The 52,389-nt window shown below is 43.9% G+C and carries 44 protein-coding genes, 1 pseudogene and 1 riboswitch; of the genes and pseudogenes, 25 read left to right on the top strand and 20 right to left on the bottom strand.

The window, feature by feature from the left end; genetic code table 11:
• The 4 genes from AB4135_RS07380 to glp form a co-directional block, all read right to left on the bottom strand.
• The coding region (locus tag AB4135_RS07380; protein ID WP_371991643.1) for a hypothetical protein at window positions 1–210 on the bottom strand (210 nt) is incomplete at its 3' end.
• 64 nt (window positions 211–274) lie between these two features.
• Window positions 275–5,179 (bottom strand): Calx-beta domain-containing protein, encoded by a 4,905-nt coding sequence (locus tag AB4135_RS07375; RefSeq protein ID WP_371991641.1) that lies wholly within the window; start codon window positions 5,177–5,179, stop codon window positions 275–277.
• 376 nt (window positions 5,180–5,555) lie between these two features.
• A complete protein-coding gene (gene moeB, locus AB4135_RS07370) occupies window positions 5,556–6,326 on the bottom strand; it encodes a molybdopterin-synthase adenylyltransferase MoeB (RefSeq protein WP_371991639.1) in 771 nt (256 codons plus the stop codon).
• Window positions 6,327–6,340: 14 nt separating this feature from the next.
• The gene (glp, locus tag AB4135_RS07365; protein ID WP_371991637.1) at window positions 6,341–7,585 is read right to left on the bottom strand and encodes a gephyrin-like molybdotransferase Glp; all 1,245 of its coding nucleotides are present in this window, start codon (window positions 7,583–7,585) and stop codon (window positions 6,341–6,343) included.
• Window positions 7,586–7,964: 379 nt separating this feature from the next.
• On the opposite strand from glp, the gene ftnA reads away from it, so the two are divergent.
• On the top strand, window positions 7,965–8,492 hold the full coding sequence (gene ftnA / locus AB4135_RS07360) for a non-heme ferritin (RefSeq protein ID WP_371991635.1): 528 nt from the start codon (window positions 7,965–7,967) through the stop codon (window positions 8,490–8,492).
• Window positions 8,493–8,550: 58 nt separating this feature from the next.
• Here ftnA and AB4135_RS07355 read toward each other — a convergent pair whose 3' ends face one another.
• Both AB4135_RS07355 and ribB read right to left on the bottom strand, forming a co-directional pair.
• Complete coding sequence (locus AB4135_RS07355) at window positions 8,551–11,772, bottom strand: EAL domain-containing protein (protein WP_371991633.1); 3,222 nt, start codon at window positions 11,770–11,772, stop codon at window positions 8,551–8,553.
• A 389-nt stretch (window positions 11,773–12,161) separates the two neighbouring features.
• On the bottom strand, window positions 12,162–12,800 hold the full coding sequence (ribB, locus tag AB4135_RS07350; RefSeq protein WP_371991631.1) for a 3,4-dihydroxy-2-butanone-4-phosphate synthase: 639 nt from the start codon (window positions 12,798–12,800) through the stop codon (window positions 12,162–12,164).
• Window positions 12,801–12,984: 184 nt separating this feature from the next.
• Window positions 12,985–13,225, bottom strand: a riboswitch (FMN riboswitch).
• 137 nt (window positions 13,226–13,362) lie between these two features.
• Here ribB and AB4135_RS07345 point away from each other — a divergent pair.
• Together AB4135_RS07345 and AB4135_RS07340 are read left to right on the top strand one after the other, a co-directional pair.
• Complete coding sequence (locus tag AB4135_RS07345) at window positions 13,363–15,522, top strand: S9 family peptidase (protein ID WP_371991629.1); 2,160 nt, start codon at window positions 13,363–13,365, stop codon at window positions 15,520–15,522.
• A gap of 11 nt (window positions 15,523–15,533) precedes the next feature.
• Window positions 15,534–15,794: pseudogene (locus tag AB4135_RS07340) on the top strand (GIY-YIG nuclease family protein); the annotation flags it as partial.
• Window positions 15,795–15,801: 7 nt separating this feature from the next.
• Here the strand turns inward: AB4135_RS07340 and AB4135_RS07335 are convergent.
• Window positions 15,802–16,611 (bottom strand): sulfite exporter TauE/SafE family protein, encoded by an 810-nt coding sequence (locus AB4135_RS07335; RefSeq protein WP_371991627.1) that lies wholly within the window; start codon window positions 16,609–16,611, stop codon window positions 15,802–15,804.
• 344 nt (window positions 16,612–16,955) lie between these two features.
• On the opposite strand from AB4135_RS07335, the gene AB4135_RS07330 reads away from it, so the two are divergent.
• Window positions 16,956–17,930, top strand: a complete 975-nt coding sequence (locus AB4135_RS07330) for a DUF1852 domain-containing protein (RefSeq protein WP_371991625.1) — start codon at window positions 16,956–16,958, stop codon at window positions 17,928–17,930.
• Between the two features lie 31 nt (window positions 17,931–17,961).
• Window positions 17,962–18,990: a methionine synthase gene (locus AB4135_RS07325; protein ID WP_371991623.1), complete on the top strand. Its 1,029-nt coding sequence runs from the start codon at window positions 17,962–17,964 to the stop codon at window positions 18,988–18,990.
• Between the two features lie 442 nt (window positions 18,991–19,432).
• Here AB4135_RS07325 and AB4135_RS07320 read toward each other — a convergent pair whose 3' ends face one another.
• A complete protein-coding gene (locus AB4135_RS07320) occupies window positions 19,433–20,188 on the bottom strand; it encodes a hypothetical protein (RefSeq protein ID WP_371991621.1) in 756 nt (251 codons plus the stop codon).
• A gap of 251 nt (window positions 20,189–20,439) precedes the next feature.
• On the opposite strand from AB4135_RS07320, the gene AB4135_RS07315 reads away from it, so the two are divergent.
• Window positions 20,440–21,243: a class I SAM-dependent methyltransferase gene (locus AB4135_RS07315; RefSeq protein ID WP_371991619.1), complete on the top strand. Its 804-nt coding sequence runs from the start codon at window positions 20,440–20,442 to the stop codon at window positions 21,241–21,243.
• Window positions 21,244–21,326: 83 nt separating this feature from the next.
• Here AB4135_RS07315 and AB4135_RS07310 read toward each other — a convergent pair whose 3' ends face one another.
• Window positions 21,327–23,171 carry a M14 family metallopeptidase gene (locus AB4135_RS07310; RefSeq protein WP_371991617.1) on the bottom strand — a complete coding sequence of 615 codons (1,845 nt, stop codon included), beginning with the start codon at window positions 23,169–23,171 and terminating at the stop codon, window positions 21,327–21,329.
• Window positions 23,172–23,467: 296 nt separating this feature from the next.
• Between AB4135_RS07310 and AB4135_RS07305 the strand changes: the two genes are divergently transcribed.
• Window positions 23,468–23,947, top strand: coding sequence for a hypothetical protein (locus AB4135_RS07305; protein ID WP_371991615.1), 480 nt, complete (start codon window positions 23,468–23,470; stop codon window positions 23,945–23,947).
• A 58-nt stretch (window positions 23,948–24,005) separates the two neighbouring features.
• Here the strand turns inward: AB4135_RS07305 and AB4135_RS07300 are convergent, their stop codons facing one another.
• From AB4135_RS07300 to AB4135_RS07290, 3 genes are all read right to left on the bottom strand, one after another.
• Window positions 24,006–24,212, bottom strand: coding sequence for a helix-turn-helix transcriptional regulator (locus AB4135_RS07300; RefSeq protein WP_371991613.1), 207 nt, complete (start codon window positions 24,210–24,212; stop codon window positions 24,006–24,008).
• Complete coding sequence (locus AB4135_RS07295; RefSeq protein ID WP_371991611.1) at window positions 24,209–24,634, bottom strand: hypothetical protein; 426 nt, start codon at window positions 24,632–24,634, stop codon at window positions 24,209–24,211. The genes AB4135_RS07300 and AB4135_RS07295 overlap by 4 nt, the downstream gene beginning before the upstream one ends.
• A gap of 223 nt (window positions 24,635–24,857) precedes the next feature.
• The gene (locus tag AB4135_RS07290) at window positions 24,858–26,414 is read right to left on the bottom strand and encodes a phosphoenolpyruvate carboxykinase (RefSeq protein ID WP_371991609.1); all 1,557 of its coding nucleotides are present in this window, start codon (window positions 26,412–26,414) and stop codon (window positions 24,858–24,860) included.
• A gap of 371 nt (window positions 26,415–26,785) precedes the next feature.
• On the opposite strand from AB4135_RS07290, the gene AB4135_RS07285 reads away from it, so the two are divergent.
• Window positions 26,786–27,637 carry a DUF4437 domain-containing protein gene (locus tag AB4135_RS07285; RefSeq protein ID WP_371991607.1) on the top strand — a complete coding sequence of 284 codons (852 nt, stop codon included), beginning with the start codon at window positions 26,786–26,788 and terminating at the stop codon, window positions 27,635–27,637.
• A 102-nt stretch (window positions 27,638–27,739) separates the two neighbouring features.
• Here AB4135_RS07285 and hslO read toward each other — a convergent pair whose 3' ends face one another.
• Window positions 27,740–28,600 carry an Hsp33 family molecular chaperone HslO gene (gene hslO / locus AB4135_RS07280; protein ID WP_371991605.1) on the bottom strand — a complete coding sequence of 287 codons (861 nt, stop codon included), beginning with the start codon at window positions 28,598–28,600 and terminating at the stop codon, window positions 27,740–27,742.
• Between the two features lie 15 nt (window positions 28,601–28,615).
• Entirely contained in the window at window positions 28,616–29,014 is a 399-nt protein-coding gene (gene hslR, locus AB4135_RS07275) for a ribosome-associated heat shock protein Hsp15 (protein ID WP_371991603.1), read from the bottom strand.
• A gap of 270 nt (window positions 29,015–29,284) precedes the next feature.
• On the opposite strand from hslR, the gene gspC reads away from it, so the two are divergent.
• From gspC to AB4135_RS07215, 12 genes are all read left to right on the top strand, one after another.
• On the top strand, window positions 29,285–30,199 hold the full coding sequence (gene gspC, locus AB4135_RS07270) for a type II secretion system protein GspC (RefSeq protein ID WP_371991601.1): 915 nt from the start codon (window positions 29,285–29,287) through the stop codon (window positions 30,197–30,199).
• Window positions 30,200–30,283: 84 nt separating this feature from the next.
• Entirely contained in the window at window positions 30,284–32,428 is a 2,145-nt protein-coding gene (gspD, locus tag AB4135_RS07265) for a type II secretion system secretin GspD (RefSeq protein WP_371991599.1), read from the top strand.
• Entirely contained in the window at window positions 32,421–33,992 is a 1,572-nt protein-coding gene (gene gspE / locus AB4135_RS07260; RefSeq protein WP_371991597.1) for a type II secretion system ATPase GspE, read from the top strand. The genes gspD and gspE overlap by 8 nt, the downstream gene beginning before the upstream one ends.
• A 3-nt stretch (window positions 33,993–33,995) precedes the next feature.
• Window positions 33,996–35,219 (top strand): type II secretion system inner membrane protein GspF, encoded by a 1,224-nt coding sequence (gene gspF, locus AB4135_RS07255; protein WP_371991595.1) that lies wholly within the window; start codon window positions 33,996–33,998, stop codon window positions 35,217–35,219.
• 64 nt (window positions 35,220–35,283) lie between these two features.
• Complete coding sequence (gspG, locus tag AB4135_RS07250; RefSeq protein WP_220738335.1) at window positions 35,284–35,718, top strand: type II secretion system major pseudopilin GspG; 435 nt, start codon at window positions 35,284–35,286, stop codon at window positions 35,716–35,718.
• On the top strand, window positions 35,681–36,313 hold the full coding sequence (gspH, locus tag AB4135_RS07245; protein WP_371991593.1) for a type II secretion system minor pseudopilin GspH: 633 nt from the start codon (window positions 35,681–35,683) through the stop codon (window positions 36,311–36,313). The genes gspG and gspH overlap by 38 nt, the downstream gene beginning before the upstream one ends.
• A 44-nt stretch (window positions 36,314–36,357) precedes the next feature.
• The gene (gene gspI / locus AB4135_RS07240) at window positions 36,358–36,729 is read left to right on the top strand and encodes a type II secretion system minor pseudopilin GspI (protein WP_220738337.1); all 372 of its coding nucleotides are present in this window, start codon (window positions 36,358–36,360) and stop codon (window positions 36,727–36,729) included.
• The gene (gspJ, locus tag AB4135_RS07235) at window positions 36,710–37,453 is read left to right on the top strand and encodes a type II secretion system minor pseudopilin GspJ (protein ID WP_371991591.1); all 744 of its coding nucleotides are present in this window, start codon (window positions 36,710–36,712) and stop codon (window positions 37,451–37,453) included. Before gspI ends, gspJ begins: the two co-directional genes overlap by 20 nt.
• Before the next feature lie 2 nt (window positions 37,454–37,455).
• Complete coding sequence (gene gspK / locus AB4135_RS07230) at window positions 37,456–38,436, top strand: type II secretion system minor pseudopilin GspK (protein ID WP_371991589.1); 981 nt, start codon at window positions 37,456–37,458, stop codon at window positions 38,434–38,436.
• Window positions 38,437–38,481: 45 nt separating this feature from the next.
• Window positions 38,482–39,672: a type II secretion system protein GspL gene (gspL, locus tag AB4135_RS07225; RefSeq protein ID WP_371991587.1), complete on the top strand. Its 1,191-nt coding sequence runs from the start codon at window positions 38,482–38,484 to the stop codon at window positions 39,670–39,672.
• Between the two features lies 1 nt (window position 39,673).
• The gene (locus AB4135_RS07220; RefSeq protein ID WP_371991585.1) at window positions 39,674–40,150 is read left to right on the top strand and encodes a type II secretion system protein M; all 477 of its coding nucleotides are present in this window, start codon (window positions 39,674–39,676) and stop codon (window positions 40,148–40,150) included.
• A 9-nt stretch (window positions 40,151–40,159) separates the two neighbouring features.
• Window positions 40,160–40,918 carry a type II secretion system protein N gene (locus AB4135_RS07215; protein WP_371991583.1) on the top strand — a complete coding sequence of 253 codons (759 nt, stop codon included), beginning with the start codon at window positions 40,160–40,162 and terminating at the stop codon, window positions 40,916–40,918.
• 55 nt (window positions 40,919–40,973) lie between these two features.
• On the opposite strand, the gene yrfG is transcribed toward AB4135_RS07215, so the two are convergent.
• Entirely contained in the window at window positions 40,974–41,642 is a 669-nt protein-coding gene (gene yrfG, locus AB4135_RS07210; protein WP_371991581.1) for a GMP/IMP nucleotidase, read from the bottom strand.
• A gap of 108 nt (window positions 41,643–41,750) precedes the next feature.
• Here yrfG and nudE point away from each other — a divergent pair, with 108 nt between their 5' ends.
• The 3 genes from nudE (at window position 41,751) to AB4135_RS07195 (ending at window position 44,904) form a co-directional block, all read left to right on the top strand.
• The gene (nudE, locus tag AB4135_RS07205; RefSeq protein ID WP_371991579.1) at window positions 41,751–42,305 is read left to right on the top strand and encodes an ADP compounds hydrolase NudE; all 555 of its coding nucleotides are present in this window, start codon (window positions 41,751–41,753) and stop codon (window positions 42,303–42,305) included.
• A gap of 31 nt (window positions 42,306–42,336) precedes the next feature.
• Entirely contained in the window at window positions 42,337–43,152 is an 816-nt protein-coding gene (cysQ, locus tag AB4135_RS07200) for a 3'(2'),5'-bisphosphate nucleotidase CysQ (protein ID WP_371991578.1), read from the top strand.
• 96 nt (window positions 43,153–43,248) lie between these two features.
• Window positions 43,249–44,904, top strand: coding sequence for an MFS transporter (locus AB4135_RS07195; RefSeq protein WP_371991576.1), 1,656 nt, complete (start codon window positions 43,249–43,251; stop codon window positions 44,902–44,904).
• A gap of 42 nt (window positions 44,905–44,946) precedes the next feature.
• Here the strand turns inward: AB4135_RS07195 and mnmH are convergent, their stop codons facing one another.
• The 3 genes from mnmH to AB4135_RS07180 all read right to left on the bottom strand — a co-directional run bounded on the left by mnmH (window position 44,947) and on the right by AB4135_RS07180 (window position 48,383).
• Window positions 44,947–46,044: a tRNA 2-selenouridine(34) synthase MnmH gene (gene mnmH, locus AB4135_RS07190; RefSeq protein WP_371991574.1), complete on the bottom strand. Its 1,098-nt coding sequence runs from the start codon at window positions 46,042–46,044 to the stop codon at window positions 44,947–44,949.
• Window positions 46,044–47,081, bottom strand: coding sequence for a selenide, water dikinase SelD (gene selD, locus AB4135_RS07185; protein ID WP_371991573.1), 1,038 nt, complete (start codon window positions 47,079–47,081; stop codon window positions 46,044–46,046). The genes mnmH and selD overlap by 1 nt, the downstream gene beginning before the upstream one ends.
• A 195-nt stretch (window positions 47,082–47,276) precedes the next feature.
• Window positions 47,277–48,383: a fatty acid desaturase gene (locus AB4135_RS07180; RefSeq protein WP_371991571.1), complete on the bottom strand. Its 1,107-nt coding sequence runs from the start codon at window positions 48,381–48,383 to the stop codon at window positions 47,277–47,279.
• Between the two features lie 140 nt (window positions 48,384–48,523).
• On the opposite strand from AB4135_RS07180, the gene fabR reads away from it, so the two are divergent.
• Window positions 48,524–49,138 (top strand): HTH-type transcriptional repressor FabR, encoded by a 615-nt coding sequence (gene fabR, locus AB4135_RS07175; protein WP_371991569.1) that lies wholly within the window; start codon window positions 48,524–48,526, stop codon window positions 49,136–49,138.
• Between the two features lie 327 nt (window positions 49,139–49,465).
• Here the strand turns inward: fabR and trmA are convergent, their stop codons facing one another.
• A complete protein-coding gene (gene trmA, locus AB4135_RS07170; RefSeq protein WP_371991568.1) occupies window positions 49,466–50,563 on the bottom strand; it encodes a tRNA (uridine(54)-C5)-methyltransferase TrmA in 1,098 nt (365 codons plus the stop codon).
• Window positions 50,564–50,748: 185 nt separating this feature from the next.
• On the opposite strand from trmA, the gene murI reads away from it, so the two are divergent.
• The gene (murI, locus tag AB4135_RS07165) at window positions 50,749–51,555 is read left to right on the top strand and encodes a glutamate racemase (protein WP_371991567.1); all 807 of its coding nucleotides are present in this window, start codon (window positions 50,749–50,751) and stop codon (window positions 51,553–51,555) included.
• A 1-nt stretch (window position 51,556) separates the two neighbouring features.
• Here the strand turns inward: murI and AB4135_RS07160 are convergent, their stop codons facing one another.
• The gene (locus AB4135_RS07160; protein WP_020910435.1) at window positions 51,557–52,018 is read right to left on the bottom strand and encodes an RNA-binding protein; all 462 of its coding nucleotides are present in this window, start codon (window positions 52,016–52,018) and stop codon (window positions 51,557–51,559) included.
• Window positions 52,019–52,389 lie beyond the last annotated feature (371 nt).

Below are 52,389 nucleotides of genomic sequence, written 5' to 3'. Positions count from 1 at the left end.
TTTGTTTTCTTTGTTTTCTTGTTTAGGTAGAACTCCGTCTTCTAATGGGAATTGGTTCGGCACAAGATGAATATCATCACTGTCAGTTTTTTCTGCCGCCTGAGTTTCTGAGGCGGGTTTAGATACCTTTGCTTTGGATGAGTTGGAAGCTGAGTCGCAAGCCATAACACTACCTGTAGTTAACATAAATAATAAAGCGAGCTTTTTCATCAGTAGTACTCCATGAAAAACAGGAAAGGGGCTGCCTTTCCTGTTTAATTGTTTTACTAAAATCTTAGCTCATATACTTGCGTCGACCGAGGCCGATTAAACCAAGTACTGTAAGCCCTAAGAAACCGAGAGCACCACCGCTGCTCTTTTTGGCTTTGACTTCGGGCGTATCAGTATTCAACACTTGCACAGCAGTTACAGTAGCGCCAAGCTCAACGGTGCTGTCTGTTGCTGAAATGACAAGGTTAAATGCTTCGTTAGCTTCAACACTAGCATCATCGTTGATTGTAATAGAGATCGTCTTGTCTTCAGCGTCACCATCAGCCCAAGTCACAGAGCCTGTGGTATCTGCTAGGTCAGCGGCATCAGTTGAAATATGGTTGACTGTATAGTTAACCGTAATTTCACGATCTGCACCACCGGTTCTGCTAAGGGTAATTGCAGCGGAACCATCCTCTTCATTGACCGAAACACTTGTTTCTTTTACAGCAACGACACCCATGTGGTCGGCTGTAATAGTCACAACTGAATCTTTAGATGCTTCATTTAACATGGCACCAGTACTGTTCGATAGGCGCACAGTGAATGTTACATCTTGGTCAAGATCTAAGTTGGTAGTTGCTATTGAAATTACCTTATCTGCAATATCTTTATCGTCCCAAGCTAAGGTACCGTTTTCGGTGGTAAAGTGCTCACCTGAAACAGCCGAACTTGAGATCAGTTCATAATTTACTGCAGCGGCAAAGTCATCACCATTAGTACGAGCAACCATTAATTCAACCGCTTCGCCATTTTTCACTGTCGCAGAGGTTTCTTTAAAGGCCAATTCGCCTGGTGTAGCATCATTGACGGTAACTACCAGTGGCATATCGACAGCGCCGTACGGGGTATCGTTCATGACTACAAGCGTTGCATTATATTCACCGACAGCTAGCTCTGAAGCTTTCAGTGTCAATGCAATCGAGCCATTTTCACCGGCAGCAATCATGCCTGCTGACTCTCCGGTTAGTGATAGACCTGGTACTACTTTCCAGTCACATACACCACCAACTTGGGTTGCCACACCAAGTACCTTTTGCTGAGTTTGATCTACCGCCCATAGGTTGCCGTCACAATCAATTTCGAGACCTGCTTGACCTTCAAGTGTTGTGCCGTCTTGGTTATCAACGTTAAAGCCACCGACGATATCAAGGAATTCACTATGGGTATCTAATACATAGATATCGAACACGCCTTTTTCAGCGTCAGCATTGTGAGTGACATATAGTTGCCCTGTTGCTGAGTTCAACGCTAAACCTGCAATATTGATGTTTACATCAATAGAGCGGATAAGCTCGCCGTCAGTTTTAAACTGGTGAATGATTGAATCCGTCCAGCTACCTGAATAGAAAGTATCAGACTTAGGATCATAAGCCAGTCCACGTTGAGCTTGAGCAAACTCCGGGCATATCTTCTGACCAGTCACGCCTGCTTGAGCACTTATTTCATGGATACAGTTATCACCTGAAACATTTACTTGCCAGTAGGTATTAGTTCTACCGTTAAAGGCTAAATCTGCGCCCCATGCTCCACCAAAGTCAGCCGGGAATGTTCGGCCTGTTTTGGTGCCATCTATCGTGAACTCAACCAGCTCTTTGGGATCGGTATCACTTACCCATACATTACCTGAGTTTCGATCCATCACTAGACCCCAACCTAAGCCAAGGTCTAAGTCGAATTGGCCGGAGATTTCACCGCCTGGTAGTTGAGATGCTTGAATGTCGGCGAAATAGCGTGATTCAGTTGCATCCATATCATGCAAGTTTTTCGGACCGAAATGGCGTCCAGAGGCATCAAATACACCAACATGCTTTGGTTCATTGCTACCCGGGATCATCAATATTTGATAGTTAGCGCCAGCTGTTCCTGCATTTTCAAGGACTAAGGTTTTCTCTTCATCACGGCCGACAGTAATGCTCATTTCTGTCGCATTATCAGGAGCCGATTCAAGTAAACCTGCATTGAGCGCAATTGGTGAGCTTAAGCTGAAATCAGCAGAGGTGACATTTTTGCTTTCAAAGCCTGCAGCAGTTAATTGCACATCAGTAGCGTCATCGCGGATAAAGGCTGTGATGAGGCCATCGCTAAGCTGATCATCAGCTTCAGTCATTTTAGATACAGCAATAGCTTCGCCAGCGATCATAAGTTGGGCATTATTGAGCGCTGAATTTAAGTTAGCATCTTGCACATAAGCTGTAACTTTATCTCCTGCCACTAACTCACAAGAAGGCGAACCAAGAGTGATGCTATCTACTGCGGTATACCAAGCATAGTTTGCATCGTAGTATCTCCAGCGAAGTTGAAACTGAGTCGAACCACTGACAAAACTGCTCAAGTCAAAGTTATACTGCTCAGCAGGTGTTGAGCCAACTCCAGTTTTATTTAATATGCCAACATTAGTCCAGTCAGCAGCATCGACTTTGATTTCTAGCTCGACTTTATCTCTTGAAGTGCCTCTATGATAAGCAGTAAAACTAAGATCAAAATTAGCAAAGTCAGCAGTGTTAAAGCTTGGTGATACTAATGATGTATCTAACTGCACGAATCCTGCCTTATCTGAATCAGCTAAAGCAAACCCAAGAGACTCTCCTGTAATACCTGTAATGTTACGCTCACTAGTAGCACGCACCCAAGTAAACCCACTGTCAGCTTCATCTGTCATTGTCCAGTTTGCTGGGGGGAAAGCTTCAGCTTCAAAACCTTCAAAGAAACCTGGTGCGCTTAACTCGTACCCGTCAGCGCTACAGTTAGGATTGACATTGAGAGCAAAGTCCTTCGATGAGCTCGCAGCTGAACGCGTAGAGTTAGTCGGCGTGATATCTTCTGATGAGTTTAAGTAACCTTCAGTTTCACTTTGAACAGCGAACTTAACCGCAGTTCCAGCAACCAAATCTACACTGTACGTACCCGTTTCTGGGTTGGTATAAGTAGAAATTACATCACCAGGTACTTCTACATTTACCTTGGCATACAGCGGCCAGTCATGACCTGAGCCATCTTTTACTAAGCCAGTTACTGTCACCATTTCGGCTGCTGATAGAGTAATATCTAATTGCTCAGATTCATCTTCTTCGATGCTTAATTCTGCAGTCGTAAGCTCTTCCCAACCATACTTATAGACATATAATGTATAGTCGCCGATAGGAACTACCATGCTGTAATTACCATCAGCATCTGTTATTGCAGAGCGGCCTCCTGCAGAAACCTCTGCCTTAGCAACTGCACTACCTGAATCGGCATCAATGATACGACCCATAATAATACCTGTAGGTCCAGCACTACACTCTGGTAATTTAAAGCTAGAGATATTGGTAGACCAAGCCGTGGTATCGGTATCTTCGGCTTTGTAATACTCAGTGGTGAACCAGAAGGTACATTCATCTGCAGGGTCAACACTCATACTTGAGTAATCACCCCAACGGTTTCGAGTTATGTTTCCCTGTGAGCCAGAGCCAGCTTTCAGCTCTATTTCACTGGTTAGCTCGTTAAGCGGATCGTCAACACGACGAGTCGCAGCAAAGATTGATGGGTGTTTTTCAGCACTTGATACTGAGTAACCAAAGGCGATATTACCTTGAGCATCCATGGCACCACTGCCCATCCAGCGCGCTTTATCATCGGGTGCAAAAGTACCTTGTTGACGCACACTGACATCGCCAGAGGTTTCATTTAAGTCAATCTCATACCAGCGTAGGGCGGGCGTTGAATTATCAGCTGCTGCAACGTTATGAGTGAAAATAACTGAACTGCGTGTACCTAGATTACGATATGCGGCTCTGAACATTGAGCGAATTGGCATGCCGTCAAGACCGATACCGTTCGGCTGTGTTGCATTTTGTGGCGCATTCCAAGCAGCTACATCAATTGAGTCTTTAATGGAAAAGCTAGAGTTTTCAGGGGTTTCCCAGTCGACATCAAATTCACCAAAGTGTAATTTGCTTTCACCTGAGCCATCAGCCCATACAAAGGTTTGTTTAAGGTCGCTATTGGGCGCGGTAGGACCGTCAATATCTAATGGCATGGGGGTGAAGACTTCAGGGTTGTTACCTTGCATGCTAAAGATGACTTGCTTAGCTTCTGCACCGATTAGCATTTTATCTCTTTCATAAGCGACGACTCCGCCACCTGCATATGAGAAGTTATTCGTAGGGTCAAACTGGTTAACGCCCATGTAATAACCATCATGCCATACGCCGAAATGAGGGTAATCGTTCATTAACTCGCCATAAACGAAATCATACAGGTAATAAGAACCGGTAGGATCGGCGGTAGTTGAGATAGCAATACACTCGTGGTTATCGGTACCGTCGAGTGCAAACTGGCTGATTAACCAGCGGTCTGCCATGCTGTCGTAAAGAATGATGGGGTCACCATCATTATTGGTTTCACATTTGCCACCAAAGCCTTCCCAAAGCTCGTTGGTCGCAAAAGGCGCAACTAGCGTATTACCCTCTTTATCAAAGATTGCCATCGTTACATTGACGGCTTGAACATAATGATTTGGCCCTACATCACCGTTGGTGTCTGGTGGTGCAACGCCTAATACGTTTGCAATACCGTCAAATGAAACGCCCGCCGTTGGAGTTGCTAAAGAATATAAGTCGGGTTTTAAAATCGACTGAATCGAAGGGTCGACCACTTTTTCTTGGGTTCTTAATGAACTTGCAAATGGGAAGATATTTTTAACTTGCTTGTTAAAGTCTACGCCAGGAACGGCTTCTCCTGCTTGCTGTAGTTTTATTTTTCGTTGTTTAGTCACGGCTCGGATAGGTGAAGCTATATCTCGCACATTGTGAGAAACAGCAACTTTTTTGGAAGTCGTAACAGAGATTTCCGTACCTTTTTCATAAAGAGCTTGATTTACTGCCTGTGCTGTAAAACTCAAAGTCCCTAAAGATACTAACGACGAAGCGATTAGTAGTGTCTTCATACATTACATCCTATGTAGTGTTTATGCTTTTATTAGTATTGGAATATAAAATGCAAATTAGTTATTTGCGTTCGCGAGGTTAGCACGAATGTTACAGTATGTAACCGATAGGTTAATATTTTGTTTTTGTTGGTGTAATCAAAAGTTAACACTTTTAATTTGAGTTTCTGTGTTGAAATACTCTGATCTTGCTGCTGAATCCTTTGTGCTATTAGATGTAGGAGGTGTAAGAGGTCGAAAGGAAGTGAATTACAAATCATTGGATAATGCTTAAATCTAACTGTTATCGATGATTTGGTTAATTACTCAGAATCCAAAGTACTTATTTTGTCGAGATATTTAGCACGTGCTAAATATCTCTTTGTAGATTGGGGATTTAACTACAGATTTTACAATCAGCTTGCTTGGGCAGTTTCATCTCTCGAAACTCCATGGTCATGGCATCGATCATCAAAATTCTCCCAGCTAAGGTGCGGCCCATGTTAGCGATCACTTTGACAGCCTCAACAGCTTGTAAGCAACCTATCATACCGACTACAGGCGCTAGAATGCCTGACTCTACGCAGCTAAGCTGTTGTTCACCAAACAGTTGGCTAAAACAGTGGTAGCAAGGCGTTTCAGCTTGATAATCAAATACCGTGACCATACCTTCCATGCGGATGGCAGCTGCTGAAATGAGTGGTACTGTGTGCTTAAAGCAGCTTTGGTTGAGTTGCTCGCGCACCATTACGTTATCGGTGCAATCCATCACAATAGAATGCTGCTTTACTAGCGCTTCAATCTCATGGTCGTCTAACACCGCATTGATGGTATCAATCTGAATGTGTGGATTTAAGCTGGTTAGTGTCTCTTTAGCAGAGTCGACCTTGGCTTGGCCGACATTGGCATCTTGATGCAATACTTGTCGCTGCAAGTTAGACACTTCAACCGTATCAAAGTCGACTAAGGTGATTGCCCCTGCGCCTGCGACGGCTAAATATTGGCTAGCCGCACAACCTAAACCGCCGGCACCAATAATCAGTACTTTGGCTTGTTTGAGCTTCTCTTGCCCCTCAAAATCCATCGCTTTAATGGATATTTGGCGGCTATAACGCAATATTTCCGCGTCAGTTAAAATCTCATCTGTGTCAGTCAGTTCACTCGACATTGCTCTATGTTCTCTTAAGCCAGTACGCTATTAAAAGGTTCGACGCTAACTTTCTCGCCAGCACTGATGCCATCGCAATCTTGCTCTAAGATAATAAAGCAGTTAGCGAGTGTCATTGAGGTCAGCATGCCTGAACCTTGGCCACCAGTGACGGCTACTTGTGCTTCACCTTGCTCGTTATAGCTCAAAACGGCACGTTGGTATTCGACGCGCCCAGGAAACTTACGAATATCTTTAGTCAAAGTGGCTGATAGCGTTACCGGTTTTGCTTGTGGCAAGCCTTGCATCTTTTGGATTAGCGGCCAAACAAGCTTATAGAATGTTACCATTGAAGATACGGGGTTACCGGGTAAGCCACAGAATACAGCGTCACCTAAGTGACCAAAGGCAAAGGGTTTACCTGGTTTAATCGCCAACTTCCAGAAAGTGATTTCACCCTCTTCATCTAAAATTTGTTTCGTGTAATCCGCATCACCTACCGACACACCACCCGAAGTCAGCACCATATCAGCTTGAACAGCTGCAGTTTTAAAAGCTTGGCGAATGGCTTCTTTATCATCTTCAATAACGCCAAGATCAATCCACTCGACGTTAGCGCGGCTTAGTAGCCCTTGAATGCTGTAGCGGTTTGAATCGTAAATTTGTCCAGCGCCAAGCTCACTGCCAACAGGGCGCAGTTCATCACCGGTTGAGAAAAAGGCCACTTTAAGCGGGCGGTATACTCTTAACTGGCTGGCTCCTATGGTTGCAAGTACTCCCATCTCGGCGGCACCAATGAGGGTTCCAGCGGCGAGCACCTTAGTGCCGGTGGTTAGTTCTTCGGCGCGATAGCGCACATTCGCGCCTTTGGCCTTTGGTGCCTCAATAATAATGTTGTTGCCATCAGCTGTAACCTTCTCTTGCATCTGTACGGTGTCGTAACCCGCAGGCACCGGTGCGCCAGTCATGATGCGGATACAACCGTCTTTAATGCACTGTCCGTTAAAGGGGTGCCCTGCGAAAGACTCACCAATTAGAGTGAGTGGCTTGTTGTCAGCGAGATCGTCAAAGTTAAAGGCGTAACCGTCCATTGCCGAGTTGTCGAAAGGAGGCAGGTCGACATGAGAGGCAAGGTCTTCAGCTAACACGCGTCCTAGGGCTTGAGTGAGCGTAACAACTTCTGAATCAGTGATTGGCTGCACTTGTTCTAGTAATTTTACAATCGCTAGCGAGGGATGCATTAGGCTAGGTTGTTTACACGGGTCTGCTTGAGTCTGCATCTATCTATCCTTGAGGCTAAATTAGGTGACGTTAATTAAAAACGAATATAGGGCATTATGCCACGGTGATTGCAGATGACTATGATCTGCTCGGCAGTTTTTACAGCTGGTGACGCTTTATCATTATTTTTGTCGATATTGGTAATTCTATGGGCTGCCTTTAGCTGTTGTTTAAGCAATTATTTATTTTATCTAAGTGTGGCCTAAGGGCTGATTATGTTAAAGTTTTTTGAGTTCGCCACTTAATATTAGCGTTTGCTTTTTTATGTAAATGAAAACCATTATTATTTATTAAACAGTCACTTAAGTAAATTTTATTGCATTTTTAAGCTAGCTTGATAACAATAGCGACCATAAACAGATACCCAGAGGAATTAAGATGTTGGCCCAGAAGATGATTGACCAGTTAAATGACCAGATCAACATGGAGTTTTTCTCCTCTAACCTGTACCTGCAGATGAGTGCATGGTGTGAAGACAAAGGCTTTGAAGGCGCAGCTAAATTTATGCGTGCCCATGCTGATGAAGAGATGGGTCATATGCACCGTTTGTTCACTTATGTAAGTGAGACTGGTGGTATGCCGCTGCTTGGTACTATTGAAGCGCCACAAGCAGACTTCCCATCGCTGTTAGCTTTGTTCGAGTACACCTATGAGCATGAGCAGCTAATTACGAAGAAGATTAACGAACTTGCTCATGCAGCATTCACTAACCAAGATTACTCTACGTTTAACTTCTTGCAGTGGTATGTTTCTGAGCAGCACGAAGAAGAGAAGCTATTCAAATCAATCGTCGATAAGATCCGTTTGGTCGGTGAAGATGGTAAAGCGCTATTCTTCGTTGACAAAGACTTAGCGCAAATGGCGGTTGAAGAGTCAGCCAGTGTGATGACTAGCGCTGCTGAGTAAACGACAATTTAGTTTTAAAAAAAAGAGCAGCTTAGCTGCTCTTTTTTATGGGTATAAATTAATTAATTGACTGCAGTGCTTTACGGTTTACCATGCGGTTGATTGCGGTTTCATTTTCAAGAAAAGTGAGCAGATTGTCACTGGGCAGTGGTTTAGACATTAGGTAACCCTGGGCGTAATCACAGCCTAATGATTGTAAGAAGTCCCATTGCTCTTCAGTTTCAATGCCTTCGGCAACAAGCGGCATCTCTAAACTTTGTCCCATCATTACAATGGCTTTGACGAGCTTAGCATCGGACTGATTAACCGTGGCATTATCGATAAAGCTTTTATCAATCTTGATAACTGAAATTGGGAACTGATTGAGATAGCTTAATGCTGAATAGCCAGTACCGAAATCATCTAGATAGATATCAACGCCTAAGTCTCTAATAGATTGTAGGATCTCTAAGCTGTAAGGTTTATCTTCTATCAACAAGCTTTCTGTGATCTCAATATGCACATAATGTGCTGCTATGTTATGGCGCAATAATGCTTCTTCAAGGACTTGATAAAAACTTAAGCCGTTGGAGTTTATGCATTGCCGACCAGACACATTAATGGCAATTTTGAGCATATGCCCTTGGGCATGCCAGCTAGATAAGTCTGCCAGTGCTTGATTCAACACCCATTCGCCCAGCGGTTCAATAAGCCCTGTTTCTTCAGCGATGGGAATAAATAGCGCCGGAGAGATAATGCCAAACTCAGGATCACGCCAACGAATAAGCGCTTCTACACTCGATACTGTGCCGTGAGTCATATCAACCACGGGTTGATACTCTAAATAAAATTCAGACTTTTTAACCGCTTTTCTCAGCCTCTGCTCAAGCTGCATCCGTTCTAGCATTTCAACATTCATCTCAGGCGAGAAATATTGAAAGTGAGCGCGACCATCACGTTTTGCTTGATACATGGCCGTTTCTGAGTTTCGCAGTAGCATCTCAATATCTTGCCCATCTTCAGGGTAGAAAGCGATGCCGACGCTGGCGGAAATATTACTTTCAATAGCATCAAATTTTAACGGCTGCACTAATACATCTACCAGTTTGTGTGCCAGCTGTTCTGCTGTTTCAATGGCATTATGTTGCGGTGAGATAATGACAAACTCATCACCACCAAAACGAGCAATTGAATCTTCCGGCCCAAGTACGGTTTCAAGCCGTGTGGCTGACTGCTTTAAAATCTCATTGCCAGCAGCATGGCCATGTAATTCATTGATAAACTTGAATCGATCTAAATCGATAAAGAACACTGCCACCTGAGAATTTGTTTGGTTTGCATCATCAATTGTGTGCTGCAGTCTCGATGAAAACAGATGTCTATTGGGAAGCTTGGTTAGCGAGTCATAATTACTTTTGTACCAGAGATCTTGCTCATACTGTTTGTGGTTACTTACATCCAAAAATAGGCCTATGTACTGACTAATTTGGCCTTGAGCATTCTCAACCGCGGTTATTGATAGATATTCTGGGTAAACATTACCATCTTTACGTTTGTTCCAGATTTCACCTTCCCAATGGTTGGTCGTCGTTATCGAATGCCAAAGCTGGCTGTAGAACTCTGGTTGATGGTGGTTAGCGCTGAGTACGCTCGGTTTTTTTCCTTTCACCTCTTCAAGTGTATAACCGGTAATTTTGGTAAAAGCGGGGTTAACTAACTCAATACGGTTGTCGGCATTGGTGACCATAATGCCTTCGGATGAATGCTCAAATACCGCAGATGCTTGCTGTAAAGAGGTTTTAGCTAGCATGCGCTCGCTTAACATCTGGTTTAGCGCGGTAGATATCTGAGTTAATTCATCGTTTCCCTTAATCTCTATGTTCAGCTGTAGATTAGGATCTTTTGCCATCTCTTCAACATCATTAACTATGGTGGTAATGGAACTAATAAGGCTATTGGCGATGTATTTGCCTAAGATAAACACCATATAGAAAAGCAAGATACCACTAAGAATGCTTATATAAAGCGACGACACAATCAGCTGTTTTTGAACATCACTTTGACGGGCTATTTTGTGGGTCAACTGGATATTCATTTGGTGCAATAAGTTAATTCGATTGCTGGCAGTTGCCCACCATTGTTTACCGCTAATTAACGGTGTTTGGTGTTGCAGTTGCTGCAGCGCCTGGTGCATATCGGCGTATTGTATGGCTAGCGAACTCATTGAAGCTGGCTGCTGTAAATTGTTACTTGTTTGCAATAGATGCTGGTAGTAAGTATCGGTAGAGCGTTTTATTGTCGCTACCAGAGCCGATTGCTGGCTGGTTAAGTTATCTCGGCGAGCAATATTTTCGAGGGCAATATTGAGCTCATAATGATGTTGTTCGAAATTGAGCTGATATTGAGGCTTAGCTGTCATTAAATAGCGATTATAGTCATAAGTTAAGCCCTTATAACCCATTAGCTCACTGAGCCTTTGGGCTTGTTCTATGAGTTCAACCTGTTGTTTTAACTGTTGTAATAATACACTGACTTGCTGCTGTTCCTGGCTTACAGTTATTTTATTTAGTTTGCTGCGATTTTCATCTGTCATCGCTAGGCTTGCATTCTCAACCGTATTTTTCAGTCGCTGAGTAATGTTGTCGATAGCCTCGTATGAGTCTGCGTTTAAGGTGGGGGCAGACAGCAATTGATTGACCAAGCCACGCTCTTGCCCTGCAAGTTCTTGAGCTTTTAAGATATTGACTAAATCAGCCTGTATCATCACCAGATAGGAGTCGTCACTTTTAAAGCGTAGCTGGGAGATAAAGCTAATCAGCTTCTGATTTAATTGAGAATAATAGTTAAAGTACTCACTACCGTTAAGTTTGAGCACTTGCTGACGCATCTTGAGTAGTTGCTGATGTTCATCACTGGTGCGACTAAAGCGGGTTTGCAACAGGTGAAAAAGCTCACGATCGTCTTGAGTGGTGTCTGAAACCTTTTGCAAAGCTTTGTTCTGCAGTAAGTTTTTAATTGCTAACTCTGTCGTGAGCCACTGCTGTTGCAGTTCAGTGTTAAATTGCTTGCCATTACTGCTGAGATAGCCTGCCGACAGGCCACGCTCTTTTTGCAATTCAAAAAGAATGTTTTCTATATCTAGAGTTACTTGAGTGGTAAATGAATTGGCTGAAGCGTCTTGGTATCGCTGGTAGAGCGAAATGGAATGTAGCCCGGCAAACACCACCAATATAAGCATTGGTAGAGAGGCGATAAGAAATAGTTTCTGTTTTAAGCTCAAGTGGCTTAATAGACTTAACATTCGGCGACAACCTTTTCGCGTAACAGTTGATTGTTAAATTTGTTGTTTTAATCTTAAGCGTGGAGATAGGAGATTAAAAAATTGCGCCAAATAATAACCATATTCAGAATATGGAGTCTCAGTTAATTCATTAAAGTCTAATCTAGGTCACGAATTTAACTAATAGTGTCAAAATCGTGACTAATTCTCTCTTCTTGTTCGTAATTATTTTGCCACTGTCAATTACCGAAAAAGGTAATAAATGCGTATTTGCTAAATTATTTCCGCGCTAAACTAAGGCTATGGCTTTATTGATGTTTAGCTTAGTTTTACAAAAAAGGCCATGCTGTGGGCATGACCTTTTATGAGCATAACAAAGCTTTATGTTTGCTGTGACTAATCCTTTTGAATTATTGTGAGTTGCGATAAGCCACAATATCTTCAATGGTGAGTACTGGCATATTATGTTGCTGGCCAAAATCGATGATCTCTGGCAAGCGTGCCATGGTGCCGTCAGCTAGTGTGACTTCGCACAGCACGCCAAAGGGTTTAAGGCCTGCAAGTTTCATCAAGTCAACGGTGCCTTCGGTATGACCACGACGCTCTAATACTCCACCTGGGCGAGCGCGTAGTGGGTAAACATGACCTGGACGGGCTAAGTCATCAGGTTTTGCACCATCAGCGATAGCGGCTTTCACTGTGGTAACACGGTCTGCAGCAGAGACACCTGTGGTGACTCCCTCTTTGGCTTCGATGCTGACGGTAAAAGCAGTGCCATATTGGCTATTGTTATCAACAACCATTGGCGGCAGCTCAAGTTGCGCGATGCGCTCGTCGGTCAAGCATAAGCAAACAATGCCGCTGCACTCACGAATAAGTAGTGCCATCTGCTCATTGGTAAGGGTTTCGGCGCTATAGATAAGATCGCCTTCGTTTTCTCTATCTTCATCATCAACGACTAATACCCCTTTCCCTTGTCGAAGAGCGGTAAGTGCTGCGTTGACGCGTTCGATAGCGTTGCCATAAGGCGCAAGTAAAGACTGATTCATGGTAAACATCCTTAAATAAACTACATTGGGTTGCCAGAATCAGGGCGTACAGAAAATGACACCTGCATCTGTGATAGATGCTTGTGCTTAATAAGAGGTGAAGGCAATCGTTAGCGGGTAGGGTTGTATGGCTCGCATTAAGCAAAGCATAGTCACCCTGTCGCGTAAGCAACATTGTTCAATCTTATATTCTCTTTCATCCGGACTCAGTATATGCAGCACTGTGAGTGCGCTGCAGTATTCATTACCGTCGGCTCTGGAGTAGGTTCAACCTTTAGAAAGGTCTGTTTACCAGATCTGCTTGACCCTACTAGTGGACGTCTTGTCACAATCAGTAGGCGCTCGCGGGCTTTTAGGAAGCTGTATAACCACAACTTACATAACTTACCGCCGGTGGGGAGTTACACCCCGCCCTGAGAATTATGTTTATTTCTGTTTGGTAACAGATAAACGCCGCTATGTTGCGTCAAATTAATTAAAATGACAAGCTGCAGCATACAGAAATGTGGCCAAGGCAAAGAATCGCCTCGCCGCTGTACTTTGGCTCATAAGGATATGCCACATGAAACTCATTTCAGCTGTTACGCTAAGCAGTGTAATGCTACTCGGATGCACAAATATGACCTCTAATACCGAAACCATCGCCCCAGTTGCTGATAAAATTCCTCATACCATGACTTTACATGGTGAGACTCGCGTCGATGATTATTATTGGATGCGCGATGACGAGCGTAAAGATCCCAAAATCATCGCTCACCTTAATGCTGAAAATGACTACACCAAGGCGCAGTTCAAGCCTTATGACGGCCTTAAAAAGCAGTTATTTGAAGAGTTAGTGGCAAGGCTTGATAAGGATGAGTCGAGCGTGCCTTATTTTTGGCATAACCATTTGTACTACCGTTATTACAAAGAGGGTTTTGAATACCCGATAGTTGCTCGAAAAACAGCGATTGATAGTAACGATGAATTGGTTTTGCTGGATGTGAATGAACGAGCCGCTGGACATGACTTTTATGGCTTAGGCGGTGTATCTGTTAGCCCCGATGAAACTAAGTTAGTGTTTGGAGAAGACTTACTCAGTCGCCGTATTTACAGCCTTTATTTTAAAGATCTTGTCAGCGGCGAATTAATCGCAGATAAGCTTGAAGGTACTGATGGGCGAGTGGTGTGGTCCAATGACAACCAACATCTATTTTACATTGCCAAAGATCCACAAACCTTACTGGGTTATCAAGTGTTTCGCCATCAACTCGGTACTGACCAAAGCAAAGATGTACTGGTATATGAAGAGCAGGATGACACCTTTTACATTGGCTTAGGTAAGTCGCTAGATGAAACTTCAATTGCCTTATATGCTGAAAGTACCATTACCAGTGAAGTGCTAATGTTGGATGCCGATGCTGCCTTGGGTGAATTTAAAGCAGTACTGCCACGCGAAGAGGGGCATGAGTATTCAGTCTCTAAGTTGGGTGATAGCTACTACATCCTGACCAACTGGCAAGCCAGTAACTTTAGGTTGATGAAAGTCGCAGTCGATAAAGCGGCCGATAAGCAGGCTTGGCAGGATGTGATTGCTAATGACCCCGAGTCAAGAATTGAAGATGTTTTACTGCTAACGCAACACATGGTGGTACAAACTCGTGAACGCGGTATTAGTCGTATCCATGTTTACCCTTTAAAAGGCCAAGACTTTGATATGAGCAGCGGCGTTGAACTTGAGTTTAACGATCCTGCTTATGTGGTTGGTTTTGATGTTAATGCCAGCCAGCAGAGCGATAAGCTTAGGCTGTATTACTCAAGCCCAACCACGCCTGAATCGGTTTATGAGTATGACTTGGCTAAGCCCAATCAACGTCAGCTACTCAAGCAAGAAAAAGTGCTAGGAGGTTTTGATGCCACGCTTTACCAAGCAGAGCGGGTATTCATTACCGCCCGCGATGGTAAAGAAGTCCCAGTCACCTTGGTATACCGTAAAGAGATGTTTAACAAAGATGGTACTAACCCGTTATACCAATATGGTTATGGTTCCTACGGCTATACGGTTGAGCCTGATTTTAGCTCCTCTATTTTGAGTTTATTGGATCGCGGTTTTGTCTACTCGATTGCCCATGTACGCGGCTCAGAGATGCTTGGCCGTGGTTGGTATGACGATGGGCGTATGCTCAACAAGCAAAATAGCTTTAACGATTTCGTTGATGTCACCGAGGCATTAACCGCGCAAGGTTACGGTGACAAAAATAAAGTGGTTGCAGCGGGTGGCAGTGCCGGAGGCCTGCTAATGGGTGGGGTTATCAACCAAGCGCCACAAAATTACTTTGCCGTGGCGGCACACGTACCGTTTGTTGATATCGTTACCACTATGCTGGATGAATCTATTCCGCTGACCACAAACGAGTATGACGAGTGGGGTAACCCAAATGACAAGGTTTACTTTGACTATATGCTGAGTTACTCGCCATATGATCAAGCCAAAGTACAGGACTATCCACATCTGTTGGTCACCACGGGCTTACATGACTCACAAGTGCAATATTTCGAACCTGCTAAATGGGTTGCCAAGCTACGTGACATTAAAACCGACGACAACTTGCTACTGTTTGATACCGATATGGAAGCGGGTCACGGTGGCAAGAGTGGCCGCTATCGCCAATATGAAGACAAAGCACAAGAGTATGCCTTCTTCATTGGTTTGCTCGGTTTAGATAAGGCAAATGCTAACTAGTGGCAACTGAGTCCATCTGGTATCTGTATATGGTGCGCTGTGCCAACGGCCACCTATATACAGGCGTGACCACAGACGTGCAGCGTCGTTTTAGCGAGCATCAAAGTGGCAGCGCGAAGTCTGCCAAATTTTTGCGTGGCAAAGGTCCTTTAACCATAGCCTACACTGAAACCGTAGGCAGTCGCAGTGATGCGCTAAAGCGTGAGATAGCCTTGAAGAAATGGCCTAGAGCGAAGAAGCTGGCACTGATAGAAAGCTGCCAGCCAATTTAGCCTGTTATCATTTTAGAAGCATATTTGCCGCGACAGCTAACAGTAACACTGCGAATATTTTCTTTATAACTGAAACGGGCAGATGGTGGGTCGATTTGGCACCTAAAGGGGCAGTAAACCAGGAGGTGCAAACAATACCCAATAAAGCGGGTAGATAAACAAACCCAGCAAATCCATCTGTTAGAGCAAACAGGTGGCTACCCGAGCTGATGTAACCTATCGAACCAAATAATGCGATAACAATCCCGCAAGCGGATGCACAGCCGATGGCTTTTTTCATGTCGACTGAGAAAAACGTCAACAAGGGGACCAAGAGTGCACCGCCACCAATCCCGATCATAGCTGACAAGCTGCCGGTGATCGTCGTCAAAACAGTTAACAGACCTTTATTCGGCATTTCTCGCTCAGTGCTAGAGTGATTTTTATTGCTGTAAAGCATCTTGAAAGCAATCAGCATGACACTGACAGCAAACACAATACGCACAATATTTTCTGGCAATAGTGATGCCATAAAGCCACTGATAAGTGCGCCAAGAGCCACCCCGACCATGACCCAAGGTGCTAGGCTCCATGGTACATTACCGTTCTTGTGGTGGGCGATTGCCGAAGAGGTAGAGGTAAACAAAATCGACGCCAATGAGGTTGCAATTGCTGCGATCATTACCTGATCTGCGGGTAGAGTATTAAAGTGAAGTAAAATACTGCTCAACACTGGCACAATGATGAGTCCACCGCCAATGCCTAAGAGGCCAGCCAAAAAGCCCACGACACTGCCAAGTAATGCGCAGTAAACAATCAACAACAGCAACTCACTCATTAAATTTATCTCTTCATATAATTAGGAATAATGTGCTAAACAAATAAAGATTTGTTTGCACCGGGTTAATTAATATAACTGACATGCTATTGAGTTTTCAAACTTAATAGAACGTGAATGCTGCTCATGTTTAAGTTGAAATAAAAGCGCTGTTGTTATCGTGCCTGAACAAGTATAAATAGATCCTAATATTTACGTTATAGATATTGCCTTTGATCTTTGGCCAAGTCATCAGTCGCGAGTAATTAATACTGAGAAGGTGGAATCGGTAAGCTAAAGCAGAAAGACCCATCAGCGTAAAATACTTTTAATGTTAATCTCAGTAAACAGGATATCGAACCACAATGAGCAATAACTTTAACTTCACAATCAAGAGCATTAGCCTTGATGAAAATTATCATCCTTCGAACAGCACTCGCATCACAACCAATTTTGCCAACTTGGCAAGAGGTGACAGCCGCCGTGAGAACTTAAGCAATGCATTGCAAATGATAGATAATAATTTCAATGCCTTGGCTGATTGGGATAACCCTAAAGGTGATAGGTACTCTGTTGAACTTGAGATCGTCTCTGTTGATATGGATATTGAAAGAGATGGGCAGGCCTTTCCATCAATTGAAGTATTGAAAACCAATATTATTGATCATAAAAATAATCAACGTCTTGAAGGTATCGTCGGAAATAACTTTTCTTCTTATGTACGAGATTATGACTTTAGCGTTTTATTGTTGCAGCATAATAAAAATAAAGAACAGTTTACTATCCCGAGTGACTTTGGTGAATTACATGGCAATCTATTTAAATGTTTTATTAATTCTGATGTTTATAAAGATAATTTTAAAAAGTTACCGGTTATATGTCTGAGTGTTTCAGATAATAAGGTTTACCAACGAACTGAAAATCAACATCCAATATTAGGTTTTGAATACCTGCCAAATGAATCTTCTTTAACTGAGCAGTATTTCAAGAAAATGGGGTTGCAGGTTCGCTATTTTATGCCTGCTAATAGCGTCGCCCCTTTAGCGTTTTATTTCTTTGGAGATCTGCTCAGTGATTACACGAATCTTGAGCTAATCAGTACCATTAGTACCATGGGGACATTCCAAAAAATTTATCGGCCTGAAATCTATAATGCTAATGCGACCGCTGGCAAGTGCTATCAACCCAATTTGAAGAACTTAGATCATTCATTGACGCAAATTGTTTATGACCGAGAAGAGCGCAGCCAGCTTGCCATAGCGCAAGGCAAGTTCGCAGAGGAGCACTTCATCAAACCATATCAAACGGTTCTTGAGCAGTGGTCAGCAAATTACGCTTAATTATTAACTTAAATATATAGCAGCATTTATTATGAAAAAATTATTACCGACTTCAACTGCAGGCAGTTTACCTAAACCCGTTTGGCTAGCAGAGCCAGAGACTCTTTGGTCACCTTGGAAGTTGCAAGATGAAGCGCTGCTTGAAGGTAAACACGATGCATTGCGTGTGTCACTGCAAGATCAACAGCATGCAGGTATCGATATTGTTAGTGATGGCGAGCAAACACGGCAGCATTTTGTGACGACCTTTATCGAGCACCTCAACGGCGTCGATTTTGAACAGCGTAAAACGGTTAAAATTCGTGATCGTTATGATGCAAGCGTACCAACCGTGGTCGGCCCTGTTTCTCGGCAAAAGCCTGTTTTTGTCGAGGATGCCAAGTTCTTACGTCAGCAGACTAAGCAGCCAATTAAATGGGCGCTGCCTGGCCCGATGACCATGATCGACACGCTGTATGATGATCATTATAAAAGTCGTGAACAACTCGCTTGGGAGTTTGCCAAAATTCTCAACCAAGAGGCCAAAGAGCTAGAGGCTGCAGGGGTTGATATCATTCAATTTGATGAGCCTGCATTTAATGTGTTCTTTGACGAGGTAAATGATTGGGGCGTTGCCTGTTTAGAAAGAGCAATAGAGGGGCTTAAATGCGAAACGGCGGTACACATCTGTTATGGCTACGGCATTAAAGCTAATACCGATTGGAAAAAGACCTTGGGCACAGAGTGGAGACAATACCAACAAGCTTTTCCTAAATTGCAAAAATCGAATATCGACATTATCTCACTAGAATGTCATAACTCTCATGTTCCCCTTGAGTTACTTGAGCTTATTCGAGGTAAGAAAGTGATGGTAGGCGCCATTGATGTCGCCACTAACACCATTGAAACGCCAGAAGAGGTGGCTAATACTCTGCGACATGCACTCAAGTTTGTCGATGCCGAGAACCTCTATCCTTGTACCAATTGCGGCATGGCACCTTTGCCTCGCCAAATAGCAAGCGCCAAACTTAATGCGTTAACAGCAGGGGCTGAAATCGTTCGACAAGAGTTGTCAGCCTAGCTAATGCTGACTGGAGTCCGTCTGGTATTTGTAATATGGAGTACAGTGCCAAGTCGGTCAAATGTCTGCATAGTAACGGCCTCACTGACTTTGGCTTGCTCTGAAACGATAGGCTATCGCTGCTGTATCTGCATATGTGCTGGCTGTAAGTCATTGGAAGCAATGCTGCTAGAAGCTGAGTCGACGATTAACAATAACGAGCTAGACGGCTTGAAATTGTCGAAGCTCAGCTGATAATTCAGCTGAGCTTCTCAAAGGGTGGGCTGGGCGCTGTTGTACCTAAATACGCTCTTGGTCGACATAACCGACCACTAAGCACATTAATCGACAATAGCACCCACGCCGGGAAGGAATACTCCTTCACTAAGCTAATTTTAGCTCAGTTTTTCAGATTTGCTATCAGTCTTGAGTTTGAATTGTTAACGCTAAAGGCTGGCTTGGCTTAGTTCATACTCACTGAGCCGTTGATATTATCGACGCTCAAATCGCCACTACCTGCTTCAACAATACTAAGCCCTTTGGTGTTATCGACTTCAATATCACCTGAACCATCATCAATAAAAACGTGACCATTGACGTTGGTTACCGTCATATCGCCAGAGCCGTCGTCGATGTTAGTGTCGCCACCAATGCCATTTAGGTTGATTGAGCCAGAACCATCTTCCAGTGTTAGCTTACCGGTGGTGTTAGTAATCGATACAGAGCCTGAACCGTCGGTGATACTAAGGTTATGGCCACCTTGAATTGAAAGGTCACCAGAGCCATCTTCAAGCTCAATATTGGCTGAGATATTGGTAATTTCAATGTCACCAGAACCATCGTCAATTTTCAGTACCATATCTGCAGGTACTTGAATGGTGAGGTCGATATATGGCGAGCGACTAAAATTGATATTACTGTCAAACTCGGCAACCAATTTAGCGTTATTGCCGCTCTTCTCTAGTGTTAAATCTGCTTTGATATCACCGTAAGTGTAGATGTCAGCTACCACGGTGATTTGGGTTAATCCGGTAACGCCTTGGATTTTTAAGTCACCTGCGCCTGTATTGGCGACAAATGTATCGATACCTGCTGCTTCAATCTGGATCTGCTTTTGCTGATGATCAAGCGGGCCGGCACTGGCACCATTTACATTGATGATGCAACCCGATAGCGCTAGCGTTATGATTGCCGCAAAAAGACTAGAGGCTAGTTTCATAAGATGATGTCCTTGTTATATTTTTTAGAATCAATTTTGTATTCAAAGCTATAACCTATCTAAGCAGGTAGTATGCCAACATGTTATCTACTTGTTTTAATTGTGATGTTTTATTGTTATCTTGACTGTTGGTGGTGAATTAACTCAAAAAATTGGCCAAAATCGACATTGTTAGTGATTTTACTTAATCGTTTATTACTGCTGAATTTTTCGGTTATAGCCTAGTTCAGTCATAAGGGATGGAAGCAAGAATGGATTATTTATCTGTAAATCAACAAGGCTGGGATCGCCGAGTACAAACTCATGTTACTTCTGACTTTTACGATGTCGCTGGTTTTTTAGCGGGTGACAGCTCACTGCAAGAGATAGAGTTAGCAGCACTGAATGTAGAGGGTAAAAGCCTGCTGCATCTGCAATGTCACTTTGGTTTAGACACCTTGTCATGGGCACGCTTAGGCGCAAAAGTAACTGGTGTTGACCTCTCTGGTGCAGCTATTGAACAAGCTAAATTATTAGCAACTCAAGCTAGACTAGATGCCGATTTTATTTGCACCGATGTTTATCAAGTGACTAAGCAGGTCGCGGGTCAATTCGATATCGTATTTACCTCCTACGGCGCCATTGTCTGGTTACCCGATCTAAATAAGTGGGCGCAAACCATAGCCAGTAAGCTTAAAACGGGTGGTCAGTTTTATATGGTGGAGTTTCACCCCGCACAAGCGGTGTTTGACGGTTATAGCTATTTTCATCAAGACGAGCCAGATGTGGATGATGAGCCTACCTACACAGAGAATGCAGGTGATGAAACCGAGACCTTTATGAGTTGGTCACATTCTCTTGCTGATGTCATCAATGCACTGATCCGAGCGGGTATTGAAATCGATTCATTCAACGAGTTCGATTTTAGCCCATATAACTGTTTTGATGGACTTACAGAGGAGACGGTTGAGGTCTCTTTGCCGCAAGGGAAAACGCCACGATCACGTTACTTTGTCGAGCAGCAGGGGCAACGCTTACCACTTGCCTATGCTATTTCAGGTTTTAAGAAAGCCTAAGTGTGATTTATAACATAGAAAACAGCGCCAATTGGCGCTGTTTTTGTTTGAGCTATGACCTAGTGTTTATCGATGACTATAAACTAGTTGCTTCTTAATACCGGATATTTTTGGTACTCGTTATCATAGTAAGGGCTGCGCTGGTAAAACCAACGTAGACGCGCTTTTGGATCGGCGGCAAACGCTTCATCCTTAAGTGCTTCATCGAATGCTGCTTGCAGTTTGGGATCTTGTTTTAACATCTGCGCCGCTAACGGCTCAACCGCATAGTTTTCGATATATTCAGTACGAGTGAAAATAGGATTGAAAAATCCCCATTGAAACAATGAGTCTGGCGACTGTGGCTCAAGTAATAGGATTGCAAGATCGCCAAGCGGTTGCTCGGTATCGATGCGTACAGTGCCTGTAGGCAAAGTCGCCTCGATAGTTTGGCTGCTTAGCGTAGCTTTAACGCGTTGATGACCTTCATAATCAGCATTGCCAAATTTGGGCTGGCTTAATTGGTATTGCTGTAGCTTTTGCGTACTAGGTTTACTGATAGTGGTCATACGTATGCCGTGTATGCTTAAGCGTTCAATCACTGCTGTCCACTGAGGTGGCACATAGTAAGCCGTTGGGCGATTCACTTTGATATCGGCTTTGGTGCCACCAATAACAGGCAGGTTAGGGTACAGCTTAGGTTCACCATTCCAGCGAACAATCTCATTGCCACTGATTGCACTTTGCTCCATCGAGTAGCCGATACCTTTAAAATCCCAGCCCTGTTGTTGCTGCTCTTGCTTCCAAGTGAGAGTAACTCGTGGTGAGTAGCGGTATTTGTCTTGTTGGATTGCCGATTTAAGTTTGGTTGTTTGGTCACCGATGGTTTTCAGTGTCGCCTCTAACATCACATAGGTGCCGAGCACGCGTTGCTTAAACGGCTTTAAACTGTGATTTTCAATCAAAATTGTCGGCAGGTGACGGGCATCACCGTAGCCATTGGAAAAACGTGGGCTAGCATTCCATAAAGACATACCCTTGCTGATGTCGGTATTGTCGATTGCGAAAACGAGTGGTCCAGGAACGTGACCTTCTTCGATAAGTGCTGACTCAATGGCTGGGCGGTAGCTGTTTTCTAACCACTTATAACTGGCAGGGCTCAAACCTTGGGCAAGGTTGTAACCGAAGGTGACATCGTACTGATAGTCGATACCGTCGGTAACGTGTACATCTATGTATAAATCAGGTTGCCAGATATTGATGGCGCGCAGCATATGTTGCATCTCTAATGTATCAGCTTTGGCATAGTCACGATTAAGGTTGAGGTTGTTGGCGGTTGTGCGCCAGCCCATATTAACCGGGCCTCTTTGGTTGACGCGGTTGTATTCGGTTGAACGCTCATGGGCGTCAACACTAAAAATAGGCACAAATAATAGATTAGCGTTGTCGAGTAGTGCGGCTTTATCACCGATAATAATATCGCGTAGCAGCATCATGCCAGCGTCTTTGCCATCAATCTCTCCAGAATGAATGCCAGCCTGAACTAACACGCTAGGTTTATTATTTTTAAGTAGAGTGGGGGCATCTTCAGCGCCCTCTTTAGAGGCGACTATCATCCAAATGTCACGTCCTTGTGGACTCTTGCCTATGCTGACTTTTTTGAGCATATCTGTCTGACTAATCAGCTTATCTAACCATGCGAAGGTTTCATCATAATTTGGACTGGTTTTAAGGCCATGCTGTTCAAAAGGTGTAGCCCATTCGCTGTCTGGTGCTGCCAGTAGTGATTCACTCTTACCATGCCATTCGATAATGGGAGGTAAAATGGCATCATTAACGTAAGTGGTTGCTAACTGAGGCGTGGCATTGTGTTCGGCGGCAAGCGTGCAAAAGCTAGTGACCGCAACCGCAAGGGCTGCGTAGCTTGTTAAAGGGGTCAAAAAGCGCATGGTAGGGTATCCATCTGTAAGATAAATTTAGAATTATTATAAGAGGCTTATATTTCACCAAAATGCTAACAAGTGCAACCAGATAACTGTGTCGAAATATGCGACTTAGATTACTCATCAGGCAGCATGTTTATTCAGTAAAAAACCATCCTTTAAATTTGGGTGAGTTTGATTACAAAGTTGGTATAAACCCATTTTTACACTTTGCTTTGTTGTTATGGCTGCTTAGTTCTTGTTTAATACCTGGATCTAGTGCAGGGTAATAGTTGAACACTTTGATTTACAAGGAACTTAACTTGAAGAGTTTTATTATTTTTAGTGCATTTTTTTTTACCAGCTTAAGCTACGGTTGTGATGATATAAAGACGGCGCATAGCAATTTATTGTCTTCTAACTTCATTATGAAGCAAATGTTTTTGCTGACAGTCGATGATGAAAAACAAGCGACAGGAACAAATTTAATCCACTATGCGAATGGCCAGTCTAAATATGAGCAACTGGATCTATGGATGAGTGAAGGTACGTCTTACGATGCTGACGGGTATGAACCCTTTATGTCTCAAAGCTTTAGTTGTGATGATATTGCTCAACAAGGGGATGATGTTTTCATCAACGAGGTAAAAGATGACAAGACCTATAACACTCGCTATCGTCGGCAAGAAAATATGCTAGTGCCTGTAGAAACCGTAATGGAAACAGAGGCTGGCATTTTATTTATGAGTTTTGCGATAAAAATGGTATTTGATTATTCAAACTTTAGCTTGGTTAAAGATTGAAATTGGTGTCACAGTGACTATAGCTAAGCAGCTAAGTCACTGATAAAAGTTTAAATCTCTATTCTTCGTGCGTCGTCTCTTCCTCAAAAACCTGCTCAATAGTTAGCTCAAACAAACGGGCGACTTTAAACGCTAATGGTAAACTGGGATCGTATTTCCCTTTCTCTATCGCATTGATCGTTTGCCGCGATACTTCCAGTTTGTCGGCGAGATCTGCTTGGGTCCAGTCTCGCTCAGCTCTGAGGATTTTTAAGCGATTTTTCATCGGTAGGCCAACCTTCCTTTAATAATGCCAACCATATAGGTTAAGGCGATAAGTGCGATGAGGTATGCGCTTTTTAACGGTGGTACAGTACCTGTATTTGCCAGAATTGAATAGCTTGAAAAACTAATAATGGCGACTCCAACGGCCAGTGCTAATGCATCTAGCTGCACTTTTCGCTCCATTTCATCAAGCTGAGTTAGAAAGCTTTTATAAGTGAATAACATGGCGATGCCAATCATGCTATGTACCGCAAAAGCAATGATTAACAGAAGTGTCTTGTCTAATACGCCAGTTTCACCTAGGTATGCGCTGAACATTAAAGTGAGTGCCCAAAGTAGCGCGAATAGATTCACGCGATTGGCATTTTTCAGATCACGCTTGGGCAGCCCTTTAGCGCAGATTGCTTCTAGTATAGATTTCATTGAACAGTTCCCTTTGTTTTTTATAAAGTAAAGCAAGCTTGATTTTAAGTTAGGCTTGCTTGACACATAAGTCAAGCTTGCTTTACTAAAAGTTTGCTTGGCTTTACTTCAATTTCGGGCTGATAATATTGGTTAGAGGAAAATCAAAGGTGTTTTTCACAAAAAAATCCCAATTTAGGCGGGCTAAATTGGGATTTTAAGCGTAAACGCTTATGTTAGAGCATTAAGCGTTTGGTCCTGCATTCTTGATTGAATCAGGTACTTGGTATTTTTCAAAGTTCTTCTGAAAACTTTCTGCTAGATGCTGTGCGAACTCGGCATACTGCTGCTTATCTTCCCATGTGTTAATTGGGTTGAGTAAGTTACTGTCTACACCTGGAATCGCCACTGGAACATGCAGGTTTAACTTTTCAAGGTACTCAGTTTCAACATCCTTTAGCTCGCCGCTTACGATTGCATCGACAATCGCGCGGGTTGTTGGAATGTCAAAACGCTTACCAATACCGTGTGGTCCGCCAGTCCAGCCAGTGTTGACCAAGTAAACTTGGCTACCGAAAGATTCGATACGCTTCATCAATAGCTCAGCGTATACGCCTGCAGGGCGTGGGAAGAACGGTGCACCGAAACACGTTGAAAAAGTAGACTGAATTGCGGCTGTTGAGCCCATTTCAGTTGAACCCACTTTAGCAGTATAGCCAGACAAGAAGTGGTAGGCCGCCTGCTCTTTGGTCAGCTTAGAAACTGGCGGTAATACGCCTGAAACATCGCAAGTTAAGAACACGACTGCATGAGGCTCTGCGCCGCAGTTCTCCTCTTTACGTTGAGCAATATGCTCAAGTGGGTAAGCGGCGCGCGTGTTTTCTGTTAGTGACGAGTTCGTGTAATCAGGTACACGGTTTTCATCAGTTACCACGTTTTCAAGTACGGTACCAAAACGGATAGCATCCCAGATCACGGGCTCGTTTTTCTGGCTAAGATCGATACATTTTGCGTAGCAACCGCCTTCAATGTTGAATACGCCACCGGGTGCCCAGCCGTGCTCATCATCACCGATAAGGAAGCGCTTAGGATCTGCAGAAAGCGTAGTTTTGCCTGTGCCAGACAGGCCGAAAAACAGCGTAGTATCGCCGTCAGCACCTACGTTAGCTGAGCAGTGCATTGGTAGCACACCTTTCGCTGGTAGTAGGAAGTTTTGCACTGAGAACATCGATTTCTTCATTTCGCCAGCGTACTTAAGACCTGCTAGTAGCACCTTACGTTCAGCGAAGTTTAAAATAACTGTTGCATCAGAATGAGTACCATCACGCTCTGGATTACATACAAATCCTGGTGCATTGATGATCTGCCAAGCTGGCTTGTCTGCTGCATTAAACTCTTCTGGTACGATGAAAAGGTTACGAGCAAATAGCTGATGCCAAGCATATTCAGTGGTGACAGTGACGGGCTGGTAGTGCTCTTTGCTCGCACCTACTTCTAGGTTTGAAACAAACGTGTCTTTATCAGCTAGGTAAGCTTCAACACGATTCCAAAGCGCTGTAAAAGCGTCGGCTTCGAATGGCTTGTTGACTGGTCCCCACTCAATATCCGCTTCTGAGCTTGGCTCTTTGACGATAAAGCGGTCATTAGGTGAGCGACCTGAGCGTTCGCCAGTTTTTGCAACTAAAGCACCGTTTGCGGTCAATTCGCCTTCGCCGCGTGCTAGCGCAAGTTCGACTAATTGGCCTGTAGAGAGGTTAAGGTACTCGCGGTTTGATCCATCCGCCATGGGTAAGGTCTCCATCTTTAGGGTCGTTTTGTTTGCCGGTCTATGGCGCCAGCTATTTTGTCTGCGGCGATTGTAACTTATGCGCAATTGAATATGTGGGCTAGATCAAAAAAAATACTAAAAAGTTGTCATCAAACTGCAATTTTGCACTGAAACTTGGTAGGAAGGTATTACCAATTACCATTTTCAACTCATTCAGACCTCAAAATCACTCCATAAGCCATTTTTAATGGTAAGCGTTAACGTTTGTTTACTGTGCCGATTCATTATCAACATTTAATAGATTCTATTTCTGATTTTGGCTGAATGTTTGTTGGCGACGCTATTGCTATAATTTTTGCTATAACCCAGCAAAACTTATGACTTAGTCTACTAAGGCGACCTCAATGAACATCAGTACAACTTTAATAGCGTTAACAATCCTTAGCAGTATATCGGCCATGGCCGTAGCAAATCCCTCTAAATTGCAATCTGAGGTGGTTAGCGCAGATGCAGTGCAGTGGGGATATTTAAACCCGCTTCGTGGTGATAAGAGTCCTGGGGCTGCAAACCTCTGGGGAGATCGAACTAAAAATGTCCCAACAGGTATGTTGGTTCGGTTTAATAAAGGCTTTTCGTCGCCGGCGCACATTCATAATATTACTTACCGTGGGGTAGTGATTGAAGGGCTGATGCATAATGATGATCCTAATGCTGCAACGATGTGGATGCCAGCAGGATCATTTTGGACTCAACCTGCAGGCGAAAACCACATCACGGCTGCTAATGGTGATGGCAATATGATCTTCTTGGAAATTGATAGTGGACCCTATTTGGTTAAGCCATCAGCGCAACATTTTGATAGTGGCGAAAAGCCGGTTAATTTACACCAGTCTAATCTAGTCTGGTTGAATCAAGATGATGTTAGCTTAGTTGCAGGCAGTGATGCTGAAATTACCACGCTATGGGGCAGCAATGAGCGCGGCCAGCTTGGCGGTACTATGTTAAAGCTCCCAGCTGGATTTCGCGGTGAGTTAACAGTTGCGGCGAATCAGTTTCGCGGTATTGTGATTCAAGGTACAGTTGATTATAAGTCAGTTGAATTTACAGATGAAAAACCTTTAACGGCTGGTAGCTATTTCGGTTCTAGTGGTGAGTTTAGTCACCAATTATCGACGTCATTAGATGGGGCAATGATCTATATTCGCACTGATGGAAAGTACAAATTGGGTAAAAATGGCGTAGTCAGTTCTCGCTAGAGTTTAGGGCTGCGGCTAGTTCCCAAGAGTTATTAAGTAATTAAAGGCTAAACAGCGAGTTTGAAAACAGAATTGCTAACTCGCTGTTTAGATTTTGGCATTTTACTGGGTGGTGTCGCTGTTTGGTGCTACTGCATAAATAGCTTCAACATCAATGGCGTCGAATATATATTTACTGTTGCAGTATTCGCAACCCATCTCAATCTTACCTTGCTCGGCAATGATTGAATCTATTTCCTCTTTCGCTACTGTGCGGATAGCTTGTGCGCTGCGCTCCTTTGAACAGGTGCAGTTGAAAGTAATAGCAACGGGATCAAATAGGCGCACTTCCTCTTCATGATAGAGACGGTGCAGTACCTCTTCCGCTTGAAGCGTAAACAGCTCTTCTTGCTTAACTGTTTCGGTTAACACTGAAAGGTGTTCAAACTCTTCATTGTGGTTGCCGTCAGTTGGCAACACCTGTAGGAACATACCTGCTGCTTGGTTAGCATCGGCAAATAATTTTATCTTGGTCGGTAGTTGCTCAGATTGCTCAAAGTAGGCTTCGAGACACTCACTCAATGTTTCTTTGTCGAGTGCAACCACGCCTTGGTAACGTTCACCATCATCGGGTGTTAACGTTATGACCATATGGCCTTTGCCAAATAAAGATTGTAGCTGTGCATCTGCAGTAATATCACCATTCCAGCGAGAAACACCGCGTAGTTGTTGCAAGTTATTGCCGTTAATAACCGCAAGTGAGACTGGGCCATCGCCTTGAAGCTGAATACTAATGTCGCCGCTAAATTTCAAGGTTGCTGTTAGCAGTGATGTTGCCGCCATAAGCTCACCCAATAAGTGCTGAATCGCTTCTGGGTAGTCATGAGCTGCAATGACTTCTTGGTAGCTTTTCTCTAGTTGTACCAATTCACCACGCACACTGGCATTGTCAAATAGGTAACGGTATAAGTTGTCTTTAGTCATTTCGGTTTTCCAGTGTTAACTTTCTTTAAAGCGCATAATTTGGCGACGTTGTTTCTTATCGGGCTTCTGTTCTGGAGCCGGATTATGAAGAATATTTAAGCGTCTTTGCTCGGCATAAGTCTCTCGCTTCGCTAGGCTCTGCGGTGTTTCTTCATAAAGGGTTTGCGCAATTGACCCTTTCTGGCGTTGTTCTGACAATTTTACAATGACGATCTCTTTTTCGTCATATCCTTGTCTTAATCTAATGGTGGCACCTACCTCTGCATATTTACTCGATTTGGTGCGTTGGCCGTTGTAGTGTACTTTACCACCATTAATCATCTCTTTTGAGATGGCGCGAGTCTTATAGAAGCGCGCAGCCCAGAGCCATTTGTCTAGCCTGACTTTCAATGCTTGTTGCTCGTTGTCGACCATGAGCGACTCCAGTGGTAGATTAACCTTTATTAAAGTAGGGGGAAGTTCACAAGCTGAGTATTAATATACGAATCTTTACATCTCGACACGCAAAATAGTGGCAAGCTTCACACCCTTTTTAGGCGCGTAAAGTTAGCATATTTGGCCTATTATCGCCAACATTGCTACTGTTATGGGCTTGTTGCCGATTGCAGTGTGGGTTAGCATGAGTCAGGATTTGCTAAATTATCATAACCAGAACAGAGACCTGTGCAGAGGGTCCACATAAATATGGATTTATTAGATAAGTTTTTAACTAAAGCAGCAGGTGTGCCCCAAAAGCCTGTTAGCTCAGCGATATTTACTATCGGTATTGTGCTAATGCTATTTCTTTTGGCACAGATCACATGGAAGTTAGTCCCTGAAAATTCAGCTGTTTCTCGCTGGACGCCCACACCTGTCTCATCGACATCTTCCGGTTCAGCCAATATCTCAGGCGTCAAAGCATTGAGTCTATTTGGCCGTGCTGATAGCGCTTCTAAGCCTAAAACAGCGCCTGTAGAAGAGGTCATCACCGATGCGCCTAAAACTTCGCTGTCGATTCAATTGACAGGGGTGGTGGCATCGACCACTGAGCAAAAAGGTCTTGCGGTTATTGCTTCTAGCGGGAGCCAAGAAACTTATAGTCTAGGTGATAAAATTAGAGGAACGTCAGCGTCGTTAAAAGAGGTTTATGCCGATCGCATTATTATCACGAATAGTGGCCGCTACGAAACCTTGATGCTAGATGGCCTTGAATACAATACTAATAGCAATGCTAACCAGCAGTTACAAAAGGCTAAGAGCTTGCCAAAAGGTAAAAGAGTCGATCAACGTCAAAACCGCCAAGTTGCCCGTGAGCTAGGTGAATCTCGAGCTGAGATTTTAGCTGATCCGAGCAAGATAACCGACTACTTAGCTATCTCACCGGTTAAGAGTGGTGGAGAGTTGGCGGGTTACCGACTCAATCCTGGCAAAGACAGAAAACTATTTACCGAAGCGGGTTTTAAACCAAATGATTTGGCTAAATCGCTTAACGGTTATGATTTGACTGATATGGGTCAAGCATTAGAGGTTATGGGGCAACTACCAGAGATGACTGAAGTTGCTTTAATGGTTGAGCGCGAAGGTCAACTTATCGAAATTATGTTTAGTTTGCCGCAATAACAGAGCTGCAACCAATAACAATAAAGGCTGCTGCAATAATTAATTGAGCTTGCCGCACTTAAAGGTTTTAGGGGAAGTAATACAATGAATAATAAAAGGATTAGACGCAGACTAATCGCTGGTATGGTTATGGGCGCATCATTGCTTGCACCACAACTTGCTTGGTCTGAGCAATATGCGGCTAACTTTAAAGGTACCGATATTCAGGAGTTTATCAACATTGTTGGTAAGAATTTGAATCGCACTATTATTGTCGACCCTACCGTTCGCGGCAAAATTAATGTTCGCAGTTATGATCTGTTAGATGACGAGCAATACTACCAATTCTTCCTCAATGTACTGCAAGTATATGGCTATGCAGTGGTTGAGATGGATAACAACATCATCAAAGTTATCAAAGATAAAGACGCTAAGACGGCGTCGATTCGAGTCGCGGATGATAAAGCGCCTGGATTAGGCGATGAGATGGTAACTCGTATTGTTGCGTTGTATAACACCGAAGCTAAACAGCTCGCACCACTGTTGCGCCAGTTAAACGATAATGCCGGTGGCGGTAACGTGGTTAACTATGACCCATCAAATGTATTGATGATCTCCGGTCGTGCAGCTGTAGTTAATAAACTCGTTGAAATTGTACGCCGCGTTGACAAGCAAGGTGATACCGCGGTTGAAGTGGTTAAGCTTGAGTTTGCTTCTGCCGGTGAAATCGTACGTATTGTAGATACGCTTTATCGCTCTACAGCGAATCAAGCTCAAATGCCCGGCCAAGCCCCTAAGGTCGTTGCGGATGAACGTACTAACGCTGTTATCGTTAGTGGTGATGAAAAAAGCCGTCAGCGTGTAGTCAAACTGATCAAAAAGCTTGATGCTGAGCAAGCCACAACAGGCAACACTAAAGTACGTTACTTACGTTACGCTAAAGCAGAAGATTTGGTTGAAGTATTAACCGGTTTTGCCGACCAACTAGTTGATGATAAAGGCGGAGCAGCTCAAGGTGCAAATAAGCGCCGTAACGAAATAAATATTATGGCCCACACTGATACCAATGCCTTGGTGATTAGTGCTGAGCCAGATCAAATGCGCACCATTGAAAGCGTGATTAACCAGCTTGATATTCGCCGTGCACAAGTCCTCGTTGAAGCGATTATTGTCGAAGTTTCTGAAGGCGATGATGTTGGCTTTGGTGTGCAGTGGGCAACAGAAGCTGGCGGTGGTACTCAGTTTAATAACTTAGGCCCAACCATCGGTGAGATTGGTGCTGGTATCTGGGCTGCTCAAGGCGAAGAGGGTTCAACTGTCTGTAATGATGGTACTTGTACTGAAAATCCTGATACTCGAGGCGATATTACCTTACTGGCACAGTCGCTAGGTAAGGTTAACGGTATGGCGTGGGGCATCGCGATGGGCGACTTTGGCGCGCTTATTCAAGCGGTATCGAGTGACACTAAGTCGAACGTACTTGCAACGCCATCAATTACCACGCTTGATAACCAAGAAGCCTCATTCATCGTTGGTGATGAAGTGCCTATTCTTACCGGTAGCCAAAACTCAAGTAACGGTAATAGCAACCCCTTCCAAACCGTTGAGCGTAAAGAGGTGGGCGTTAAGCTTAAAGTGGTACCACAAGTCAATGAAGGTAATGCTGTTAAGTTAACCATAGAACAAGAAGTCTCTGGCATTAATGGTAAAACCGGTGTCGATGTGACCTTTGCGACTCGTCGTTTAACCACTACGGTAATGGCTGATTCAGGGCAGATTGTGGTACTCGGTGGTTTGATTAATGAAGAGGTGCAAGAGTCGGTACAGAAGGTACCATTCTTAGGCGATATCCCAATTATAGGTCATCTATTTAAGTCATCTTCAAGCGGTAAGAAAAAGAAAAACCTGATGGTATTTATCAAGCCTACGATTATTCGTGATGGTATTACTATGGAAGGTATTGCTGGACGTAAATACAACTATTTCCGCGCATTACAACTTGAGCAGGTTGAGCGTGGTATTAACTTGATGCCGAATAGTGAAGTGCCAGTGCTTGAAGAGTGGGATCAAGACGCTTATCTGCCTGCAGACGTCAATGAAGTTCTCAATCGTTATAAAGATGGCAAAGGCTTAGATACCAAAATGCGTGAAACAGACCCAGCATTGAAGAGCATTTCTAACAGCAAAGATGCTGATGCTGAAAAAGTTAAAACCGAAGAAGCCACAGATAAAGAATCTAGCGATGAGTGATAATCAACTGCAAGCAGATGACGAGCTAGCGCAAGTATCTAATGAACTTGGGCTAGTCTCAGAGGCGGAAGCAGATGAAGTGTTCCACTCGACCAGTAAAGAGCGCTTGCCGTTTGCTTTCGCTCATCGATTTAATGCTGCCTTAGACAAAGATGAAAACGGCGTGCTGTCGCTTTATCATACTGTTGGGACACCGCTGTCGGCACTGTTAGAGGTTCGCCGTTATAACGGTAAGTCTCTGCCGCTTATTAAATTAGCAGATAGCGCCTTTGAAGCGCGCTTAACTCAAGCTTACCAAGCTAATTCGTCAGAAGCCCAGCAGATGATGGAAGATATTGGTAACGAGATGGATCTGTTCACGCTTGCTGAAGAGCTGCCTCAAACAGAAGACCTGCTGGAGGGTGACGATGATGCACCGATCATTAAGCTGATCAACGCATTGTTGTCTGAGGCGATTAAAGAAGAAGCGTCTGATATCCATATCGAGACTTATGAAAAGCAACTTGTGGTACGTTTTCGTGTTGACGGGATCTTAAAAGAGGTCTTAAAACCTAACCGCAAACTGTCTTCGCTGTTGGTCTCACGTATCAAAGTGATGGCGCGCTTAGATATTGCCGAAAAGCGTGTGCCGCAAGATGGTCGTATTTCACTGCGTATTGCTGGCCGTGCCGTCGACGTGCGTGTATCGACTATGCCATCAAGCCATGGCGAGCGAGTGGTACTGCGTCTACTGGACAAAAATGCCGGTAACTTAGACCTAGTGCAGCTGGGTATGACTGAAGATGTGCGGGTACAGTTCGATGAACTTATTCGTAAGCCCCACGGTATTATTTTGGTCACTGGCCCTACAGGCTCTGGTAAAAGTACCACCTTGTATGCGGGTCTTACCGAACTTAATTCCATCGATACCAATATTCTCACAGTAGAAGATCCTATTGAGTACGAGCTAGAAGGTATTGGTCAAACTCAAGTTAACACTAAGGTTGATATGACCTTTGCCCGCGGCTTGCGTGCAATATTGCGCCAAGATCCCGATGTGGTCATGATTGGTGAAATTCGAGATCTAGAAACGGCGCAGATTGCGGTGCAAGCATCTCTGACTGGTCACATGGTGATATCAACGCTGCATACCAATACTGCGTCAGGTGCTATTACCCGTCTACAAGATATGGGCGTTGAGCCTTTTCTTGTGTCATCGAGTTTGCTGGGCGTACTTGCACAGCGACTGATCCGAACTTTATGTAAGCATTGTAAAGAGGAGCATGTACCTGATGAGCGCGAAAGAGAGCTATTAGGTATTAGTGCTGATGACCCTCGTATCATATATCGTGCTAAAGGGTGTCAGGCCTGTGGGCATAACGGGTACCGTGGTCGTACTGGTATCCATGAGTTGTTAGTGGTTGATGATGATGTACGTGAATTGATCCACACCGGTCGAGGCGAATTGGCGATTGAAAAACATATACGTAAATCAGTCCCGAGTATCCGTCATGATGGTATGAGTAAAGTGCTTGCAGGGAAAACCACCCTTGAAGAAGTATTGCGCGTGACTCGCGAGGAATAATCTGTGCCAGCATTTGAATACAAAGCATTAGATAAAGCGGGTAAGCAGCAAAAAGGCGTTGTCGAAGCGGATACCGCTAGGCATGCTCGCGGCCAAATTAGAGAGCTACGTTTGATGCCATTGGAAATTACTCCGGTGGTTGAAAAAGAGAGTAAGGCTAAATCTGGTGGGGTAAGTTTTTTCAAGCGTGGCATTTCAGTTTCTGAGCTTGCCTTGATTACCCGTCAAATAGCGACGCTAGTTGCTGCAGGCCTGCCGATTGAAGAGGCGCTTAAAGCCGTCGGTCAACAGTGTGAGAAAGATCGTTTAGCCAGTATGGTGATGGCGGTTCGCTCGCGTGTTGTTGAAGGTTATAGCTTGGCTGATTCGATGGCTGAATTCCCTCATATATTTGACGAGTTATATCGCGCTATGGTGGCATCAGGTGAAAAATCTGGTCACTTAGAGGTGGTGCTAAACCGTCTTGCCGACTACACCGAACGTCGCCAGCAATTGAAAAGTAAAATGACCCAGGCGATGATCTACCCGATCGTGCTGACCTGTGTTGCCATTGGTGTTATTGCCATATTACTTGCCGCTGTTGTACCGCAAGTAGTAGGGCAATTTGAACATATGGGGCAAGAACTGCCTTGGACGACTGAGTTATTGATTAGCTCGTCTGATTTTATCCGTGATTACGGCTTGATTGTACTTGGGCTCATTATTGGCTTGTTTGTGATCATGAAGCGTTTATTAGTCGTGCCTGCAAACAGAATGAAATACGATTCATTACTGCTGCGCTTACCAGTGGTAAGTAAAGTCAGTAAAAGCCTTAACACCGCTCGCTTTGCCAGAACCTTGAGTATCTTGACCGCCAGTTCAGTGCCATTGCTTGACGCGATGCGTATTGCTAGCGATGTATTGGTCAATGTTAAGGTCAAAGCCGCTGTTGAAGAGGCTACGTTAAGAGTGCGCGAGGGCACAAGTTTAGGGACAGCGCTAGCAAATACTAAACTTTTTCCGCCTATGATGCTCTATATGATCACCTCTGGTGAAAAAAGTGGTCAGCTCGAGCAGATGCTTGAGCGTGCGGCAGACAACCAAGATCGAGAATTTGAGTCAAACGTCACCATCGCACTGGGAGTCTTTGAACCTATGTTGGTTGTTAGTATGGCCACAGTAGTGCTATTTATTGTTTTAGCTATTCTGCAGCCAATTTTGGCACTGAATAATATGATCAGTGGTTAACCGTTTCGATGTTGGCATTGCCATTCGAGAAATATTTAAGTCATTCAGTTGAAGGAAGTTTTTAATGCAAACTCGTAATAAACAAAAAGGTTTTACCCTATTAGAAGTTATGGTTGTTATCGTGATTTTAGGAATTCTAGCTTCTATGGTAGTACCAAACCTAATGGGTAACAAAGATAAAGCTGACCAACAGAAGGCAGTTTCAGATATTGTTGCGCTAGAAAATGCGTTAGATATGTATCGTTTAGATAACAGCATCTACCCATCAACAGAGCAAGGGCTTGAAGCCTTAGTGCAAAAGCCGACAATGTCGCCAGAGCCGCGTAACTACCGTGAAGATGGCTATGTTAAGCGTCTTCCACAAGATCCATGGCGCAATGATTACCTGCTATTAAGCCCAGGCGAAAACGGCAAATTGGATATCTTCAGTGCAGGTCCTGATGGCCAGCCAGGAACAGAAGATGACATCGGTAACTGGAACCTACAGAACTTCCAATAAGATGACATTAGCAGCAGCGTTGCGAGTTCGTCAATCGGGCTTCACCTTAATGGAGGTGTTGCTCGTTGTGCTACTTATGGGGCTAGCAGCGACTGCTGTTACCTTGAGTATGGGTGGTGCGGGACAAAAGCAATCGCTGGAACGCTTGGCGCAGCAATTTATGATGTCTTCGGAAATGGTACTGGATGAAACCGTCCTTAGTGGCCATTTTATTGGTATTGTTGTTGAGCAAGACAGCTATGAATATGTCTACTATGACGAAGAGGGTAACTGGAAGCCGCTGGAGCAAGATAGGTTGTTAGCGAGCAGACAGATGGAGCCGGGTATTGAGCTGGTTTTGGTGCTTGATGGTTTGCCACTCGTGCAGGACGATGAAGAAGATGAAAGCTGGTTTGATGAGCCGCTAATAGAAAAGTCTGCTGATGAGAAAAAGAAGTATCCCGAGCCACAAATTCTGCTATTCCCAAGTGGTGAAATGAGTGCATTTGAACTGGCTTTCGTCGCTAAAGACGCAATGGATAAAGAGATCGAAGTGGTCGTCGTCGGTGATGCCTTAGGCCGGTTGAAACTGAATTATGAAGATGATGTTCGTTAATGGTTGTCTACACACGCCAATCACTGATCAAAATGCGCCTGCCTATGTCTGTTAAGCAGCGCGGAATGACCTTACTTGAAGTTATTGTCGCTTTGGCGGTTTTTTCCATTGCTGCAGTATCAATAACTAAAAGCTTAGGCGAGCAGATGGCCAATATGCCGATATTGGAAGAGCGCACCATGGCGCAGTGGGTTGCTCATAACCAAATGGTAGAAGCGCGTTTAGAGCCTAAGTTCCCAGATATTGGTCGTAAAGATGGTCAAGAGCAGTTAGCAGGTAAAGACTGGTATTGGCGTAAAGAGGTTGTGAAGACAACCGATGATAATTTTAGAATGATCCGCATCACCATTAGCGACGATGATCGCTTTGGTCGTGTTATTGCTGAGGTAAGCAGTTATGTCCTCAAGTCGGATTAAATCTAGCAGCGGCTTTACGCTGTTAGAGATGCTGATCGCTATTGCTATATTTGCCCTCTTAGGGCTTGCAGCGAATACGGTACTGTCTACAGTTTTGAAAAATGATACGGTGACTCGTGAGTTTGCTGGCAAGTTAAAAGCGATGCAGCAAGGGTTTGGCATTATTGAGCGAGACCTAAACCAAATGGTAGCCCGCACTCCAAGATTACTTGAAGGAGGCCGTGCTACCACAGTGTTTCAAACTGGCGATAACATGCTCGACTCTGAATCAGAGTCGTTAGTATTTTTTCGTTTAGGCTGGTTAAACCCTGACGGAATGCTGCCAAGAGGTAGTTTGCAGTCAGTTGCTTATGTGGTTATTGAAGGGAATTTGGAACGTTGGTATTACCCATATCCAGAACCCGAGATCGGTGCTGAACCGATTAAAACGATTGTGATGAAAAAGGTGATTTCGGTTGAGTATGCTTTTTTCACTGATGATAAGTGGGAACGAAAAACCGATGCCACCAAGCTGCCTAAAGCGATCGCTATGGAAATAGAGTTCGAAGATATAGGCAAGGTGCAACGTAAGTTCTTATTGCCGACTGGTGCCTCTGCTGGAAGTAATAACGGTGGCGGCAATAATAACGGCGGTAATAATAGCGGTGATGATAATAACGACGGTAACACTGGCAGCAATAACGGTGGTAGTAGCGGTTCCGCTGATAGCGGAAAAGGTACTTAATCATGCCAACTAAACAAAGAGGCGTTGCGCTGATAGTGGTGTTGTTGATTGTGGCTATGGTGGCGATTATTGCCACCAATATCACCTCTAGAAACCAGTTGTCTGTTAGGCGCACCATTAATTTAGCGCAATATGATCAAGCTTTTTGGTATGCAATATCAGCTGAAGAGATCGCCAAAAAAGTCTTGAAACAAGATTTAGAAGATTCTGAGACTGTGCATATGCAACAGTATTGGGCGCAAGCTGATGTTATTTTTCCTGCAGAGAATGGTGAAATTGCAGGTAAAATCAGTGATATGCAGTCATGTTTTAATGTGAATTCATTATCGCAGACGACCAAGAAAGTTGAAAATGGTCAACCTAAAATGCCACTGCCAGCGATTCAATTTAAAGGACTGTTAGTGGCCCTTGGGATGGACGATTTTGCCGCAGAGCGCTTATCGCAAACCCTAAAAGATTATATCGACGAAGATATGACGGCGAGCCCTTACGGTGCGGAAGACGCGGAATATGAAGCACGAAATGTACCTTATCGTGCCGCTAATACCTTGATGAGCCATAAGAGTGAACTGCGCGCGGTGATGGGGTTCACGCAAGATATCTATCTTAAAATTGCACCTTATGTATGTGCAGTACCAGGTAATACAACACAGGTATTAAATGTTAATACTGTGCCAGTAGAGCATGCCGCGCTGATTGCGGGCATGTTAGACAATAAAATTTCGGTTGGTGAAGCTGAAAGTATTATCAATCAGCGCCCCGGCGATGGTTATGAAAAAATAGATGAGTTTTGGGAAAACTCCTCTATTGCAAGCCTCGCTGGCGATGCACAACTTAAATCGAGTTTTGGCGTGACCAGTAGCTATTTTTTATTGGAAGCGGGCGCTAAAGTCGATAGCGCCGTATTTAGGCTTGAGAGTGTACTCAATGGCGATGGTAAAAAGCTAAATGTGTTATCCCGTCAGTTTGGCGGACAAAAATAACAACAGTCCTTTGATTCGATTAAAGAGACTCGTGGAGACAGATCAGTGAGTGAAAGACTATTTATCCGTTTAGGACAATCCTTTGAGCAACCGTGTTCGTGGCTCGTTTGGTCTGAACAGGAACAAGAAATAATAGGTTCTGGCGAACTCAGTGACGCTAGCGCACTATCGACTCTGACTGAAAGAGCGGCTAATCGCGCGGTTGACGTATTAGTTCCGGCATCCAGCATTACTTTGACTGCAGTTGATCTGCCTGAAAAAGGTCAGCGTCAAGCGATTAAAGCACTGCCATTTATGCTGGAAGAGAATTTGGCGCAAGATGTAGAAGAGCTGCATTTTGTGGTTGGCCCTCGTGAAGGTGATGCACTCAATATTGCAGTCGTTGCTCACGAGCAGATGCAAAACTGGATAGAGTGGCTAGCGGAAGCTGGATTAAAAGCTAAGTGCATTGTGCCAGACTGTCTTGCATTGCCTTTGGCTGAATGTGATTGGGCGGCTATTACTTTTGGGAAAGAGATCTTACTACGAACAGGCCAAGGCAGTGGTGTAAGCCTTGAGCGTGAGTGGCTCGATATGGCGTTACCGCAACTCCTGCCTGACAGTGAAGAGGCAACCACAGTTGCTGGCTATACCGAACTTGCTTTGGCAGGGACGGATATAAAAGCGCAACCTCTCGACTTACCCATGTTGGTGTTAGCACGTGGCATGCTCAATGCGCCAATGAACCTGCTGTCAGGTGTTTATCAACCAAAGCGTGAATACGGTAAACATCTTAGCTTATGGCGTAATGCCGCCATCGTATTTGCGGTGGTAGTGGTGTTAGCGCTAGTGAATAAAGGCCTTAATATTCACCAAATGAATGCTAAAGCAGATGTGGTAAGACTGCAGAGCGAACAGATCTACAAACAAGTGGTGCCAGGTAGTTCGCGAGTGGTTAACCTGCGTGCGCAAATGGATAGTTATGTACGAAAAATGCAAGGCGGCGGCAGCGGCACCGAGTTTTTCAGCATGCTCGAAGGCACTCAAGCTGCGTTTGAGCAAGTACAAGATCTGAAGCCGACCACATTGCGTTTTGACAGTAATCGTGGCGAACTGCGGATGCAGATTAAAGCCAAGAACTATGCACAAATTGAGAAGTTTAAAGAGATAATATCCCGCACATACAAGCTCGATGGTGGCGCGATGAACAGTGGTGAGTCTGAAGTCACCAGCACCATAACCATTAGGAGCAAATAAGATGGATAATCTTAAAGTATGGTGGGCGGGCTTGATCCTGCGTGAAAAGCAGATGGTTAGCGCTTGTGGGGTAGTATTAGTGATAGGTATTTTGTATTGGGGCGTTTGGACGCCAATCGCCAATGCAGAAGCTGATGCTGAGCGTAACCTTGAAGGCCAGCTCAATACTCTCAATTATGTAAAGCAGACTGCTAATCGCATTGCGGGCTTGAAACAAACAAACCAAGGCAGTGGCTTTAAAGGCAGTTTAAGCGCTGCGGTTAACCAAACAGCAGGTAGCTTTGGTTTAACGATTACTCGGATGCAGCCTCAAGGTAATAAAATTCAAGTATGGATGGATGAAGTGCCGTTCGATACTTTGCTGAGCTACCTCAATGAGCTGGTTCAAAACCAAGGTTTATCATTAGAAAGTTTGGATGTGGCTGAATCCGATACCCCCGGTTTCGTTAATGTTCGCCGAATTCAGTTATCCAAGTAGGATGTTGTTGTGAAATTAGTAAAAAAAATCGCGCTAGGCTTTTTCATCTATTTGGTTTTTTTAGTGGTGTTATTTCCCGCCAGCATGGCTGTGAAGCTTGCACCTATACCGGCTAATACGGTTATTAGTGGTGTATCAGGCACTATTTGGTCTGGCAGTATCGACTCTTTGACTGTGCAAAAGCGTCAGCTTGAAATGGTGCGTTGGGATTTGAGTATTGCATCACTGTTGATGGGAACCGTTAAGGCGGATGTTAGTATCGGAAGTCGCAGTAGCGCCGTTAATGGTAAAGCTGTGGTAGCGTATTCTTTTGCTGGACTCGACGTTAGCGGCCTGCGTTTTGAAGCACCGAGTGACTTTTTGTTAGGTAATACTCGACTACCGTTTAGAACTGAAATTAAAGGTGATGTAAGCGCCTTAGTCGATACCTTTGAACAAGGGCTACCTTGGTGCGAACAGCTATCGGGTAAGCTATTTTTAAACAAGGTCCAAGTGACCAATCAGTTTGGTAATTATCCATTAGGCGATATTGCCTTAGGTTTAAGCTGTATCGATGGCCAAGTGCAATTGGCGACAGATGAAAAGCTTAATGGCCTAGGCTTAGATGGTAGCATCTTGTTGGCTGATAATAAGATGATGCAGGTGAATGCTAAAATCCGCGAGGTTAATACTCAGCCTGATGACTTGAAAAAAGCACTTGGATTCCTAGGCAAGAAAGATAGCCAAGGCTACTACCCAATTACCTATCAAGGTCGATTACCTATCTAGGTTTATCTCTGTTGTAAAAGGTATTAAAAAGGCACTTTAAAGGTGCCTTTTTTGATCAAACTTGTTTGAGTAACTCATCCAATAGGTGATGGTAATCATCTATTGCGGGGAAGTCGCTAAATAGTTTGTTGGGCTTCTGGCTATCTGGATTTGCCACGCCTAATTGATGGCCTACTCCAGCGAGTTTAGCTGCTGCTAAAATGGTTTCGTTGTCATCGATGAATAAGCAGCGGCTTGGCTCTAAATCAAAGCGTTCAAACAACTGTTGCCAGAATAGTGGATGCTCTTTGGGGTAACCCGTTTCATGGCTTGAGATCATCGCATCTAAGCCTAACGCTAAATCGGTATGTGCTAATTTGAGTGTTAAGCCTTTCGGGTGAGCATTGGTCACTAGAATTCGCTTTTTGTTGGCTTTTTCTAGCGCATACAGAAATGGCAAGCTGTCTTGGCGCAGCTGGATTTTCTCCACTAAGGTTTTATGTAGAGCCATAATATCTAGCCCCATCTGCTGCTCCCAATAATCTAAACAGTACCAATCTAGAGTGCCATCAACCTTTTGGTAGTTAGCCTCAACCCACTCCATGGCTACATTTTCCGAGATATTACGTTGCTCACTCAGCGCTTTTGGGATCAAACTGAGCCAAAAATGGTTATCAAAATGTAGGTCGAGTAGGGTACCGTCCATATCAAGTAAAACAGTATCAATATCGTGCCATGGAAACATAGTTAGCTGATCCTAGTAAATTCAGGTTGTAGATTGGAGCTAGAATAGTAAGATTGTAACTGATCTCAGCAACTATCTGCGGGAAAGATCAATCGCCATAGGATGTGTATGACTATCAAGAAGGTTAAACCAGAAATATTGCATGCTGAAGTAGTGGCTAAAAGCCGATTATTTCAGATTGAACAGCTGCATTTAAGGTTTTCAAATCAAGTTGAGCGTCAATATGAGCGCATGAAAGGTAATAATCGTGGCGCTGTTATGGTGGTACCTGTACTTGATAATAAGCAATTATTATTAGGTCGAGAGTATGCGGCAGGCACTCACAGTTATGAGCTTGGCTTTCCAAAAGGGCTGATTGATCCGGGAGAAACGGCGGCGGAGGCTGCTAATCGAGAGTTACAGGAAGAGATTGGCTACGGCTCAAATAAACTGACTCACTTGATGGAGTTGAGTTTAGCCCCTGGCTATTTTGCCAGTAAAATGCAGATATTTTTAGCAGAAGACCTTTATCAAAGTGAATTGGAAGGTGATGAACCTGAACCGATAGACATGGTTCCATGGCCACTGGAACAGTGGCAAGGTTTATTACAAGAGCAGGATTTTTCAGAGTCTCGCAGTGTAAGTGCTTTATTTTTAGCGCAAAAGCATCTACAACTGAAGTAGCCTAATTAATACAACCGGGTAGTAAGCCGTTATGAAGCCAGAGAGTTACATCGATCAAGTCATAGAAATCGCCACTGAGGCGGGCAAAAAAATTCGCGATATTTACCAGCAAGGTGATTTCGATCGCGAGATAAAGTCAGATAATACCCCGGTGACTTCGGCAGATATAGCCGCACATAATATCATCATCAAAGCGCTTAAAGAGCTCACTCCTGAGATCCCTGTTTTATCAGAGGAAGATGCCGATATCGCATTTACTGAGCGTTGTAATTGGCAGCGTTACTGGTTGGTTGACCCGCTTGATGGCACTGGAGAGTTTATTGCCGGGAGTGGTGATTTCTCGGTCATTATCGCTCTCGTTGAGCATAATCGTCCTATCGTCGGTGTTGTGTATGTACCAATGACAGAAGTGTGCTACTACGCCATTGCAGGTTTAGGAGCTTATAAGCGAGACAACGGCAATGAGGTGCGCATTAGTAGTCGACAGATCAGTCATGATGACAATAGTCCATTGAGACTAGCGGTTAGTCGCCGCCAAGATCCACAGTCGGTTATTAAGCTGTTTAACCAAAATAAGCATTGCGAATTGGTGGTGCTTGGTGGAGCAGCGCTGAAAAGCTGCTTGGTAGCTGAAGGACGTGCAGACAGTTACGTACGAATTGGTCCTACTGGCGAGTGGGACACGGGGGCGGCACAAATTATTGTAGAAGAGGCGGGGGGGCAGATCATGGATCTAGCGCTACAGCCATTGAGTTATAACGAACGTGAAAGCTTGGAGAATCCAAACTTTATCGTTGTTGGCTCGCCAAACTTAGCTTGGGATGAGATCCTAATCGCTGAGAGTTAAGTTGTTAACTGTTTAAAGCCATCACAATGTGATGGCTTTTTTATTGGAGCAATTGTTTACTACTGGCGTTATTGTCAGTTTCTCAAAAGGAAATTTATGCTATTTAGTCGCCGCTTTTTGCCCTATTTTGTGACTCAGTGCTCAGGGGCGCTAAATGATAATGTTTATAAAAATGTGCTGCTATTGATGGTGAGCTACTCACAATTAGAAGCCCTGCCTATTGATGTACACCTTTTTGTAAACCTTGCAGCAGGTCTATTCATCCTACCATTTTTGCTATTTTCAGCTCATGCGGGACAAGTTGCCGACAGTATCGACAAAGCGACTCTTATCCGTCGACTTAAAGTACTCGAGCTTTTGATTATGTCTGCTGCAGTGTTGGCAATCTTTTCTCATAGCTATCTTATTATGTTGTTACTACTGTTCTTGATGGGGGTTCAATCCGCCTACTTTGGACCAGTAAAATACTCATTACTGCCCCGAGTATTGCGTGAACATGAGTTGGTATCAGGTAATGCTTGGGTCGAAATGGGCACCTTTCTGGCTATTTTGGCCGGTACTTTGTCTGCTGGGCTGATTGTCGCTAGCAAAAATGCGACTTATTGGGCGGCGGGCAGCGTGTTTACCTTGGCGTTGATAGGCGTATTTAGTAGCTGGATGATCCCCAGCATTCCCTCAAGTAATAAAGTAAAACCCAAGTTTTCGATCATCAAAGCGACGGTAACAAGCATTTCGAAAGTGCGAAAAAATCGAGATATTTGGATTGCGATATTGGCGATTAGTTGGTTTTGGTTTGTTGGTGCGACCTATTTAACCCAGATCCCCAACTTTGCCCGCATAACACTTCATTCCGATCCGACCGTGGTCTCGTTGTTGCTACTGCTCTTTTCTATTGGCATAGGCATAGGCTCTTTTGTGTGTGAGCGATTGTCATGTAAGCAAGTTGAACTGGGGATCGCGCCTTTAGGTTTGATAGTACTTGGTGTATTTGGTATCGATCTGTATACCGCTTTACCCATCTTAGCGGCTCCAGCTGCTGTATTCGATGTCGTTACGTTTGTCAGTGATGCAATCCACTACCGTTTGATGTTTGATCTATTGATGATAGGTGTTGGCGGCGGCTTGTTTATTGTGCCGCTATATACCTTTATACAAGCGCGTGCAGATGAAAACGAATGTGCCCAGGCCATCGCCAGTAATAATATCGTCAACGCACTATTTATGGTGACTTCGGCGATTTTTTCCATGTTGGTGTTAAACGGACTGCAATGGAAAATTGAACAATTATTCTTAGTGCTTGCCTGCGGTAATTTGCTGGTACTATTGGCCTTACTCGTAAGTTGGTCAGAATTAACGCTGAGTGCATTTAGCTATGTATTACGGCGGATAGTTAATCGCCAGGTAATCAATAATACTGACGAACTAGCTGCTTTAAAGCTGGACGGAAGCACGCCTCTCATCGTTGAGGTGGATCGATTTGATCTTTCTAGATTGTTTGTCATTAATGGTTTGTTTAATCGACCCGTTTATATCGCTGCTCCGCAGCCTGAGACTCAGCACGGCTGGCTAGAAAAATACTTTATTAATAAACGTCAGTGGCACGGTGCAATGCAGCCCTTGCCTGTGATCATGTGTGCTAAAGGGGCAATATTGCCAGCCTCAATAGAGAGCGCGACAAGGGTAACATGTAGCATTAAGCGCAGAAAAAAGTCGTGGTTGAGAGGGGAAATTGAGGTGGGGTTAACGAAATAGCCGGTTAAGCGTAGGCAATAACCAGCTAATAAGCGGCAGACGTTAGCGAGCGTCTAGCCATTGATGCACAGCAGCATGATCTCCTTTAAACAAAATTCGCTCAGCTTTTTTATCTATCTGGTACTGATACATAGGATCGTAATATTTACTTAACAGTAGCTCAATCCATTCAAGATGAGCACTGGTATCACCACGACTTTGCTGAATGTTAAGCGCATTGGTGATAATCGTTTGGAATTCATCGTGTTGCTTACCACCCAGTCGTTTCTTTATCCCGGTGATACTCAGTGCTAAATATTCAGCAAATGCTGCAAAGCCGGCTTCTTCACCAAGACGCTCAATATAGCCGCTATGCATTTTATGTACATACTCATTAAGTAGGCGGGTTAATCTTGCTTGCATCGGTTCTTCTAGCACCACGACATTAGCCGCTTGCATCCCTTTGTAGAATGCTTGTGGTAATGCAGAGCGTCCAATAAGGAAGCTCTCATCTTCGAGCAGCAGGTGTTTAGCGTTGCTATCTTGATGTTTTAAGAGAGCGACAGCTAATGCATTCTCAAAGTTTATCTGGGTCGGCTGCGGCTCATGGTAGCGGCCAAAGCTCGAACCTCGATGATGAGCAATACCTTCGAGATCGACACTGTCATTACGAGCGAGCAAAAAGTCGGTCTTACCGCTGCCGGTGATCCCACTGAGAATTAACATGGGTTTCTGGCTCGCTGCGTTATCGATAGTTTCAATTAAAAACTGACGCATCGCTTTATAGCCGCCTTCAATAAAGGGGATATCGATACCAGCTTCTTTTAACCACTGTTGAGTTAATTTAGAGCGTAAGCCCCCTCTAAAGCAATAAAGGTATGCATCTGGGTGCTGAGTAAAATAGCGCTGCCAAGCATCAAGCCTTTGCTGCTTTGTCTCGCCAGTAACAAGTGAATGGCCTAAAGTGATAGCAGCTTGTTGTCCGTTTTGTTTGTAGCAAGTACCGACTAATTTACGCTCTTCGTCTTCCATTAATGGATGGTTACTACTGGCAGGAAATGCCCCCTTGGTAAATTCAACAGGTGCTCGCGCATCCATTATAGGATGATCACTGACGAGAATTCGTCGGTACTCACTTGCGCTCACCATGTTGACGGGCATTAGATAAGCTCCACTGTGGTTGCTGATTGCTCTACTAACTCACCAATGCAGATAGGTTCGACACCATTGTCTGATAGTAATTGCTGCAGTTCAGCTTCGCCCTCACTAGAGACCGAGATCAACAAGCCGCCACTTGTTTGCGGGTCGCAGATAATCGCTTTTTGCTGTTCAGTTAACACGGGTAAGTGTTCACCATAGCTATCGAAGTTTCTGTGGGTTCCCCCTGGAATGCAGCCCATCTCGAGGTATTGCTGAGCATTAGGCAGTAGCGGCAGCAAACTGATATCGATTTTTGCGCCAAGCTCTGCGCCATGACACATCTCTAAAAGGTGTCCAGCTAAGCCGAAGCCAGTAACATCAGTTAGTGCGTTTACCTGTGGAATTTTTGCGATATTAGGGCCCAAAATGTTCAACTGACACATCGCATCCGCTGCTGTATTAAGGTCGGCATCAGCAAGCTTTTTCTGCTTTTGCGCAGTGGTTAAAATGCCAATACCAAGTGGCTTGGTTAGGTAGAGTTTATCGCCCACTTTAGCCGTGTTGTTCTGCTTGAGCTCATCCAATGGAATTTGCCCAGTTACCGCTAAGCCAAAAATAGGCTCTGGAGAATCAATACTATGACCTCCGGCTAGCATTATTCCTGCATCGGCGCAGGCTTGTCTGCCACCATCAACAACTTGTTGTGCCACTTCGGCAGGTAGCTTATCTACTGGCCAGCCCAAAATGGCGATTGCCATCATAGGCGTGCCGCCCATGGCATAGATATCACTGATCGCATTGGTTGCTGCTATGCGTCCGAAAGTAAAAGGGTCATCAACGATAGGCATAAAAAAGTCGGTGGTGCTAATAATGCCTGTGGTGTCGTTAAGTTTGTATACTGCTGCATCATCTCGGGTTTGATTTCCCACAAGCAGTTTAGGGTCGTCAAATACGGGCAGTTGAGTTGCGAGTATAGTACCGAGTACCTTAGGGGAAATCTTACAGCCACAACCGGCGCCGTGACTATACTCGGTAAGTTTAATTTGTTGATCTGACATGAGCTTAAAACGCCCTAAAAATGCTAATTAGCCGATTATCATAGACCCATCATCTAATGACTTCAATGAAGTGACTGGTGAAGTTGAGTTCTAATGGTAGATTTGTGGGATCGACTGAGTATTGAGTTACGCGAGTATCAAAGAAAAAGCCACTCATGAGAGTGGCTGATGTTGTTCTATCTATGGTCTTAGCTTTTAGCTAAAGCTTGCGGTCAGACTGTGCCAGCTTTTCTTTTGTTGCTTAAATCGAAGCTTAAGCTCTTTGACCTCAGCCATAAGGTCTCGATCCGCGAGTTGTTTACGCTTAGCTTCAAGCAGTGCTTTCTTGGCATCGTAATATTCTGCTAAATGAGTTTTCAGCATTTCATACTCGGCTTGTAGCTTTTCAATAATCTCTTCACTGTTAGCAAGATGAGCAACTTTATTTTGAGTGCGTTTAAGCTGCATCTGTAAGCGAGCGCTTTCGATTCGCTCTTGTGGCACAACTCGGCGGCTATTAGTAAGCCCTACTAACGCCAGCCCATCGATTAACCACTTGGTTGGATCATACTGCCACCAGTGAATGCCATTGCGGTAGTCATTCTCAAAGATATGATGGTAGTTATGGTATCCCTCACCATAGGTTAACAGTGCTATAAAGCCATTATCACGGGCAGTATTTTTATCTGTATATGGCTGCGAGCCCCATATATGAGCCAGTGAGTTAATGAAGAAAGTACAGTGATGTACCACCACTAGGCGTAATAGACCTGCTAGCAGTAGCATGCCAAGAATGTCACCATTCAACCAACCTAACAGAATCGGTAGGCCGAAGTTCATGATAATAAGCAGTGGTAGATAGTATTTATGCTGCCACATCACAATTTTATCATTCTGTAGATCGCGTACATTCTTGTAATCATGGTATCGCTGAGATTGATATTCACGCAGCATCCAGCCTATATGGCTATACCAAAATCCCATTTTAGCTGAGTAAGGGTCTTTATCGTTATTATCGACATGCTTGTGGTGTACTCGATGATCTGAAGACCAATGCAGTGCACTATTTTGTAGTGCCAGTGCGCCGCCAAGGGCATAGAGAAAGCGCACTGAAGCATGGGCTTTGTATGTGCGATGAGACCAGAGTCTATGGTAGCCACCAGTGATTGACAAGCCACTGGCAAAGGCAAGTACTACAAAGGCGATCCATTCAATAGCTTCAAAGCCATAAACGATCCCATACCAAGGTACTAATAAAACAGCGCAGGCAAATGTGATGGTAAAAAGACTCACATTCATCCAAATAATTGGAGGTTTTTTCATTATTTTTTATAATCTCTAGTTGAGCGTACAGCTGTACGCTAATTTAACTTGGATAGAGATTTGGGTCAAGTTTGTTGATGCTGCGTTTTAAGTAAAAAAGCGTTATTATTCGAAACATAACTTTTGTAAGTAGGTTCCGTATGGGCATTAGAGCACAACAAAAAGAGAAGACACGACGCGCGCTAGTAGATGCAGCGTTTAATCAGTTGAGTGCTGAGCGTAGCTTTTCTAGCTTGAGTTTGCGCGAAGTTGCCCGCGAGGCCAATATTGCACCGACCTCATTCTATCGACATTTTAAAGATATGAATGAGTTGGGTTTAACCATGGTGGACGAAGGTGGACTTACGCTCAGGCAAATGATGCGGAAAGGGCGTCAGCGTGCAGAAGCAGGTGGTAGTGTTATTCGTATTTCTGTTGAAACCTTTATGGAAGTACTTGAATCTAATCCCAATGTATTTAGGATTCTGCTGCATGAGCGTTCTGGCACCTCAGCGCCATTTCGTGGTGCAGTAGCAAGAGAGATTGAGCATTTCATCTCTGAATTAGCGCATTACACAGAAGCAACCGCTAATCGAGCACCAGATCTAGCACATGCTCAAGCTGAAGCGCTGGTGACTTTAGTGTTCAATGCGGGTGCTGCGGCGTTAGATATGAAACGGGTAGATCGCAAGGTCTTAGCGGATCGACTCGTGATCCAATTGCATATGATCGCTAAAGGTGCCGATGCTCTGCAGAATAAAAGAGAGCAGAAGTAGCAGATTAATACTAATTGCATTAAGTATTTGACCAGTTCAGAGCCCTTCAGCCTTTTCAATTCAAAGCGTATTGGTAAAGAAATGGTTATTCCCTTTTAAGCCAATGCAAAGCAGAAGTGGGAAGACTGAGGGGCTCACGTAGTGCGGGTTTCACAACGCTGTATGCTTCGCTATGGGATTTGGATATAGAATAGCTATTAGCTCAAATTCCACAACTTGCCTACAGCGTTTTGAATTCCCGCTGAATGGTCAAACTTTTAATGCAATTGGTATAAATAACAAAAACGGCATCCAATTGGATGCCGTTTTTGTTTGACTCATTGAGCTTTATTTCTTCTCAAGAAATACACCTGACTCCATGTGATCGGTATATGGGAACTGATCAAACAATGCAAAACGAGTGATGTTATGGGTTTTACTCAACTCTTTTAAGTTATCTAGCAAGGTATTTGGGTTGCATGAGATATAAACAATACGCTCATAACCTTGTACTAGCTTAACGGTATTCTCGTCCAAACCTGCACGCGGTGGATCGACAAAGATGGTGTTGCAGTTATAGCTATCAAGATCGATACCTTCTAAACGTCGGTAGCTACGTTTCTTTGCCATCGCATCGGTAAAGTCTTCTGCAGACATACGAATAATTTGCAGATTATCGACGTGATTCATTTTGATATTGTACTGAGCAGATTCTACTGACGGCTTGGCGAGCTCAGTTGCCAATACTCGTTCGAAGTTCTGTGCCAGTGCAATTGAGAAATTACCATTGCCGCAATACAGTTCTAATAAATCACCAGTGCTATTTTTAGTGACATCAATCGCCCACTCAAGCATTTTGACTGAAACTTTACCATTAGGCTGGGTAAAGCTATTTTCGATCTGATGATACTGCAGTTGCTTACCAGCTACGTTAAGTGATTCAACGACGAAGTCTTTATCAAAGATCAGTTTTTGTTTGCGAGCGCGGCCAATCAAATTGACATTGAATTGGCTACTCAGTGTATGCTTTAAGATTTTGGCTTGCTCTTCCCATTCAGCATCTAGCTGCTTATGGTAAAGCAAGGATACTAAGATCTCTCCACTTAGCGTTGATAGAAAATCTATCTGGAACAATCGATGACGTAATATCGTGTTAGGCTTTAATAGCTCAACGAGTACAGGCATCATTTGATTGATAAGTTCACTTGCAGGTAGAAACTGATCGCAACGCACTTTGCTATTAAGTTCTTTATCGAACATGTAATAGTAGAGATCTTCCCCTTCATGCCACATTCTAAATTCAGCGCGCATACGATAGTGGGCAGTTTCAGAGCTAAATGATTCAAGTTCCGGCGTGTCAAAATCAGTAAATAACTGCTTTAGCTTGACGCGCTTGGCTTCGAGTTGCACATCATAGGTTGAAGGATCCATTGCTGCTAAATTCATATTTTGATCACCGTGAGCATTAAATTAGGGGCGGAATATTATACTAGATAGCAGGGATGTCCAGTTTCTCTGTTTCTATTTAACCTAGCTTGTGGGTAAATTTTAAAGCAAAATAGCCCATTCGGCCTTAAGTAAGGCTAATTGCGCTGCGATAGAACAGCATTCATATAATAGTGGAGAACGCTTTGTCTGGACCTATTCTTATTTTTGACTCTGGAATTGGTGGATTATCTATTCTGGACGAGATTAGAAAAGTAATGCCTCAGCAGAGCTGCTGCTATCTATTTGATAATGCCCGGCTGCCATATGGTGAATTAGAAGAATCGGAACTCATTAGTGGATGCGTATCGCTTATCACCGAACAAGCAAAGCGTATCAATGCCAGCATTGTGGTGGTTGCATGTAACTCGGCCAGTACGTTAGTGCTACCAATATTAAGGCAGCAGTTATCAATTGCTGTTGTCGGTGTTGTCCCGGCTATTAAACCAGCAGCAAAAATATCTAAGCGCAGGCACATTGGTTTACTGGCTACTCCAGGTACAATCAAACGTCCCTATACCAAAGAGTTAATCGATGCATTTGCAGAAGGTTGTCGGGTTGAACTGTTTGGTTCATCAGAATTGGTCATGCTTGCGGAAGCCAAATTGGCGGGAACGGCAGTTGACATGCAAAAGCTTGAGTCATTACTTGCCCCAATTAGAACGTCTGAACTCGATACCTTAGTGCTAGGTTGTACACACTTTCCTATTTTGGCTGCAGAGATTAAACAGTCACTGGGGCAAAGCGTTATTTTGTTAGATTCAGGTAAAGCTGTGGCAGATAGAGTACTGAGCTTACTTAAAGGTAACGGCTTACCAAAAACTGCAAGTCACAAGATTGTAGATTATAGTGCGGTATTTACGACGGATGGTATTACACAAGGTTTGCAAGAAAGGCTAGTTGAAGAGGGGTTCACGACTATAGAACCACACTCCTCAACTAACTTACACTAGCTTACGCTTGGCTTTCTGTTTTGTCTGAATCTTGAGACTTAGCTTCACGAACCTTCAATGTTCTTTCTTGAAAATCATATTCGTTTAACTTAGACATGGCCTTCTTAGCACCCGCTTCTGACATTTCGATAAAGCCAAAGCCTTTACGACGTCCAGTTTTACGATCTCGTACTAAGCGAACTGAGTTGACGGGACCATACTCACCAAATAATGCTTTTACTTCACCTTCATGAACACGGTAAGGCAAGTTACCTACATATAAGGTCATAGTTGGACCGGTATAAGGCTCGTTGCTACTTGCTGCAGCAGACGTTCCTGATTTGGATTGAATTGAAAAGATAACGCTTGCGATGATAGCGCCAGTAAAGAAAGCAATGGCACCGTTTAGATCTGGAGCGATCTGAAAAATAGCTAATGCACCAATAATGGCAACGGCTAAAACGATAAAGAATGACTTCTGCATATATATAATCTCTGAAGTGTAAATGAATGAATCGATAACTAACTGTTAATAACTTGCATATGGTAATGAATTATTGAGCAATACACTAGTGTGTTGCTGAAAAAATGAACTTTATCTTGGTTCCATGCCTATAAAGGTCAATTAAGCAGCGCGTGAAGTACGATAAATATCCATAATCTGGCAGTTTGGCGAAAAGATCGACATGCGATCGTTTTCTTATTAAAAAGCGCTTGCGCTTACTCAAGATCTCCCTATAATGCGCAACCACTGACACGGCACAGCAGGCCAACTACTTAGGTAGTACGGGACTTGCAGCAGTGTTAGAGAGTTAAAAACCTTCGGGGATTTGATTCAGGTGACAAACGCTTTAA

The sequence above is a fragment of the Shewanella sp. 10N.286.54.B9 genome (assembly GCF_041468565.1).
Lineage (GTDB): Bacteria > Pseudomonadota > Gammaproteobacteria > Enterobacterales > Shewanellaceae > Shewanella.
This window is presented reverse-complemented; position numbering and strand designations above follow the sequence as displayed.

What these genes read in the sequence shown, in the direction of transcription:
- fabR (WP_371991569.1), top strand. Translation starts at nt 48,524, where the DNA reads ATGGGCATTAGAGCACAACAAAAAGAGAAGACACGACGCGCGCTAGTA.
- AB4135_RS07375 (WP_371991641.1), bottom strand. Translation starts at nt 5,179, where the DNA reads ATGAAGACACTACTAATCGCTTCGTCGTTAGTATCTTTAGGGACTTTG.
- AB4135_RS07195 (WP_371991576.1), top strand. Translation starts at nt 43,249, where the DNA reads ATGCTATTTAGTCGCCGCTTTTTGCCCTATTTTGTGACTCAGTGCTCA.
- AB4135_RS07180 (WP_371991571.1), bottom strand. Translation starts at nt 48,383, where the DNA reads ATGAAAAAACCTCCAATTATTTGGATGAATGTGAGTCTTTTTACCATC.
- glp (WP_371991637.1), bottom strand. Translation starts at nt 7,585, where the DNA reads ATGCAGACTCAAGCAGACCCGTGTAAACAACCTAGCCTAATGCATCCC.
- ftnA (WP_371991635.1), top strand. Translation starts at nt 7,965, where the DNA reads ATGTTGGCCCAGAAGATGATTGACCAGTTAAATGACCAGATCAACATG.
- trmA (WP_371991568.1), bottom strand. Translation starts at nt 50,563, where the DNA reads ATGAATTTAGCAGCAATGGATCCTTCAACCTATGATGTGCAACTCGAA.
- nudE (WP_371991579.1), top strand. Translation starts at nt 41,751, where the DNA reads ATGACTATCAAGAAGGTTAAACCAGAAATATTGCATGCTGAAGTAGTG.
- AB4135_RS07335 (WP_371991627.1), bottom strand. Translation starts at nt 16,611, where the DNA reads ATGAGTGAGTTGCTGTTGTTGATTGTTTACTGCGCATTACTTGGCAGT.
- cysQ (WP_371991578.1), top strand. Translation starts at nt 42,337, where the DNA reads ATGAAGCCAGAGAGTTACATCGATCAAGTCATAGAAATCGCCACTGAG.
- mnmH (WP_371991574.1), bottom strand. Translation starts at nt 46,044, where the DNA reads ATGCCCGTCAACATGGTGAGCGCAAGTGAGTACCGACGAATTCTCGTC.
- gspI (WP_220738337.1), top strand. Translation starts at nt 36,358, where the DNA reads ATGTCTGTTAAGCAGCGCGGAATGACCTTACTTGAAGTTATTGTCGCT.
- gspJ (WP_371991591.1), top strand. Translation starts at nt 36,710, where the DNA reads ATGTCCTCAAGTCGGATTAAATCTAGCAGCGGCTTTACGCTGTTAGAG.
- gspH (WP_371991593.1), top strand. Translation starts at nt 35,681, where the DNA reads ATGACATCGGTAACTGGAACCTACAGAACTTCCAATAAGATGACATTA.
- hslO (WP_371991605.1), bottom strand. Translation starts at nt 28,600, where the DNA reads ATGACTAAAGACAACTTATACCGTTACCTATTTGACAATGCCAGTGTG.
- yrfG (WP_371991581.1), bottom strand. Translation starts at nt 41,642, where the DNA reads ATGTTTCCATGGCACGATATTGATACTGTTTTACTTGATATGGACGGT.
- AB4135_RS07320 (WP_371991621.1), bottom strand. Translation starts at nt 20,188, where the DNA reads ATGAAACTAGCCTCTAGTCTTTTTGCGGCAATCATAACGCTAGCGCTA.
- gspE (WP_371991597.1), top strand. Translation starts at nt 32,421, where the DNA reads ATGAGTGATAATCAACTGCAAGCAGATGACGAGCTAGCGCAAGTATCT.
- AB4135_RS07220 (WP_371991585.1), top strand. Translation starts at nt 39,674, where the DNA reads ATGGATAATCTTAAAGTATGGTGGGCGGGCTTGATCCTGCGTGAAAAG.
- gspD (WP_371991599.1), top strand. Translation starts at nt 30,284, where the DNA reads ATGAATAATAAAAGGATTAGACGCAGACTAATCGCTGGTATGGTTATG.
- AB4135_RS07355 (WP_371991633.1), bottom strand. Translation starts at nt 11,772, where the DNA reads ATGTTAAGTCTATTAAGCCACTTGAGCTTAAAACAGAAACTATTTCTT.
- gspG (WP_220738335.1), top strand. Translation starts at nt 35,284, where the DNA reads ATGCAAACTCGTAATAAACAAAAAGGTTTTACCCTATTAGAAGTTATG.
- gspC (WP_371991601.1), top strand. Translation starts at nt 29,285, where the DNA reads ATGGATTTATTAGATAAGTTTTTAACTAAAGCAGCAGGTGTGCCCCAA.
- AB4135_RS07315 (WP_371991619.1), top strand. Translation starts at nt 20,440, where the DNA reads ATGGATTATTTATCTGTAAATCAACAAGGCTGGGATCGCCGAGTACAA.
- gspK (WP_371991589.1), top strand. Translation starts at nt 37,456, where the DNA reads ATGCCAACTAAACAAAGAGGCGTTGCGCTGATAGTGGTGTTGTTGATT.
- AB4135_RS07290 (WP_371991609.1), bottom strand. Translation starts at nt 26,414, where the DNA reads ATGGAGACCTTACCCATGGCGGATGGATCAAACCGCGAGTACCTTAAC.
- AB4135_RS07310 (WP_371991617.1), bottom strand. Translation starts at nt 23,171, where the DNA reads ATGCGCTTTTTGACCCCTTTAACAAGCTACGCAGCCCTTGCGGTTGCG.
- AB4135_RS07160 (WP_020910435.1), bottom strand. Translation starts at nt 52,018, where the DNA reads ATGCAGAAGTCATTCTTTATCGTTTTAGCCGTTGCCATTATTGGTGCA.
- moeB (WP_371991639.1), bottom strand. Translation starts at nt 6,326, where the DNA reads ATGTCGAGTGAACTGACTGACACAGATGAGATTTTAACTGACGCGGAA.
- AB4135_RS07285 (WP_371991607.1), top strand. Translation starts at nt 26,786, where the DNA reads ATGAACATCAGTACAACTTTAATAGCGTTAACAATCCTTAGCAGTATA.
- ribB (WP_371991631.1), bottom strand. Translation starts at nt 12,800, where the DNA reads ATGAATCAGTCTTTACTTGCGCCTTATGGCAACGCTATCGAACGCGTC.
- AB4135_RS07330 (WP_371991625.1), top strand. Translation starts at nt 16,956, where the DNA reads ATGAGCAATAACTTTAACTTCACAATCAAGAGCATTAGCCTTGATGAA.
- AB4135_RS07295 (WP_371991611.1), bottom strand. Translation starts at nt 24,634, where the DNA reads ATGAAATCTATACTAGAAGCAATCTGCGCTAAAGGGCTGCCCAAGCGT.
- AB4135_RS07300 (WP_371991613.1), bottom strand. Translation starts at nt 24,212, where the DNA reads ATGAAAAATCGCTTAAAAATCCTCAGAGCTGAGCGAGACTGGACCCAA.
- AB4135_RS07345 (WP_371991629.1), top strand. Translation starts at nt 13,363, where the DNA reads ATGAAACTCATTTCAGCTGTTACGCTAAGCAGTGTAATGCTACTCGGA.
- selD (WP_371991573.1), bottom strand. Translation starts at nt 47,081, where the DNA reads ATGTCAGATCAACAAATTAAACTTACCGAGTATAGTCACGGCGCCGGT.
- hslR (WP_371991603.1), bottom strand. Translation starts at nt 29,014, where the DNA reads ATGGTCGACAACGAGCAACAAGCATTGAAAGTCAGGCTAGACAAATGG.
- AB4135_RS07325 (WP_371991623.1), top strand. Translation starts at nt 17,962, where the DNA reads ATGAAAAAATTATTACCGACTTCAACTGCAGGCAGTTTACCTAAACCC.